Genomic DNA, 56,343 nt, shown 5'->3' with positions numbered 1-56,343 from the left:
GACTGCAAGAACAAGGGCTCGCATCGCGCGCCCAAGGGACGCGAGAACGCGCGCGAGTACTGGCACTTCTGTCTCGATCACGTGCGCGAGTACAACCAGTCCTATAATTTCTTCTCGGGGATGAACGCCGAGGCGGTCGCGCGCTATCAGAAGGATGCGCTGACCGGACACCGCCCGACCTGGAAGATGGGTGCCAACACGTCGGCCAAGCGCGGCACCGGCAGCGCCGAGGGCGATCTCGGCGATGCCGCCGATCCGTTCAGCGTATTCGCCGAGATCAACGGCCGCGGCAGCTGGCGTCCGGATCCCCGGTCGGCCCCCAAGGCCGAGACGCGCAAGGTGTTCAACGCCGAGCGCAAGGCGCTGCAGGTCATGGGCCTCGGTCCCGACGCGACGCTGGAAGACGTCAAGGTCAAGTACAAGGCGCTGGTGAAGCAGCACCATCCCGATGCCAATGGCGGCGACCGCTCCACCGAGGATCGCCTGATCGAGATCATCAAGGCCTACAACTACCTGAAGACGGTGGTGAAGGGCTGACGCGCGGCAGCGCGTGAGGCTGCCGCGCGTTGCGTCGAAGGTCTCAGGGCTTCGGCCCGATATAGGCCGAGCTCGGCCGGATCAACCGCCCCGTCCGCTGCTGCTCCCGCGCATGGGCGGTCCAGCCGGCGGCCCGCGCCACCGCGAAGATCGGCGTGAACGCCTGGCGCGGAATCTTCAGCGCATCGAGCAGGATGGCGGTGAAGAACTCGACATTGGTGTCGAGCGCCCGCTCCGGATTCTTCCGCCGCAGCGCCTGGCGGATGTAAGCCTCCACCTCGCTCGCAAACGGCAGGTCGGCGCCGCTGCCCGCCAGCCGCTCGATCGCGGCCTTGAGCACGTCGGCCCGCGGATCGCGCACGCGATAGATCCGATGTCCGAACCCCATCAGTCGCTCGCCGCGGCCGAGCGCCGCGTCGACCCACGGCTTGATGTTCTCGCGCGTGCCGATCGCGTTGAGCATCTCCAGCACCGGCTCCGGCGCCCCGCCATGCAGCGGGCCGGTGAGCGCGCAATAGCCGGCGGTCACCGATGCGAACAGGTCGGCCTGGGTCGAGGCGACGACGCGCGCGGCGAAGGTCGAGGCGTTCATGCCGTGATCGCTGACGGTGACGAGATACGTGTCCAGCGTCGCCACCTCGCCAGCCGCAGGCGTATCGCCGCGGACCATGCGCAGGGTGTCTGCGGCGTGGCCGGCGTCAGGATCGGGCGCAATCGGCTGTGCTCCCTGTGCGCGCTGGACCAGGGCGCCGGCGATCACCGGGCAGGCGCCGACGATCGTGGCTTCGTCGTCGAGCCCGGGCTCGGACCGCAGCGCCGCGATGGCGGCGCGGAAGCCGTCGATGATCGACAGGCCGGAGGTCGCGGCGAGCAGCTCGGGCAGCCGCGTAAAGGCGCGCGCGCGGGCCTGGCCGAGGCTGGCACGGACATCCGCCTCGCCGACGCTGCGCTTCGTCGCCGCGCTCCATAGTCGGGCAGTCACGCCCTCGAAGCCGCTGGCGGCGGCGAGGTCAGCCACACGCGCTCCGGCGATGATGAGCTCCCCCTGCTGGCCGTCGACGTGGCTGAGCACGGTCTCGGCGGCGGCGATTCCGTCGAGGCCGATGGGGGTCTTGCCGAGCTGGATGGTCATGGCGGGTCTCCTTCGAGAAATGGTCACGCTGCCAAGATCCGCCCAGTCGACAACTTGATCAATCTTGATTAAGCTGATCAATATGAAAAAAGACAGCGGTCTTTACCTATCTGCGCGCGAAGCTTCGGCTGAACTGGCGATCTCGCCGGCCACCCTCTACGCCTATGTCAGCCGCGGACTGGTCCGCTCCGAGCCGTCGCCGAATTCGCGCAGCAACCGCTATCGCGCCGAGGACATCCGGGCCCTGAAGGAGCGGCGCGCACCGGCCCCCGAGCCGCGCGCCTTCCGCAGCTTCGATGCGGACCTCCCCGTGTTCGATTCCGCCGTGTCGACAATCACCGAAGCCGGTCCGATCTATCGAGGCGTCAATTGCGTCGACCTAGCCGTGCGCGGCACGCTGGAACATGCTGCGACCCTGCTGTGGGACGTGACCGCGCTCGATCCGTTTGCGCCGGGCAACCTTCCGGCCGTGTCGGAGGAGATGGGTTTCATCGCCGATGCCGCGCGGCGCGCGGCGCCGATCGACCGGGCCATCGCGGTGCTGGCGCTGGCGACACATGCCGATCCCGCGGCGTTCAACCGCGCTCCCGATGGTCGGGCGCTGGTCGGCGCGCGCATCGTCCGGCTGGTGGTCGCAACCATGTTGAACCAGCCCGCCTCAGCCGATCCGCTGCATGTTCAGGTCGCGCGGAGCTGGGCGCCCGGACATGAACATGCGCCGGACCTGATCCGCCGCACCCTGGTGCTGCTGGCCGATCATGAGCTGAACGCGTCGACCTTCACCGTCCGCTGTGCGGCGTCGACGGGCCTCAGTCTCTACGATGCCGTCATCGCGGGTCTTGCGGCGCTCAAAGGACCGCAGCACGGCGGCGCCGGCGTCCTGGCGTCGCAACTGGTGAAGACCCTCGTTGATCGCGATGCCGCGCCGCTGATCCGCGAGCGGGTGGCGCTCGGCGAGCGCTTCGCCGGCTTCGGCCACGGCGTCTACAAGCACGGCGACCCCCGCGCCATCTCGCTGCTGGAGGCGCTGACGCGCGCCGGCGCGCCGCGCAAATTCACCCGCGAGGTGCCGGAGCGGATCGCCGAGGCGACCGGCGAGTTCGTCAATATCGACTATGCGCTGGCGGTGCTGGTGCATAGCCTGCGGCTGCCTGCCGGCAGCGAGCTGGCGCTGTTCGCGATGGCACGCTGCGTCGGCTGGCTCGCCCATGCCTGCGAGCAGCTGCAGCACGGCCGCCTGATCCGCCCACGTGCTCGCTATATCGGACCCGCACCCGGCCGCGGAGCCATGTTGGATGCGCTGTAGCGTTCTAATCCGTGACGCCAGCGGCGAGCTCAGACTCGCGCCGCTTCCGCACCAATCTGAGGACCAGCCAGACCACGATCGTGCCCGCGACAGCCGCGATGATCCAGGTGGACTTGGCGATATGGCTATGATGCGGAATCCCGCCATAACGGTGCAACAGCTGCACCGCGAAGACGCCGGGCAGGACGTGGGCGCAGGCCCACAGCGCGATGGCTGGGATGTTCACGGCGTAGAAGCGCAGCGGAGGGATGTCGAGCGCGCCGGCCGTGATCGGCACGACGGCTCGGATCGGCGCGACAAAGCGGGCGAAGAAGATCGCCAGGGTGCCGAACCGGTGGAAGAAGGCCTCGCTCTGCGCTACCAGGCGCGGATAGTTCGAGAATGGCCAGTTCGCCAGGATCTCGCGCTGCCGGCGATGGCCGACCCAGAACGCCCCGCCGTCCCCGAGCACCGCGCCCAGGACGGCCGCCGCCAGCACCCATTGCAGGGTCAGCTCGCCGCCCGGAATCAGCGCGCTCAGCGCCAGGATGATGGTCGTGCCCGGAATCACCGAGCCCACGATCGGGATCGCCTCCAGCAAGGCGGCCAGAAACAGGGTGAGATAGGCCAGTCCCGCATGCGCTGAGACAAAGGCAATGAGTGGGTCGAGCAGATGGGCCACGCGGTTCCTGTTGGTGGAGAGGGTGGGGCGGGGACTTCTCGATAAGTAGGAACCCCGGCCCCGGGTGCCACGTCGAGATTCCTGGGAAGAGCCGGTGGGCGAAAAGGTGGCACGATTCGCAGGGCAGCCTTCCGAAAACGGCCACCCATGCCTATCTCGATGATATAACGACGGAACTTTGATCAAGGCTTAGGCTTCTGCCCGCGCGTGCTCTCTGCTAGGCTGGCGTCGAAGCCCTTCAACCGCAGCCAAACATGAAATCTGGTTTCGGGAATGCCCGGGACCTCGGAGGATGAATGACGACCGCCGCTACGACCAATGCGCAGGAGATGACCGGTGTGCCCGACATGAAGGTGTCGGTGCGGCAGGTGTTCGGGATCGACAGCGACCTTGAGGTGCCGGCTTTTTCAGCGACCGACCCGCACGTTCCCGAGGTCGATGCCGATTACCGCTTCGACCGCGCCACCACGCTGGCGATCCTGGCCGGCTTCGCCAAGAACCGCCGCGTGATGGTGACCGGCTACCATGGAACGGGCAAGTCGACCCATATCGAGCAGGTCGCGGCGCGGCTCAACTGGCCGTGCGTGCGGGTCAATCTCGACAGCCACATCAGCCGTATCGACCTCGTCGGCAAGGACGCGATCGTGGTCAAGGACGGCAAGCAGGTGACCGAGTTCCGTGACGGCATCCTGCCCTGGGCACTGCAGCACAACGTCGCGCTGGTGTTCGACGAATACGACGCCGGCCGTCCGGACGTGATGTTCGTGATCCAGCGCGTGTTGGAGGTGTCGGGCCGCCTGACGCTGCTCGACCAGAACAAGGTGATCAAGCCGCACCCGGCATTCCGCCTGTTCGCGACCGCCAATACGATCGGCCTTGGCGATACCTCGGGCCTCTATCACGGCACCCAGCAGATCAACCAGGGCCAGATGGACCGCTGGTCGATCGTCACCACGCTCAACTACCTCGCCCATGACGAGGAGGTCGAGATCGTGCTGGCCAAGGCCAAGCACTATCAGAACGCGCAGGGACGCGACATCGTGAACAAGATGGTGCGGCTCGCCGACCTCACGCGCAACGCCTTCGCCAATGGCGATCTGTCGACGGTGATGAGCCCGCGCACGGTGATCACCTGGGCCGAGAACGCCGAGATCTTCGGTGACATCGGCTTCGCCTTCCGTGTGACGTTCCTCAACAAGTGCGACGAGCTCGAGCGTCCGCTGGTCGCCGAATTCTATCAGCGCTGCTTCAATGCGGAGCTGCCGGAATCCTCCATCAACGTGGCGCTGAGCTGACACAACGGCGTGGTCCCGGCCTCGGGCCGGGACCCATACGCCGCGGCCTCTCTCGTGGGGTGATGCGGGAGAGCGAGTGCGAACAAACGAACGCCGGTGGTTATCGGGCCTGGCGTTCGCCGGGACGATAGCCGCAGGAACCAGATGACCACACCGAGCAACAAGCCCCGTCCTGGCGTCAAGGAAGCACCAACCGAACCTTTCAAGAGGTCGGTCACGGGGTGCCTGCGCGCGATCGCCAGGGCGCCTGAGCTCGAAGTCTCCTTCGCGGCCGAGCGTCCCGGCCTTGCGCCGGGCAAGGCCCGGCTGCCGGAGCCGGCGCGCAAGATGACCAAGCGCGACGCCGCCGTCGTGCGCGGCCATGCCGACTCGATCGCGCTGAAGCTCGCCTGCCACGATCCGAAAATCCATCGCAAGCTGATCCCGGGCAATCCGCAGGCGCGTGGCGTGTTCGAGGCGGTCGAGCAGGCGCGTGTCGAGGCGATCGGTGCAAAACGCATGGCCGGCGTCGCCAAGAATCTCACGGCGATGCTCGATGATCACTTCCATCGCGGCAAATATGACGAGATCACCGACCGTGCCGACGCACCGCTGTCGGATGCGTTGGCCATGATGGTGCGTGAGCGCCTCACTGGCATGGCGCCGCCGAACGCGGCGCGCAAGGTGGTCGATCTCTGGCGTCCGTTCCTGGAGGACAGGATCGGCCAGCGTCTCGATGAGCTCGGCCGCTTCACCGAGGATCAGGCGAAGTTCGGCGACCTCGTGCACGATCTCTTGTCGGCGCTGGATCTCGGCGACGAGCGCAACGCCGATTCCGAAGAGGACGAGGACAACGACGACAGCCGCGACGGCGACAACGACCAGTCCGGCGCCGAGGGCTCGCCCGAATCCGACGCCGCGCAGGAGATGAGCGCAGACCAGGCGCAGACGACGTCGGACGAGATGTCGGAGAGCGCGATGGAGGCCGCCCAGGCTTCGGCGTCCGACACGCTCGACGACGGCGAGCTCGGCGACGACGAGACGCCGGGCGAGGCGACGCGTCCGAACCGCGGCGGCGCCAACGAGCCGCGCGGGCCGGAATATCACGCCTTCGCGCCGAAGTTCGACGAGGTCATTGCCGCGGAAGACCTGTGCGACCATGACGAGCTGGAGCGGCTGCGCTCCTATCTCGACAAGCAGCTCGCACATCTGCAGGGCATCGTGGCGCGGCTCGCCAACCGGCTGCAGCGCCGGCTGATGGCGCAGCAGAACCGCGCCTGGGAGTTCGATCTTGAGGAAGGCATCCTCGATCCGGCGCGGCTGTCGCGTGTGGTCATCGACCCCTATCAACCGCTGTCGTTCATGCGTGAGAAGGAAGCGACCTTCCGTGACACCGTGGTGACCCTGCTGCTCGACAATTCCGGCTCGATGCGTGGCCGACCGATCACGGTGGCCGCGACTTGCGCCGACATCCTCGCCCGCACGCTGGAGCGCTGCGGCGTCAAGGTCGAGATCCTCGGCTTCACGACGCGGGCCTGGAAGGGCGGGCAGTCGCGCGAGGCGTGGCTTGCCGCCGGCAAGCCGGCCAATCCCGGCCGCCTCAACGATCTCCGCCATATCATCTACAAGTCGGCCGATGCGCCGTGGCGGCGGGCGCGCAAGAATCTCGGCCTGATGATGCGCGAGGGGCTGTTGAAAGAGAACATCGACGGCGAGGCGCTCGACTGGGCGCACAAGCGCCTGCTCGGGCGTGCCGAGCAGCGCAAGATCCTGATGATGATCTCGGACGGCGCGCCGGTCGATGACTCCACGCTGTCGGTCAATCCCGGCAACTATCTCGAGCGGCATCTGCGCCACATCATCGAGGAGATCGAGACCCGCTCGCCGGTCGAGCTGATCGCGATCGGCATCGGCCACGACGTCACCCGCTACTACCGTCGCGCGGTGACCATCGTCGATGCCGAGGAGCTCGGTGGCGCCATCACCGAGAAGCTCGCCGAATTGTTCACGGAGACCCACGCGGCACCGCAGCCTGCGCCGGGACCAAAGCGCAGGCTGCATTCGTAAGCGGCCGTCGGCCGGCTGCGTCTCCTCCGTCTTGGAGGAGGTGGGGGAGGGGGCTCCGCTGACGATGTCGCTGCAGGCGATTGCCGACCGCAGGCGCTTTCTCGCGCTGACCATCGGCGGAGTGTCGGCATTCGCATGGTCCAGGACGGCTCGCGCGCAGCTTGCGCCGGCGCCGGTCCGCGGACGCGTCACCATCGACGAGCACTCCGTCACATCGGCGGTCAAGATCGAGGTCAACGCGCGACCGCTGCCCTCGTTCGACCTCCGTGATCGGACGCATCTGCGCTTCGGGATGCTGCAATATCGCAGCGGCGTGGCGCTGACCTCGTCTTTTCCCGGCTTCGGTGGCCTGTCCGGCATCCGGCTCGATGCCAAGGGTGAACGCTTCCTCGCGGTCAGCGACAAGGGCGGCTGGTTCACCGGCCGCATTGCCTATTCCGGTCGCGAGATCGCGGGGCTCGCCGACGTCGAAGCGGCGCCGCTGCTTGGTCCGGACGGACGGCCCATCACCGATCGCGGTTGGTATGATTCCGAGTCGCTCGCGCGCGATGGAGACATCGTCTATGTCGGCCTCGAACGCGTCAACCAGCTCCTGCGCTACGACTTCGCCAAGGGTGGAACCGGCGCGCGCGGCGAGATCGTGCCGCTGCCGCCGGCCGCCAGACGGCTGCCCCACAACAAGGGACTGGAGGCGTTGGTGGTCGTGCCGAAGGGCCTGCCGCTCGCCGGCACCCTGATCGCGCTGTCCGAGCGCGGTCTGGACGCGAACGGCAATCTGCTGGCCTTCCTGATCGGCGGACCGGCCGCGGGACAGTTCAGCATCGTCCGTAGCAACGAGTTCGACGTCAGTGATGCCGTGCTGCTGCCGTCCGGTGATCTTCTGGTGCTCGAACGCAAGTTCTCGCTGTTCAACGGGGTCGGCATTCGAATCCGCCGGCTGACGCTAGCGCAGATCGCGCCGGGCGCGCTGGTCGATGGTCCGGCGATCTTCTCCGCCGATCTCGGCCAGGAGATCGACAATCTCGAGGGCATCGATGCGCATGTCACGCCGGACGGCGAGACCGTGCTGACGCTGGTGTCCGACGACAACTTCTCGATGATCCAGCGCACGCTGCTGCTGCAGTTCACGCTGATGGAGTGAGCAGCGATACCGCTGCGGCGGCTCGCGTTGACCGCGGCTCGTCCATGATCGACACTCGCGGCCATCGGATCATCGCGTCAACCGTCACAACCTGGAACTCAGCATGAGCGCCCTGTTCACTCCGATCAAGCTGCGCAGTCTCGAACTCGCCAACCGCATCATGGTGTCGCCGATGTGCCAGTACTCGGCCGAGAATGGCGCGGCCAATGACTGGCACTTCACCCACATCAACACGCTGGCGCTGTCGGGCGCGGCGATGTTCTGTATCGAGGCGACGCATGTCGAGCCGATCGGGCGCATCACGCCCGGCTGTCTCGGGCTGTGGGACGATGTGACGGAAGCTGCGTTGAAGCCGATCCTGGCCTCGGTTCGCAAACATTCGAAGACCGCGGTTGCGATGCAACTCGCCCATGCCGGCCGCAAGGGCTCCAGCCACAAGCCGTGGGATGGCGGACAGCAGATTCCGCTGGCGGACGGCGGATGGCGGACGGTCGCGCCGTCGGCCTTGCCGCACAAGGAGGGCGAGTTCGCGCCGGAGGCGCTCGATCTCGCGGGCCTGGCCCGCATTCGCGATGCGTTCGTTTCTGCAGCGCAACGGGCGTCGCGCCTCGGCATCGACGCGATCGAGCTCCACGGCGCGCATGGCTATCTGTTGCATCAGTTTCTGTCGCCGATCGCCAACCAGCGCACCGACAGCTATGGTGGGTCTCTGGAAAACCGCATGCGCTTTCCGCTCGAAGTTTACGATGCGGTGCGCGCCGTCTTGCCTGCGGACAAGCCGGTCAGCATGCGTGTCTCGGCCACCGACTGGGTCGACGGCGGCTGGGATCTCGAGCAGACCATCATATTTGCGCAAGAGCTGAAGCGCCGCGGCGCCGACTGGATCGACGTCTCCTCGGGCGGCGTGTCGCCGTTGCAGAAGATCGCCCTCGGACCCGGCTACCAGGTGCCGTTCGCCGCGGCCGTGAAACAGGCGACGGGGCTTCCGACCATGGCGGTCGGTCTCATCACGCAGGCGCAGCAGGCCGAGGAGATCGTTGCCTCGGGCAAGGCCGACATGGTCGCGCTGGCCCGCGGCATGCTCTACGACCCGCGCTGGGGCTGGCACGCGGCAGCGGAGCTCGGCGGACAGGTCGCCGCACCTCCGCAATATTGGCGCTCGCAGCCGTCGACGCAGAAGGAGCTGTTCGGCAAGACGACGTTCGGCGCACGCTGACGTGCAATTGATGACCGCAATGTTGCGCACCAGCGTTGCAAAATTCTGCGGTCATCATTCCGCCCGCGACACGGCTGACGATTGTCGCTGTCGGACGAAGTGCTAGACTTCGCAGACCACGTGCGGCGATGCCGACTCGTCTGGTCGTGTTTCGTCTCGCGTGACGATGAGCGCATCACAAAGATGCGCCGCAATACAAACGCGAGAGGAAAGCGCCATGGAAATCGGATACTTCACGATGCCCTCGCATCCGCCGGAGTGCGGATTGAAGGAGGGGCAGGAATGGGACCTGCAGGTCCTGCGGTGGCTCGACGAACTCGGCTATCAGGAAGCCTGGATCGGCGAGCATCACACCGCGCCCTGGGAGCCGCACCCGGCACCCGATCTCATTCTGGCGCAGGCCTTCCGTGAAACGAAGAACATCCGGCTTGGGCCGGGCGGCTTCCTTCTGCCCTATCATCACCCGGCCGAGCTCGCCAACCGCGTTGCGATGCTGGATCATCTGTCCGACGGCCGGCTCAATTTCGGCATTGCCGCATCCGGTCTGCCGAGCGACTGGGCGATGTTCAACGTCGACGGCATGAGCGGCCAGAACCGCGAGATGACGCGCGAGGCGCTGGAGATCATCCTGCGTCTGTGGACCGAGCCGGCACCGTTCACGCACAAGGGCAAATACTGGACGGTGACCAAGCCCGACGTGATGTTCGACTTCCTCAAGCCGCACATCAAGCCGGTGCAGGCGCCGCATCCGCCGATCGGCGTCGCCGGCCTGTCGAAGAACTCCGACACGCTCAAGCTCGCCGGCGAGCGCGGCTTCATCCCGATGAGCCTCAACCTCAACCCGGCCTATGTGTCGTCGCACTGGGACTCGGTCGAGGCCGGCGCGGCCAAGTCCGGGCGAAAGCCCAGCCGCAATGACTGGCGGCTGGTGCGCGAGGTGTTCGTCGCCGAGACCGACGAGGAAGCCTGGCGCTTGTCCTCCGGCGACATGATGGGGCGGATGATGGGCGAATATTTCCTGCCACTGCTCGGCCATTTCGGCTTCAAGGACTATCTGAAGCACTCACCCGAGGTGCCGGATTCCGACGTGACGGTGGACTATTGCGCCAAGCGCAACTGGATCGTCGGCTCGCCGGCCACGGTGACCGAGAAGATCGAGAAGATCTGGCACGAGGTCGGCGGCTTCGGGACGCTGTGCGTGTTCGGCTTCGACTACAAGCACAAGCCGGAAGCCTGGCACAACTCGCTGCGCCTGTTGAAGCAGGAGGTGATGCCGAGATTGAGCCACCTCAATGCCGGCCTGACCAAGGCCGCCTAGTAACGTCCTAGTATCTTGGCGCCAGCATTCCCCCTCCCTTTCGGGCAATGCTGGCGTCAAAAGAAATGTAGCTAAAATTTTCGCGCGAGTGCAGCTTCAGATTTGACGTTTGGGTGACGGTCTTGCCGTTAGGACGGATCCAGGCGTCGAATCCGCTGCATGCGCGTGGCGGGTCTGACATCTGGGGGCAGGTCATGCGGTTTCGCGTCAGGAAGTTTGCCCATATCCTCGAACGCTCGGGTCTGGCTCTGGCAGGCGCCGCCTGCGGCGTCTTCGTCGGGGCCCATGTCGGCTCCAGCGTTCCGTTGCTGACCACGCAGGGCTTCCTGATCGTGATGATGCTGTCTGGGGCGCTGGGCTTCTATCTCGGCATCGACACGCCGCAACTGCCTTTTCATCCTCATGACGAGAACTCGCCGACGGAGACGAAGATCGACACGGCCGAATTTCTGAGCGCCGTCGGGACCTTCCTCGCAACCCTCACGGCGTTCTTCGCCGTTGCCATCATCATCCTGCGCGAAGATCCGCACATCGTCTGGACGTCGCTGATCATGGTCGGCTGGATCATCGGCGTGATCATGCAGATCGTTGCCGGCGCGATCGCGCGTCTGCGGCGCTGATTTTCCCTGTTCAATTTTTGGGCTGACGCTGTCGCGAGTTTCATCTTGCGGCGAACAGGTGGCGCATAGGCTCCTCGTTGAGTTCTGCTCTGCGGAACTAGCTGATACTGAGCAGCGACGGCACCGTCGGCGAGCCAACTTGCCGGCCGGTGATCCGGCAAATGATCAGGCTGCATTTCGGCGCGGGGTCGCGACAAAGCCGGCGTCCATGCGCCCAGAGCAAGCGCAGCATCAAAACGCCGCATGGCGATTCCGCGCGCGTTGGCGCGCTTGATGCATTGCAGGCGGCAAGGACATTTGGGAAGTTCATCATGTTGAAACGGGTGCTGCTGGGTGTGGTCATTGGCTGCGGACTGTCCGCGGCGCAAGCGGAGGAGCCGAAGGTCGGCGGCGTGGTCAATGCCGTCATTCAGCCCGAGCCGCCGGGCCTGATGCTGGCGATGGTCCAGAACGGCCCGACGCAGATGGTCGCCGGCAACATCTTTGAGGGCCTGCTGCGCTACAGCCCCAAGCTCGAGCCGCTGCCCGGCCTCGCCGAAAGTTGGACGATCAGCCCGGATGCCAAGGTCTACACCTTCAAGCTCAAGCCTGGCGTGACCTGGCACGACGGCAAGCCGTTCACGTCGGCCGACGTGCTGTTCTCGATCGAGATGCTGAAGCAGACGCATGCGCGCGCCCGCAACAACCTCGCAATCGTCGAGAAGGTCGAGGCGCCGGACGATCTCACGGTGGTGTTCACGCTGAAGGAGCCGTTCGGTCCCTTCATCGGTATTTTCGAGGTCGGCTCGATGCCGATGGTGCCGAAGCACCTGTATGAAGGCACCGACTACAAGACCAATCCGAACAACAACGCGCCGATCGGCACCGGTCCCTTCATGTTCAAGGAATGGCAGAAGGGCTCCTTCATCCGGATGGTGAAAAATCCCAACTACCACGAGAAGGGCAAGCCCTATCTCGACGAGGTCTACTGGCAGATCATTCCCGACGCGGCGGCGCGCGCGGTGGCCTTCGAGACCGGCAAGGTCGATGTGCTGCCGGGCGGCTCGATCGAGAATTTCGACGTGCCGCGCGTCTCCAAGCTGCCGGGCGCCTGCGTCACCGGTGCCGGCTGGGAGTTCTTCTCGCCGCTGGCCTGGATGTGGCTCAACAACCGGCATCCGATCCTGGCCAACAAGAAGGTGCGGCAGGCGATCATGTATGCCATCGACCGCGACTTCGCCAAGGACGTGATCTGGAACGGCCTCGGCAAGGTGGCGACCGGTCCGTCGGCCTCGACCATCAAGTTCTATTCCGATGACGTGCCGAAATATCCGTACGATCCGGCCAAGGCCAAGGCGCTCTTGAAGGAAGCCGGCTACAAGGGCGAGAAGATCCGCATGCTGCCGCTCGCCTATGGCGAGACCTGGCAGCGCTGGGGCGAGGCGGTGAAGCAGAACCTGCAGGATGTCGGCATGAACATCGAGACGATCGCGACCGACGTGCCCGGCGGCAACCAGAAGATCATGGAGTGGGACTACGACATCGCCTTCACCTTTCTCTATCAGTACGGCGATCCCGCGCTCGGCGTGTCCCGCAACTACATCACCTCGGCGATCGCCAAGGGCCAGTTGTTCAACAATGTCGAAGGCTATTCCAATCCGGAAGTGGACAAGCTGTTCGCCGAGGGCGCGACGGCGCCGACCGACGCCAAGCGCAAGGAAGCCTATGACAAGGTGCAGAAGATCTTGGCTGAGGACGTGCCCGTGGCCTGGCTGCTTGAGCTCCAGTTCCCGACCATCACCAAGTGCAAGGTGAAGAACCTGATCACCACCGGCATCGGCGTCAACGACGGCTTCCGCGACGCTTGGCTCGACAAATAGCGGTGCACTCCGGGGCGCGGCCATGATCCCCGCGCTCCGGTGCTTCGCTGTCCTCCCGAGCTGACCTTCACGGACCTTTCATGCTCTCCTTCATCGCTCAGCGCGTCGTGAAAGGCATCATCGTCCTTCTCGCCATCATCGTGCTGAATTTCTTCCTGATCCGGCTGGCGCCGGGCGATCCGGCCGTGGTCATGGCCGGCGAGGCCGGCGCCTCCGACCAGATCTTCGTGGCGCAGTTGCGCGAGAAGTTCGGCCTCGACCGTCCGCTGCCGGAGCAGCTGCTGATCTACGTCAAGGGCATCGCCAGCCTCGATCTCGGCTTCTCGTTCCGCCAGCAGGCGCCGGTCGCCAGGCTGATCGCCGAGCGGCTGCCGGCGACGCTGCTGCTGACGCTGACGGCGTTCGCGATCTCGCTCGGTCTCGGCATCCTGTTCGGTGTGCTCGCCGCGCGCTTCGCCGGCACCATCCTCGACACCGCGATCACGGTGCTCGCGCTGATCTTCTACGCAACGCCGCTGTTCTGGATCGCGCTGATCGCGATCCTGTTGTTCTCGGTCTGGGTCGATTGGCTGCCGAGCTTCGGCTATGAGACGATCGGTGCCGGCTATACGGGAGTCCGCCACGCGCTCGACGTCGCCGCGCATCTCGCCATGCCGGCTGCGACGCTCGGGCTGTTCTTCATGGCGACCTACACCCGCATGACCCGCGCTTCCATGCTCGAGGTCAAGCGGCTCGATTTCGTCAAGACCGCGCGCGCCAAGGGGCTGCGCGACGGCGTCATCCTGCGCCGCCACGTGCTGCGCAACGCGCTGCTGCCGGTGGTGACCCTGGCTGGCGTTCATGCCGGCACGCTGGTCGGCGGCGCGGTCTTGACGGAGACGGTGTTCGCATGGCCGGGCATCGGCCGGCTGATGTACGACGCGCTGATCCAGCGCGACTACAATCTCCTGCTCGGCGTGTTCGTGGTGTCCTCGGCCATGGTGCTGATCTTCAACCTCGTCACCGACCTCGTCTACCGTCTGGTCGATCCGCGCATCGAGTACGCCTCATGAGGCAGTTCTGGCGCACCATGCTGCGCAGCCCGAGCGGCGTCATCGGGCTGATCATTCTCGTGCTCGCGATCGTGATCGCGGTCGCCGGACCGCTCTACTTCCCGAACTCGCCGTGGCGCATGGTACAGCGGCCGTTCGTTCCGCCGTTCACGCTGTCCAAGGTCCCGCTCGGTACCGACGCGCTCGGGCGCGACGTGCTGGCCGGCCTGATCTTCGGGGCTCGCGTCTCGCTGCTGGTCGGGCTGGTCTCGACGCTGGTGGCGCTGATCGTCGGCGTGCCGCTCGGCGCCATCGCCGGCTATTTCGGCGGCCGTGTCGACGACGCGCTGATGCGCTTCACCGAGTTCTTCCAGACCATCCCGAGCTTCGCGCTCGCGATCGTGCTGGTGGCGATCCTGCAGCCCTCGATCTATTCGATCGTCGCCGCGATCGGCCTCGTCAGCTGGCCACCGGTGGCGCGTCTCGTCCGCGGCGAGGTGCTGAGCCTGCGCACCCGCGAATATGTCCAGGCTGCGGTCGTCACCGGCCAGAGCAATGCCTGGATCATCTGGCGCGAGATCCTGCCCAACGCGCTGTCGCCTGTCATCGTGCTGGCCTCGCTGATGGTCGCGACCGCGATCCTGCTGGAATCCTCGCTGTCGTTCCTCGGGCTCGGCGATCCCAACCTGATCTCCTGGGGCTACATGGTCGGCGCCGGCCGCACCGTCATTCGCCAGGCGTGGTGGATCACGGTGTTTCCCGGCGTCGCGATCCTGCTGTCGGTGCTCGGCCTCAATTTGATCGGCGAGGGCCTGAACGATGCCCTCAACCCGCGCCTGTCGCGCGAGGGCAGGTGAGGCCATGATCGACCATGAGTCCGCAGGGTGGGCAAAGGCGCACCGCGCCGTGCCCACCGATTTTTCGACCTCATCTGCCGATGGTGGGCACGCTTCGCTTTGCCCACCCTACGACGCTGTGGCGGTGAGCCATGGCTGACTCTGTCGTTGCCATCAGGAACCTGCGCATCGCCTTGCCCAAAGGCGCCGAGCGCACCCACGCGGTCGACGGCGTCTCGTTCGATCTCACCGCCGGCAGGATCGTCTGCGTGGTCGGCGAATCCGGCTCGGGCAAGTCGATGTGCGCGCACGCGCTGCTCGGGCTGCTGCCCGATACGGTGAACGTCGAGAGCGGCGAGATCCGCTTCGAAGGGCACGACCTGCTTGCCGTCGATGAGGACGGCTGGCGGGATCTGCGCGGTCGCCGCATCGCCATGGTGTTCCAGGAGCCGATGACCGCGCTCAATCCCTTGATGCGCATCGGTGACCAACTGATGGAGGTGTTCGAGGCGCATGATCTGCTGAGCCCCCGCGAGCGCCGCGCCAAGGCGCTGGCGCTGGTGCGCGAGGTCGGGCTGCCCGATCCCGAGCGGATCATCCGCGCCTATCCGCATCAGCTCTCCGGCGGCCAACGCCAGCGCGCGATGATCGCAATGGCGCTGGCGCTCGAGCCGGCGGTGCTGGTCGCTGACGAGCCGACCACCGCGCTCGACGTGACGACCCAGGCGCAGATCCTCAAGCTGATCCGTAGCCTCCAGGCCAGCCACAACATGGCGGTGATGTTCATCACCCATGATTTCGGCGTCGTCGCCGACATCGCCGACCAGGTGGTCGTGTTGCGCCATGGCAAGGTGGTGGAGGAAGGCGCGGCCGAGTCCGTGCTGGGCAATCCGCAGCACGACTACACCAAGGCGCTGCTCGCCGCGGTGCCCTCTTTCGATCCGCCGCCGCGGCAATCCCGCGAGGACGTTCCGAAGGCGATCGACGTGATCGGCCTCGACAAGACCTATGTGACGCCGACCGGCTGGTTCCGCCCGAAGCGCGAGACGCGCGCTGCGCATGCGGTCAATTTCGCGATCCATCAGGGCGAGACGCTCGGCCTCGTCGGCGAGTCCGGCTCGGGAAAGTCGTCCGTCGCGCGTCTCGTGATGCGGCTGATCGAGGCCGATCGCGGCACGGTGCGGATCGGCGACGTCGATCTCACGGCGCTGGAGGGCGGTGCCTTGCGTGCGCAGCGTCATCGCATCCAAATGATCTTCCAGGATCCGTTCGCCTCGCTCAACCCGCGCCGCAAGGTCGGCCGCATCATCGCCGACGGCATGGTCGCGCGCGGCACGCCGCTCGATGCCGCGCTGAAGCGCGCTCAGGAGCTGCTCGGCATGGTCGGGCTCGACGCGGGCGCGATCGGCCGCTATCCGCACGAATTCTCCGGCGGCCAGCGTCAGCGCATCGGCATCGCGCGCGCGCTCGCGCTCGATCCGGAGATCATCGTCGCGGACGAAGCGGTGTCGGCGCTCGACGTGTCCGTCCAGGCGCAGATGCTGCGGCTGCTGGAAGATTTGAAGGCGCGCCTTGGTCTGTCGATGCTGTTCATCACGCATGACCTGCGGGTGGCCGCGCAGATCTGCGATCGGATCGCCGTCATGCAGAAGGGCGAGATCGTCGAGCTGAAGCCGACCGCCGCGCTGTTCGCCAATCCCGAACACGCCTATACTCGCGAGCTGCTCGCTGCCGTTCCCGGCCGCAAGCACGGAATGGCGTGATTGTGCGTAAACCGACCGCCGGTCGGAACCATGGCGCATCGTGCCGGGCCGGGTTCAATTACTTGCAACATCTTCGGCGTATTTGGATTATAATAGCATTGGACCCCGATGAGGCCGCAGGGTGGTCGCCCTAGCTGGTCCGCGCCAAGACAGCGGGCTCGTGCTCCCTCTACCCGAGGCTGTCATTGAACCGTGCCCATGAAGCGTCAGTCTCGACAGGATGTCGCAGCGGCGTTCACCATCCCAACGAGGACTCTCATCATGTCGGAGCGCAAGCCAACGGCCGCCGTGCGCGAGGCTCAAAAAGCCTTCAAGCCGGCCGAGCCGACGAGAAGCGATTATGAAAAGGCACAGGCCGCGTTCGATCAGAACCGCGAGCGGCTGAAGGCCGAGCGCTTGGCGCGTGAAGCGGCTGACAGCGCCGGCAAGCAGCCGAAGAAGCTGGCGTGAACCGCCAGCCTCGTCCCGTCGATTTCGGCGGGCATGCCGTCGCTCGCTCAGCTGCGCGGAGGCGTAGCGGTGAGCTGGCCCTGCGGCCGTTCACGATCGGTGCGCGTCGAGGTCGTTGAGGGGAGCGCGCCCGGCCGCGCCGCAGGCACCTTCTTGACCGGCGCCGGCAGCAAGCCTTCGCGGATGGCCTGCTTGCGCGCGACTTTGCGTTGGCGCCTGATCGCATCGGATTTCTCGCGCGTCTTGCGCTCCGATGGCTTCTCGTAGGATCTGCGGCGCTTCATCTCGCGGAATACGCCTTCGCGCTGCATCTTCCGCTTCAGGATGCGCAACGCCTTCTCGACGTCGTTGTCACGAACAAGAACCTGCAAAAGTATCCTCCTTGTCTTCATCTCTATCGATGAAATTCGGTTGGCGAAGCCGATCGGCGCTGCGGCGGAGAGAGCGGCGCGCTCAGCTGAGTGGCGCCAATGAAACGTGTTGCTCACAATGAAACGTGTTGCTCACAATGTGATGAGACACGCGTGCGAGACACGGTGATCCCCTTCGTCGGAACGCGGGAGCACGAGTGTCTCTCAGCCATCGATGGCCAAGCCGTGACCGATGGTGCCATGAAGATAAGCGCAATCTGCCGATATTGCCAGCGCGAGCCGACTCAACGGTTCCGGCCCTCGGCAAACTATATTCGCCGCGCGGCCTTGTAATCCCCCAGAAAATCTCTACCTTGAGGTAGTTCGATTAGCCGCTGTGCCTTTCTGAATGTGCCTGTGGGCTATTTCCAAAAGTCATCGCTCAGTTGAATGAGATCGCGTGATGGTCGCGCGATGAATGATTTGGAGATAGACATGCAGGGTACCGTCAAGTGGTTCAATGGCCAGAAGGGCTTTGGTTTCATTCAGCCGCAGGATGGCGGGAACGACGTGTTCGTTCACATCAGCGCGGTTGAACGCGCTGGTCTCGCCGGTCTGGCTGAGGGCCAGAAAGTCAGTTTTGAGGTCAAGACGGACAAGATGCGCGGTAAAACCAGCGCAGAAAATCTCGCGCTGGTCTGACCGTACTGATCAGACGTCTCTGACGTCTTAGGCCATTTCACGGATGTACTGAAATGGCTGGTTTGCCCGCTCGATCCTGTATTGAGCGGGCTTTCTGCGTCTCGACGGTAACCCGCATCTCCGGAAGGATCAGTCGATGGCTACCAAGAAGATGTCAGAGCGCTCCCCCGAAAGCATCGCGCGGTCGGAGCGCCAGCGCGTCGCCGCCGAGGACGGGGCGAAGGCGCGCGCCGAATGGGATCAGCGCGCGATGGCGGTCCGCAAGAACATGGAGCGGCTGCGCGTGTTGCGGCTCGCCAAGGAAGCGGAAGCTGCGCAAGCGGGGTCTGATGCGGCGCCTGCGCCGAAGCGGCGCAAGAAGGTCGTTCGCTAGGGCTGCTTCATCTCGCCTTCCGGCGTCGGGTGCCCGGTGGAATTATCGGAACTTCGTTGCCGGTGCTCGAACAGACGGGCGATCCATGCCTGATTACTACGCCCCAACCGTGTCCCGCGTACAGACCCGACCTTCGTACCGAGGAGGCTGACGTGGCCAAGCCGACCGCTACAGACGTTCGCATTGCCAAGGATGAGACGCAGCGTGGAGCCCAGACGATCGCATTTGCGCTCGCAATCGGCGCCACACGGCAGGTCTGTCATCTCGAGACCTGCTTCTGCACGCGCAACCAGGCGTTCGCCTATCTGCAACGGAACCGCACGGCGTTCGAGCAGATGGCGCGCGAGCAGTTTGCCCGTGGCGAGGTGACCGACGGCGTCATCCATCTAAGCATGATCTGAGGCGATCCGCCACACGCGGGCCTCAGAAGGCCCTGCCCGACGCGCAACGCGCTGTTGCTGCTACTCCGCCTTCTGTTTGACCGGAAGCGGAATGCGCTCATAGGACGCGGGCAGGTTGACGGGGCGATAGTCCTTCGATTCCGCGATCCGCATCAGCACGCTCTCATGAACGAAGGCGCCGTCGGGGATGAAGCGCGGTTCGCCATTCGGAATGTAGAAGCCGAAATGCGCCTTGCGTTCCGGCCATTCCTTGTACGTCGCGCTCTTCGGCAGCCATTCGAGCACCCGCCAGGCCGCTGTCATCGAATCGTGCAGCGGTCCCTGGACGCTCGGCGCCACATAGGAGAACGGACTGTTCTTGCGCTGCACGCCCCAGGCGAGCTGATTCACCGTGCGCGGATTGACCGTCAGCCCGGCCTCGACCGCCTCGTCGATCATCCACAGCAGCGGATATTTCGAAGCCGCCGACCGGACCTCGGGATAGCCGCCGCCGACGTCGGAATGCACGCCGGCGAACCACACCTGTTTGGCGTCCTGCGGTCGCGCCTGCGCCTTGTTGAAGCGGTTCGGCGTGAAGGTCTGCGGCATGCCCCACGGCTTCAGCCGGAACATGCAGCGGCGCTCGTCGATCGCCGCAGCCTGGCGGAAGATCTTCACGCTCGGGTTCTCGATCGTGAAGGCGAGCTCCTCGAGGCTCGGCAGCGCGAACAGCCGGTCGGTGCGCGGCACGATCACGCTCGCCACCGTGTCCCACACGCCGACGAAATGGATTGTCGGCCAGCGCGCCGAGGTGATCCGCGCGAACTGCGCGGCGTGGTCGTCGCGGCTCTCCGGGATCGGCCCGTCCTCCTCGGTGCTCTCGAGCTCCTTGGTGATGCCGCGCCCGGCCTTCGGATTGTCCGAGGAGTACTTCTTGTAGGCGATCACGCCCGGGCCGACGAGATTGATCTGACCCGGCGAGATCAGCCCGATCTTGTGGATCAGCCCGGCCAGCACGCGCACGGTGTAGGCGCCCCGCGAGAAGCCGAACAGAAAGATGCGGTCGCCGTCCTCGTAATGCGTGGCCAGGAAGGAGTAGGCGTTGATGACGTTGTCGTCGAGGCCGTAGCCGGTCGCGAGCCCCAGCACCATGTTGAAATTGGCCTTGAAGCGGTGCCAGGTGTCGGGCTGGGTCAGCGTGCCGACGCCGGGATCGTAGAATACGGCCTGATGCGGTGTCGTCTTGTCGGTCTTGCGCAGGCAGCGATAGAGCTTGAGTACGTTCGAGATGTTCTCACTGATCTCGTTGCCGGTGCCGTCGCAGCAGATGACAATATTCTTCATGGCAAAGGAATGTCCGCAATAATGCTACCGCAACGAGTGTAGAGCATCCGGCTGGTGTTGGGGAGGTCGGTTCCCTATGGCACTTCGTCTGGGTCGCTGTTGCGCGCGGCGCGGCCGACATGGCGGAGTGACTGCTGGGCGCCGTTGTACGAACGGATGGTCACCCGACCTGTCCTGCCGCCCCGCGCCGGCTGCCTTGTCCAGAGTTGTCAGTTGATCACGGCATCCGCAAGCAAAACGGCCGGATCTCTCGACCCGGCCGTTTCGACATCTCGTTCAGCTCGAAGCCCCGCTCGTGACGCGTCCGGCTTCTGCATCAATCTTGAATTTCGGTTGGCTCTCTCAGCTCGCCTTCGCGACCGGGGCAGCGTCCGCCGCCTTCTTCTCGATGGCGCGCTTCAGCTCCAGCGCGCGCGGCGACAGGGTCGCGGCGTTGGCCTTGAGCAGATAGGCGTCGAGGCCGCCATTGTGGTCGACGCTCTTGAGCGCGTTGGTCGAAACGCGCAGGCGCACGTTGCGGCCGAGTGCATCCGAGATGAAGGTCACGTTGCACAGGTTCGGCAGGAAGCGCCGCTTGGTCTTGATGTTGGAGTGGCTGACCTTGTGGCCAACCTGGGGACCCTTGGCCGTCAGTTCACAGCGCCGCGACATGGCAATAAATCCTCTCTCATCCCCGCACCCTTCGTCCGCCTATGTCGGCGGGCCGCGGGGGTCCAAAACTCGTCCAGCTCGTCTCTGGGAGATGCGGTCCTATAGGGGGGATGCGGCTTTTCGTCAAGGTTTTGAAGGCTGCAGCAAATACCGAGAGCCGGGCCGGCGAACCCGGAGGACGCGACCCATGCCTCCTCCTGGTCGGGCCGAAATCGCCGACCAGCAGAAAAGCAGGCGTGTAATCAATAGTATAGCCGGCAGTTTAGACCATATAAAGGGCGCATTCGGACGTGATGGATGGATATCCCGCGAACGGTCCGGAATGGCGGCATGCTGGCGCGGTCGGAGGTTCGCGGCTCGGTTCCGGCAGCGCTGCGGACGACGGTTCTGAGTGCTGTTCAGGCGCAAAGCGCTGGACAAACCGCCATTGTCGGACGGTTCGCGTTGTTTGAAGGCGTTTTTGGCTTAAGTAGCAAGGACGGCGCGTCGGATCGGTCCGGCGCTCAGGCAGGCGGATCGGCAGGATCATTCGTCACGTGACCATCATCTCGGTTCCCTCATTTCTCTCGGGCCGCCTGGCCGCGGCCGGGGCAGCGCTCTGCCTGTTGTTGCTGGCGCAAGGCGTCCAGGCGCAGGCTCGGTTGGACGCTCAATACGAGGCTTCCCTGGCCGGCATCCCCGTCGGCAAGGGCACCTGGGCGGTCGAGATCGGGGATGATCAGTATGGTGCTGCGGCTCAGGGCGGCACCGCCGGCCTGCTCAAGAGCTTCTCGCAAGGATCAGGCACGGGCTCGGTGCAGGGACGCGTCGTCAACGGCGCCCTGGTCGGCCAGAGCTACCAGGCCTCGACCTCCACGGGAAAGAAATCGGAGCAGATCCGCATCAATCTGCAGAACGGCACCGTGAAGGACTTCGCCATCGAGCCGGCGCCTCCAGTCGATCCCGACCGCATTCCGGTGACGGATGCCCACAAGCGCGGCGTGCTCGATCCGATGACGGCCTCTCTGGTGCGGGTGCCGGGCAATGGCGAACTGCTGTCGCCGGACTCCTGCCGCGGCGTTGCGCCCGTGTTCGACGGCCGCATGCGCTACGAGCTCAAGCTCGACTACAAGCGCATGGAGAACGTCAAGGCTGACAAGGGCTATCGCGGTCCGGCGCTGGTCTGCGCGATCTACTTCACGCCGGTCGCGGGCTACATCCCGGACCGGCCGGTCATCAAATATCTGGCTCAGGCCCGCAACATGGAGATCTTCTTCGTGCCGATCGCCGGCACCCGCGTGCTGGTGCCGTTCAAGATGGTGATCCCGACCCCGCTGGGGACCGCGATGCTGGAGGCGACGTCGTTCATCACCCAGGCGGCGCCGCACGTCGCCAAGACCCAGTAGCGCCTCGTATCGCTGCTCCTCCACATCCGAATCTCGTCGCTGTGGCACGGCCCCGTCAGCGGCTGAGCCGCAACAGCGGCCGTGGCGTGAAGGTCTGGCGGCATGCCGTCCGCTCTCGCTTGAATGCGATGGAGATTCCGCGTTGACCTCCGATTTGCCGGTCCCCGTATGGATGCTGTCTGCTGCGCGTGAATCCGTTTGACTCTTCCCTGATTCTGATTCGACTCGGGACGCCCTGAAATGCGCGCCAGTTCCATCGGGAAAGCGTTGCTTGTGGAGCCCGCGAAAACTTGATCTAGTGCTGGCTTGATCGCAGAGCGCGAGATGTTGCGGTGAACGAAGCCTGAAAGCCGACAGAGTCAGCGATTCCTTCGCGATTCGTTCTCAAGGCGTTCCGAAGCTTAAGCTGCGGCACTATATGCGTCACAATGTGAGACAGGGGTCAGCATCTCAGCCTCTCCAGACACACGACAATTCCGCATCCGTCGCGCGTGAACGACGCGCTTCCAACGCCGGCTTCGAGACCCACATTTAACGAATGGCTTTTTCGTCCTCTTCGGCTGCCTCGCCTTTCGAGCGCACGTCCGACCGTGCTCCCGGAAGCGGCGTCACCGCCGTGCTCGGCCCCACCAACACCGGCAAGACGCATCTGGCGATCGAGCGCATGCTCGCGCATTCCTCCGGCATCATCGGACTGCCGCTGCGGCTGCTCGCGCGCGAGGTCTACAACAAGATCGCCGATCGCGTCGGCAGCGAGGCCGTCGCGCTGATCACCGGCGAGGAGAAGATCAAGCCGAAGAACCCGCGCTATTGGGTGTCGACGGTCGAGGCGATGCCCAGGGATCTCGACGTGTCGTTCCTGGCCGTCGACGAGATCCAGATCGCGTCCGATCTCGAGCGCGGCCATGTCTTCACCGACCGCATCCTCAATCGCCGCGGGCGCGACGAGACGCTGCTGCTCGGGGCTGCGACGATGCGCCCCATCATCGAGCGGCTGTTGCCCGGTGCGTCGATGGTGACACGGCCACGATTGTCGCAGCTCGAATTCGCCGGCGACCGGAAGATCACGCGGCAGCCGCGCCGGACCGCCATCGTGGCGTTCTCGGCTGACGAGGTGTACGCCATCGCCGAGCTGATCCGCCGCCAGCATGGCGGCGCCGCCGTGGTGCTGGGATCGCTGTCGCCGCGCACGCGCAACGCGCAGGTGGCGATGTTCCAGAACGGCGACGTCGACTATCTCGTCGCCACCGATGCGATCGGCATGGGGCTCAATCTCGACGTCGATCACGTCGCCTTCGCATCCGACCGCAAATATGACGGCTATCAGTTCCGCCGGCTCACGCCGTCGGAGTTTGCCCAGATCGCCGGCCGTGCCGGACGCGCGACGCGTAACGGCACGTTCGGCACCACCGGACGTTGTGCGCCGTTCGAGCCCGAGCTGGTCAATGCGCTCCAGAACCACACCTTCGATACCGTGAAGGTGCTGCAATGGCGCAACTCCAGGCTTGATTTCGCGTCCTTGAGCGCGCTCCAGGTCTCCCTGGCGATTACGCCGGGGCATGACGCGCTGACGCGCGCGCCGACCGCGGAGGATCTGCGCGTGCTCGATCATGCCGCGCGCGATGCCGAGGCGCGCGACATGGCGCATGGCGCTGAAGCGGTCGAGCGTCTCTGGGAAACCTGCCAGATTCCCGACTATCGCAGGCTGTCGCCGGCTGCCCATGCGGAGCTGGTGACCACCGTGTTCGGCTTCCTGATGCAGAAGGGGCGTATTCCGGACGCCTGGTACGCGGCCCAGGTCGATCAGGCCGACCGCGTCGATGGCGACATCGATACGCTGTCGGGGCGGATTGCACAGATTCGCACCTGGACCTTCGTGGCCAACCGGCCCGACTGGCTGCGCGACCCTGATTATTGGCAGGGGATTACCCGCGAACTCGAAAATAAATTGTCAGACGCCCTTCATGAACGGCTCACGGAGCGTTTCGTTGATCGTCGTACCAGTGTATTGATGCGGCGCCTGCGGGAGAACAGTGTTTTGAATACGGAAATCGGCAAGACCGGCGAAGTGATCGTTGAAGGGCACGCGATCGGCCGCCTGGATGGATTCACCTTCGCGCCCGACGCCGCCGAAGCCGGCTCGGAGGCCAAGGCCTTGCAGGCTGCTGCCCAGAAGGCGCTGGCCGGCGAGATCGAGGCGCGCGCCGAGAAGCTGTCCGGCGCGCCCGACGAGCACATCGTGCTCACCGCCGACGGCACGATGCGCTGGACCGGCGACGCGGTCGCCAAGCTGGTCGCGGCCGACGACGCGCTGCATCCGCGCCTGCGCATCATCGCCGACGAGCGGCTGACGGGTGCTGCGCGCGACAAAGTCCAGGCGCGGCTCGATCTGTGGCTGAAGACGCATATCGAGAAGCTGCTCGGCCCGCTGTTCGAGCTGTCCAAGGCCGAGGACATCACCGGCATCGGCCGCGGCATCGCGTTCCAGCTCGTGGAGGCGCTCGGCGTCATCGAGCGCGCCAAGATCGCCGCCGAGATGAAGGATCTCGACCAGCCGTCGCGCGCCACCTTGCGCAAATATGGCGTGCGCTTCGGGGCCTATCACATCTACGTCCCGGCACTGCTCAAGCCGGCGGCGCGCGCGCTCGCCGCGCTGCTGTGGGCCGAGAAGCAGGGCAATGTCGACATGTCCGCGCTGACCGGCGCCCAGCATCTGGCGAGCTCGGGCCGTACCTCGTTCCCGGTCGACAAGGCGCTGCCGCGCGATGCCTATCGCGTGCTCGGCTATAAGCAGGCCGGCGAGCGCGCCGTGCGCGTCGACATCCTGGAGCGGCTGGCGGACCTGATTCGTCCCGCCCTGGCCTGGCGCGACAATGCGCCGGGCGAGAAGCCGGCCGGCGCCTTCGACGGCCGCGGCTTCGTGGTGACGCAGGCGATGACCTCGCTCACCGGCTCGGCCGGCGAGGACTTCGCCTCCATCCTGCGCGCGCTCGGCTATCGCATGGAGAAGCGTCCGCCGCTGCCGCCCAAGCCGATTGAGAAGCCCGTCGAGGCTGCTGCCATCGCGGAAGCTGCTGCTGCCGAAGCCGCTCCGGCAGATGCGCAGGCTGTGCCGGGCGAGGACCTCGCAGTTGTCGCCGGCGAGCCGGCCGACGAGCAGGTTCCCACCGTCGCGGAGGCCGCCGTCGCTCCGGTGACCGAGCAGGCCGTCGCCGTGCCCGCGATGGTCGGTGAGGAGCAGCCGGAAACCACGTCGGGATCGGCCCTGGCATCGCTGCCGACCGTCGATTTCGTCACGCCGGATGTGGCGGACGCCGCTTCCATGGCCGAGACGGCCGCCGAAAGCGTCGTCGCCGAGGCGGAAACCGCCGTCGCTGCGGATGCGCCGCAGCCAGAAGCCGCGGAGGCCGTTGCGAACGAGGCAACAAGCATCGGCGACGCTTCGGCTGAAGCTGCCGCGGCGGAAACTGCTGCTGGATCGACCGCCACCGAGGCTTCTCCCGCCGAGGCCTCGCCTGCTGCCGAGCCCGTCCTGGTCGAGGTCTGGCGGCCGGGCGGGCGGTCGGAGGAGCGCAGGCCGCGCCACGACCATCATCATCGCGGCCGGCCCAACCGTCCGCAGCATGAGCGCGGGCAGGGGGGCGGCGGCGGTCAGGCATCGGCCGGGACCGCTCCGGCCGAGGGCGGCGAGGCGCGCGAGCGCCATCACCGCGGCCATGGTCGGCGCGACCGGATGAAGGAGTTCGGCAAGGACTTCCGCAAGGGCCCGCCGGAGGCGGGTGCGGCGCCAGCCGAGGGCGCGTCGGCGCCGGCGCGCGAGGATCGCGGGCCGCGCCGCGATCATGATGCCAAGGGGCGCGACCAGAACCGGGACCGCAACAAGGGCGGCAAGTTCGGGGGCGACCGCGAGGGGCGCGGTGGCCGCGACTTCGGCAAGGGCGGCCGCGACAAGCGCGACAGCGGCCCGGCGCTGCGGCCCTACGCATCGAGCAGCGGCGGCGGCCGGGATCGCGACCGTCCGGTCGATCCCAATTCGCCGTTTGCCAAGCTTGCTGCGCTCAAGGAGCAGCTCGCGGGGAACAACCGCAAGGACTGAGCGGCAAGATCGGTTGGCAAGATTGGTTGGAAGGACAACGCCGACGTCCGACACCCCGTCAGAGCGCCAGCGCATCGACAAATGGCTGTGGCATGCGCGGCTGGTGAAGGCGCGCACCAGCGCCGCGGCGCTGGTGTCGTCGGGGCATGTCCGGGTCAATGGTGTGCGCGAGACCTCGCCGGGCCATGGGGTGAAGACCGGTGATGTGCTGACCATCGCGCTCGATCGCAGCGTGCGCGTGCTCAAGGTGACCGGCTTTGCCGCGCGTCGCGGCGACGCCGCGTCCGTGCGCGGGCTCTACGACGACCTCGAAGGTCGCGGCCGAAGTTGATTGGTTGCGCCGGCGCAATTCCAATTCAGTTCTTCGCCCCGCTTCACTTGCGGCACACCACGTCCTGCGCTAGTCCAAGCCAGCCGATTTGTCGATCCGTTCCGGAGCCCTGGATGACTTACGTCGTCACCGAAAACTGTATCAAATGCAAATACACCGATTGCGTTGAGGTCTGCCCGGTAGACTGCTTCTACGAGGGCGACAACATGCTGGTGATCCATCCGGACGAATGCATCGATTGCGGCGTGTGCGAGCCGGAATGCCCGGCCGACGCGATCAAGCCGGATACCGAGCCGGGGCTGGAGAAATGGCTGGGCGTGAACGCCGAATATGCCAAGTCCTGGCCCAATATCACGCAGAAGAAGGACCCGCCGGCGGATGCCAAGGAGCACGACGGCGAGGACGGAAAATTCGAGAAATATTTTTCATCGAAGCCGGGCGCCGGAGACTGACGGGTCACCTCTGCGCTGGCGCGAGAGCGGCGCCGGCAATTCTGCCGCTGGCCGTGGCTGATTGGAATCGCCACGCGGAAACAATGGCCTAGAACGAGATTGCGGCGAGCGGGAACCGCCGCATGAGTTGTTCTATTCCGGCACGCTTCACTTAACCCTAACTTCGTGGACCCGTCACAATACCGCCCCTGCGGCCTCTAAATCATTGATTTTTGCGGTAAATGTGCTATATATAGCACATTCTCAGAGCCGAACCCGGCCATGCGTACCTTTTTTTGGCCGCCCTTTTAGGTTCCCGCAACATCAAACAGGGGCGTGGCAGTTCCGCGCGCAGGCTGTGTCACAGAAAACGCGTAAAAAGAGTGCTTCCAAGAGTACAAAAAAAGCCGCCGCGGCCAGCCGCAGCGTTTCCAAGGGCCGTGCCCGGGCTCCTGTAAAGGAGATTCGGGCTGCCGCGAAGGCCTCGGCTGCCAAGTCCACCAAGAACAAAAGAAGCGCAATGCCTGAAAAGACTGCCAAGACTGCCGCGAAAGCATCCGCCGCGAAGACCACTCTTGCAAAGGACTCTGTTGCCAAGGCTGCGCCCGCCAAGGCCGCCGCTGCGCCCAAGGCTGCCACCAAGACCGCCATTCCTGCGGCTGCTGCCCCTGTTGCCAAGCCCGCCGTCGCCGCCAAGCCGGCTGCTCCCGTCGCGGCCGCGCCGCGCGTCGAGGAGAAGAAGCTGCCGACCCAGCGCCAGGGCTTCAAGACCAACGAATTCGTCGTCTATCCGGCTCACGGCGTCGGCCAGATCCTGGCCATCGAGGAGCAGGAGATCGCGGGTGCGAAGCTCGAGCTGTTCGTCATCAACTTCATCAAGGACAAGATGACGCTGCGCGTGCCGACCGCCAAGGTCGCCAATGTCGGCATGCGCAAGCTGTCTGACCCGGCGCTGGTCAAGAAGGCGCTGGAGACCCTGAAGGGCCGCGCCCGCGTCAAGCGCACGATGTGGTCGCGCCGCGCCCAGGAGTACGAAGCGAAGATCAATTCGGGCGACATCGTCGCCATCGCCGAGGTCGTGCGCGATCTGTATCGCTCGGAGTCGCAGCCGGAGCAGTCCTACAGCGAACGCCAGCTCTATGAAGCGGCGCTCGACCGGCTGTCGCGCGAGATCGCGGTCGTGCAGCACTCGACCGAGACCGAGGCCGTCAAGGAGATCGAGACGCAGCTCGCCAAGAGCCCGCGCCGCGGCGCCAAGACCGAAGCCGATGCGGTCGCCGAGGGCGATGCGGAAGGCGAGGGTGATGACATCGACGGCGACGATACCGCCGTGGCCGACGAGGCCGCCTGATCGACCGTTCAAGCGTTTTCGAATTAGTTGCTTACGAAAGCCCGGCCGCAAGGTCGGGCTTTTTGTTTGCCTAGCTCAAAGGGGACGCTGTCGAGACCGGCAAGTCCCCGGCACGGCACCCGCACGCAGCTCACGCAACAGCTTCGACTTTGGCCTGTGCCGCCTTGATGTCTTGCACCGGTGGACGGCCGAACAGGCGACGATATTCGCGCGTGAACTGCGGCACGCTTTCGTAACCCACGGCGAACGCCGCACTGCTCGCGCTGATGCCTTCGGCCAACATCAGCCGGCGCGCCTCGATCAGCCGAAGCTGCTTGTGGAATTGCAGTGGCGACAGGGAGGTGTGTCTGCGGAAGTGCTGGTGGAAGGAGGACAGGCTCATACCCGCGACAGCCGCGAGCCGCTCGACCGGCAGGGCCTGGGTGAACTCGGCGCGCAACAGGGCTACCGCACGGGCGATGCGCTGGGCGTGGCTGTCGGGGCCACCGAGCCGGCGGATCGCCGCGCCGTGCCGGCCGGCGAGCAGCCAATAATGCATCTCGCGCAAGAGTTGAGCCTGCAGCACCTGCAATCCGGCAGGACGATCGAGCAAGCGCATCAGGCGTAGCGCCGCGTCCGTCACTTCCGCCTCGGTCGGCTCGACCCGGACGGCAAAACCGTCCGTCGCCGTCGTGCCGTCCATCTGCAGGATCAGCTCCGCGATCAGCGCCGAATCGAGCTCCAGTACCAGCGACAGATAGGGCGCCGCGCGGGTCGCGCGCGTGATCTGGCTGACGGTCGGCACGTCGGCGGTGATGATCAGCGAATCGCCTGCGGAAAACGTCAGTCCCTGCAGCCCCATCGTGACCTGCTTGCTGCCCTGCACAACTAGACACACCAGCGGCCGCGAGATGGCGTAGACGAGCTCGCTCGGTGCGGTCGCGCGCACCGTCGTGAGTCCGGGGATCGGGGTCCTGGCAATCCCGGCTGTATCGGCGCGGACAGCGGCATAGCGGCTGACGGCATTGAGCAGGCTGGTCATGTCCGTAACTTAGCCCGCTCTCGCTCTCCACACACCCCGATTTGGAGGATCAGGCAAGGAACGGCGCGGTTCCGGCAACTCCGCCGGTGGTCGGTGTCCAATATCCGACCAGTCAAACCCGACCGGAGAAAAATCATGACCAGGATCGCACTCGTGACCGGCGCCAGCCGCGGGCTCGGCCGTAGCGCGGCACGTCATATTGCCCAACGCGGCAGTGACCTCATCCTCACCTATCAGAACCGGGCCGAGGACGCGGCGGCCGTCGTCGAAGAGATCGAGGCGATGGGCCGCAAGGCGCTGGCCTTCCAGCTCGACACCGGTGATGTCGCCGCCTTTGCGCCGTTTGCGGAGACGCTGCGCGGAGCGCTGCGCCGGACTTGGCAGCGCGACACGTTCGACCACCTCGTTAACAACGCCGGCCATGGTGACCATGCGCTGATCGCCGACACAACGGAGGCGCAGTTCGACCGACTGGTCGATGTTCACTTCAAGGGCGTCTATTTCCTGACCCAGGCGCTGCTGCCGCTACTCGCCGATGGCGGCCGCATCGTCAATCTGTCGTCCGGCCTGACGCGGGTCTCGTTTCCAGGTTATGCGGCCTATGCGGCCGCGAAAGGTGCAGTGGAGGTTCTCTCCCTCTATCTGGCGAAGGAGCTGGGCAGCCGCGGCATCGCGGTGAACACCGTGGCGCCAGGGGCGATCGAAACCGACTTCGGCGGCGGTGCGGTGCGCGACAATCCCGAGATCAACAGGGTGTTCGCCAGCATGACTGCGCTCAGCCGCGTCGGCGTGCCCGACGATATCGGCCCGATGATCGCGAGCCTGCTGTCAGAGGACAACCGCTGGATCAATGCGCAGCGAATCGAAGTCTCCGGCGGCCAGGCGATCTGATCGAGCCCGCAAGCAGGAAATTGCCGTGAGCGCCATGACTGGACAGTTGGGAACGATTGATCGTCTGTACGTGCTCGATGCCGGCAAGGCGATCGCGCCGGATCGGTCCGTCTACACGCCGGGCAAATGGCAGGGCGAGCCGGCGACGCTGAGCTGCCATGTCTATCTGCTGCAGCGACGGGGCGAATGGATCCTGTGGGACACTGGGATCGACGAGAGGCTGGCCGATGCGCCGGAAGGCCCGATCATCGCCCACGGCATCAGAGGCCTGGTCACTAAGCCTCTCACTGCTCAGCTAGCCGAAATCGGCCTCGCGCCGGCCGATGTCGCGATGGTGCTGCTGTCCCATGCCCATTTCGATCACATCGGCAATGCCAGGCTGTTCCGCGATGCGCGCTGGTACATCCAGCGGCGGGAGCACGCGGCGATGTTCGGCAAGGACTTCAGCACCTTCGGCTACGCGCCATTGCTCTACGATTGCCTCCGGCAAGCCCGCCTCGAATTGATGGACGGGGATGTCGATCTGTTCGGTGACGGTTCGGTGCGCGTCATCTCAACGCCTGGCCATACGCCGGGCCACTGCTCGCTGCTGGTGCGGCTCGCCGGCTCCGGGGCGGTCCTGCTATCGGGCGACGCCGCGCATGACCGCTACAACATGGCGCATCGCTGCGTGCCGACGATGAATGCAAGCGCCGAGGCGACCCTGACATCAATGGAGCGGATCGCCGCCATCGTCGATGCAGAGCGCGCGCAGCTGTGGCTCAACCATGATACGGCGCAGTCGGCGGGGCTTGCGCACGCGCCGGCGTATTTCGACTAGGGGGCGTTCACTCGTCCGTCCGCCCCTCGACCGATCAGCCGAGCTGCTCGAGCGAGCGGCAGCCCTGAGGGTTTGCTCAGGGGGAAATCGCGCTCACTCCACCACGATCTTGACGCGGTCGCGGACCTTGACCTGGGCGCGGGCGTCGAGGCCGTTCAGCACGCGGAAGCGCTCGACCGGGCGGTCGACGCCGGTCATGCGGTGCGCCAGCGATTCGACCGTGTCGCCGGGCTGCACGGTGATCACCTTGATGCGCAGCGGCCGCGCCGACTGGATCTCCTCCAGGCTGAGCCGGCGGAACGAGTTCACCGTCTCCCGCGCATTGCGCTCGCTCTCGGTGGTCTTCTGCCGCGAGGCGAAGATGAAGCGGTAGACGTCGCTGCCGACGCGCAGCGCATAGACCTTGAACTGCCAGGGATCGCCGCTCGCCGTCGTGGAGGCCGCCGGGAAGCCGTTGATCGTCAGCTCCTCGGTCGCCGACTTGTCGACGTTCTCCATCCAGCCGGAGTTCAGATAGTCGCCGAGCGTCTGCTGCGCCGGCACGCGCACGACGTCGAAGCGCATCGCCTGGGCGCCGCCCTCGCGTACGCCGATCACCGCCTGCGCGGTGTTGTCGAGCGTGAAGTTCTCCGGCGCCTGGAAGGTGAAGCCGAGCTTCGGATGCAGGAAGCGCCGTCCGCGCACGAAGCCCTCGCTCGGGTCCTCGCCGTAGACGATGTTGTCGACTGCAGCCAAGTAGGTCTCGCGGTCATGCTCCCTGGCCTCGGGGGAGACGTATTGCTTGGCGATGGCGGCGGCGTTCTGCACCCGCTCCGGCGTCGCCGGATGCGACGACAGGAAGTCCTGCGCGCGCGGGTCGATCGCGACTTTGCCGGCCTTCAACTCGGCGTTGCGCTCCATCGAGGTCAGGAAGCGCGCCGCGCCGTAGGGATCGAACTTCGCCTTGGCGGAGATGCCGACGCCGATGCCGTCGGCCTCGAACTCCTGGGTGCGCGAGAAGCTCGCCATCGTCAGCTTGGTCTTGGCGAGCGCCAGCGCCGTCAGGTCCGGATCGTTGCCCATGTCGGAGACGACGCGGGTCACCACCGCGGCCTGCCGCGCCTGGTCCTCGCGGATCGCAGCATGGCGCGCCAGCACATGCGCCATCTCGTGGCTGAGCACCGAGGACAATTCGGAGGTGTCGTTGGCGAGCGCAATCAGCCCGCGCGTCACGTAGAGCTGGCCGGTCGGCAGCGCGAAAGCGTTGACCGCACCGGAGTTCAGGATCGTGACCTTGTAGCCCTGGTCGGGGCGATCGGACACAGCCACCAGCCGGTCGACGATCTTGGAGATCAGGCCCTCGAGCTGAGGATCCTCATAGGCGCCGCCATAGGTTGCAAGAATGCGCTCGTGCTCGCGATCGCTTGCCGGCGTCGTCTGCACCATCGCCGGCTTCGGCCGCGGCGTCGGCAACGGCGCCGTCGCCTGCTGCAACTTGCCCATGTCGCTGCAACCGGCCAGCGCCAGCCCCAGGCACAGCAGCGCCGGTGCGATCCGCGAACCGCAGTTCATCACCGTCATGCGCTTTCGAACAGACAGGTTCACGTCGCTACTCATGTACCTCAGCGGTCAATTCCCGCTTAAAATCTCGATCTGGGCGGTCTGCGTCAGTTCCAGTCTCGGACCCGCATGCGCTTCAATCCAACCGCGCACGCGAACCTGCCGATTCGCAAGTGATTTGACGTCGATGCCGGCACCTTCCAATACCGCCATCATACGCTTTGGAATAGTCACCGCGAAGCCCCGTGTCCAGTTACGAGCGAAGTTCAGATAAGTTGTTGTCCCCGTCTGTCGTACGGACAACACCTTCCCTTCGACAACCGTAAATAGCCCTACGCGAGACAAAATATCGTCTGGACTTTCCGTGTTTTTTATGACGGTCGCAATCTTCCAGAGACCACGCCCGGCGTTGCGGGCCTCGGCTTCCGCCGCGCCCAGGCTGAGGGCGCAATCCCGGTCGGGCAGGTCAATGCCGCGCAGCACGGCGCCCTGCCGCAGCAGCTCGCTTTGCACCGGCTGGTCCGCGCCGGCCACGAAGACGAAGGCGCGCTGCCGGCCGTAGCGGTCGGGGGTGTCGTCCTCACCGCGGAGCACGACGTCGCGGTCGCGCAGCAGCGCGCCCAGCGCATCCACCGACGTCGCGCGCTGCTCCTCCGGCGGCACCTCGATGCCGGCGAGCCTGACCTCGCGACCGTCATCGAGACGGAAGCCGCGTGCATCGATGATCTCGCTGACGTGGCCTTCGCCGAGCTCCGCGAGCATGCACGGTGTGGCGTGACTCGCCGACGTCATTGCGATGACCGCCACGCTCGCACCGAGCGCAACCAGCCTTCGTCCGCTCTGCATTCCGCGCACTCTCGCCATGCTGCATCATCGCACGAAATTTCCATTCCACTGAGCGGAAAGCGGCGACCGGCGACGCCTTTGCTGAGCGTGCTGAGCGCTTGCCGCATGCGCATGCGTGCGCCATGATGAGAACTATCAAAGAGGCCGTCGCCATGTAGCGACGTGCCCGGCAGGGAGGATATCAATGAGCAGAACCATCCGCGGCGCGGCGGCGTCGTTGTTCATGCTGGCGTCGGCGCTGACGTTGTCCGCAGGCGTGGCGCATGCGCAGAGCAAGCCGCCGCTGAAGATCGGCGGCATTCTCGACATGTCGAGCCTCTACGCCGACATCACCGGTCCGGGCAGCGAGACCGCGGCGAAGATGGCGGTGGAGGATTTCGGCGGCGAGGTACTGGGCCGCAAGATCGACGTGATCGCCGCCGATCATCTCAACAAGGCCGATCTCGCCGCCAACATCGCCCGCGACATGCTCGACAACCAGGGCGTCGAGATGATCTGGGATGTCGCCGCCTCCGCGACCGCGCTGGCCGCCGGCGAGATCGCCAAGGCGCGCAACAAGATCATCATCTTCAACGGTCCCGGCTCTGTCAGGCTCTCCAACGAGGCCTGCGGCCCCTACACCGTGCACTACGTGTTCGACACCTTCGCGCAGGCCAACGTCACCGGCCTGGCGGCGGTGAAGTCCGGCCTCGACAGCTGGTTCTTCCTGACCGCCGACTACGCGTTCGGCCAGGATCTGGAAAAGGACACCACCGCCGTGGTGGTGAAGTCGGGCGGCAAGGTGCTCGGCAGCGTGCGTCATCCGCTCAACACCTCGGACTTCTCCTCCTTCCTGCTGCAGGCGCAGGCCTCCAAGGCCAAGGTGATCGGGCTTGCCAATGCCGGCGGCGACACCATCAACGCGATCAAGCAGGCGGCCGAATTCGGCCTCACCAAGGGCGGACAGAAGCTGTCGCCGCTGCTCGCCTTCGTCTCCGACATCGACAGCGTCGGGCTGGAGACGGCGCAGGGGCTGCTGGTCGCGGAAGCGTTCTACTGGGATCTCAACGACGACACCCGCGCCTTCACCAAGCGCTTCATGGAGCGTACCAAGCGCGTGCCGACCTCGGCCCAGGCCGGCGTCTACTCCTCGGTGACGCACTATCTGAAGGCGGTGAAGGCTGCGGGTACGACCGACGCGGACGCCGTGATGAAGCTGATGAAGGCGACGCCGATCAACGACATGTTCGCCAAGGGCGGCCGCATCCGCGAGGACGGCCGCATGGTGCATGACATGTACCTGTTCGAGGTCAAGAAGCCGTCGGAGTCGAAGGCCAAGTCCGACGACTACAAGCTGCTCGCGACCGTGTCGGGCAACGAGGCATTCCAGCCGCTCGAGGCGTCGCGCTGCCCGCTGGTGAAGAAGTAGCTGCCGTCATTGCGAGGAGCGAAGCGACGAAGCAATCCAGGACTGCGCGCGCGACTCTGGATTGCTTCACTTTGTTCGCAATGACGGCCAAAACCGGAGAACGTCCGCCATGACCACCAACACCACCGTCCTGCAGCATCTCGAGTCCGGCCTGCTCACGATCACGATGAACCGGCCGGAGCGGCGCAACGCGCTCAACAGCGACCTGACCAAGGGGCTGGTCGAGGCGGCGCATCGCGCGGCCAATGATCCGGAGGTGCGCGCGGTGCTGCTCAAGGGCGCCGGCGGCACGTTCTGCGTCGGCGGCGACGTCAAGGCGATGGCCGAAGCCAAGACCGCGCCCTCGTTCGAGACCAAGGTGACGACCTTGCGCGAGCGCATGGAGGTGTCGCGGCTGCTGCACCAGATGCAGAAGCCGGTGGTGGCGCAGATCGACGGCGCGGCCGCCGGCGCCGGCCTGTCGATCGCCCTGGCCTGCGATCTGCGGGTGGCCGGCGAGTCGGCCAAGATCACGACAGCCTTCGCCAAGGTCGGGCTGTCGGGCGATTTCGGTGGCACCTATTTCCTCACCCAACTGCTCGGCAGCGCCAAGGCGCGGGAGCTGTATCTGACCTCGCCGGTCCTGACGGCGCAGGAGGCGCTCGCCTTGGGCATGGTGACAAAGGTCGTGCCCGACGCCGAGGTCGAGGCGGCCACGCGCGCGCTGGCGATGTCGCTGGCGCAGGGGCCGAGCGTGACGCTCGGCTACATCAAGCGCAACATCAACAACGCCGAGACGCTGACCTTGGAGGCCTGCTTCGACGCCGAGGCGATGCATCACTCGCGCTGCAGCGACACCGAGGACCACAGGGAGGCGGCGAAAGCCTTCGTCGAGAAGCGCGCGCCGCTGTTTCAGGGACGGTAGCGTCGCTCGCAATGACGCTGCTGAGGCCGCTGGCCTGCGTGAACAGGTAACGTCTCGAGGAGGACTGCATGCCTTACCTCCACCTGCGCCAGATCTGTCTCGTCGCCCGCAGCCTCGAGCCCGTCGTCTCGGACATCGCCGCGATCATGGGCCTGGAGATCTGCTATCGCGACCCGCATGTCGGCAAATACGGGCTGGAGAATGCGCTGCTGCCGGTCGGGCCGATCCTGCTCGAGGTGATCGCGCCGACCCGCGAGGACACCGCGGCCGGACGCTTCCTCGACAAGACCGGCGGTCGCGGCGGCTACATGGCGATCTTCGCCTGCGATGATCCCGATGGCCGCGCGTCCCGAGCCAATGCGATGGGCGTGCGTACGGCCAATGTCATCGATCATCCGCCCTATCACGGCGTGCAACTGCATCCCCGCGACTGCCGCGCGGTCTTCATCGAGCTCAATCACACCGAGGGCAGCGACGATGTGCTCGGCGCCTATCCGCCCGCCGGGCCGGATTGGACGCGCGCGATCCGCAGCGACGTGACGAAGGCGATGACCGAAGTGGTGCTGCAGAGCCCCGAGCCGGCCGCGCTTGCCGCGCATTGGGGGCGCATTCTCGATGTGGTGCCGTCTGCCAGCGATGGTGTTCAGCAGTTGAAATTGCCGAACGCCGGCATCCGCATCGAACCCGGCGAGCGCGAGCTCATGAGCGGGCTGACGTTCCGCGTCGCCGATGCTGCACGTGTGGCCGACGCTGCGCGCGCTCGTGGCTATGCGGTTTCAGGCGGCTGTTTCACAATTGGCGGCGTTGCCTTCGCGTTGCAGGGGGCGGTCGCCAACTAGTCGATCGGCATGGCCGGGACGAGCCCGGCCATGCCGACGTTCGAAGCTCGCGGTTCGTCACCGCCCCTTGAAGTTCGCGAAGCGCCGCTCCTCGGTGGCCTTGACGCCTTCCTTGAAATCCTCGGTCGCGCGCAGCCGGGTCTGTTCGGCGAGCTCGTGCTCGGTTGCCGCCATCACACGGTCGGCGAGATTGGCGCGCATCGTCGCGCGGGTCGACAGCAGGCCGAGCGGCGAGCATTCGGCGATCTCGGCGGCGAGCTTCATCGCGGCCGTCCGCACCTCGTCCTGCGGCACGCATTCATTGGCGAGGCCGATTCTGAGCGCTTCCTCGCCGGTGACACGGCGGCTGGTGTAGAACATCAGCTCGGCGTTGTTCTTGCCGACCAGCTCCGGCAGCGTCACCGTCAGCCCGAAGCCGGGATGGAAGCCGAGCTTGGTGAAATTGGCCGAGAACCGCGCCTCCGGACAGGTGACGCGGAAGTCGGCCGAGACGGCGAGGCCGAGCCCGCCGCCGATGGCGGCTCCGTGCACCGCGGCGACCACCGGCTTCTTGCAGCGGAAGATCCGCACCGCCTGCATGTAGAGATGGTTGATCGCCCCGAGGCTGTCGGCCGGATCGCCTTTGGCGCCGGCCGCTTCCTGCGCCTGGCGCGCCGGATCGGTGAAGTTGGCGCCGGCGCAGAACGCCTTGCCTTGCGCCGCCAGCACCGAGGCGCGGATCTCGATGTCGCGGTCGAAGCCCTCCAGCGCATCGGCGATCTGGTTGATCAGTGAAATGTCGAAGAAGTTGAGCGGCGGCCGGCGAATCTCGATCAGGCCGACATGGCCGTGGATCTCGACGCCGATGTCAGGGAAGTGGGTCATGGTGGGGTCTCCTGATTAGTTACCTAATGCAGCGGTACGGCCGGTGCACCCTCTCCCCTTGTGCGAGAGGGTGGATCGCCGACGCGAAAGCGACGGCGAGCCGGGTGAGGGGTTCTCTCGGCAGTTGGCCGTGCGGATGGAGACCCCTCACCCGCCTCCGATGCTTCGCATCTCCGGCACCCTCTCCCACAAGGGGAGAGGGTGCACCGAGCAAGCCGAATTGGCTCCTACAATCACCTCAACCCCAGCCCGCGCGCGATGATGCCGCGTAGCACCTCGGTGGTGCCGCCCTGGATGGTCAGCTTCGGCGCGGTCTGCATCGCGAAGGTCAGCTGGCTCTCCAAGGTCTCGCGATTTCCTGCGTTGTCCTCGACGAACGCGGCGAGGTCGCGGACGCGATGCGGCAGCTGCTGCTCCCAGACCGTGCCGACGTCCTTGACGATCGAGGCCTCGACCACCGGCTCCTTGCCGGCCTGCAGCATGCCGGCGACCGACACCGACATCCGCCGCATCGTGTGCAGCTGCGCCACCAGGCGACCGATGCCCTCCGCGCTGCGCGTGTCGGGGTTGGGACCGACCGCGCGCACCAGCTCGGTCAGCACATAGTAGGTTTCGAGGAAACGCTCGGGCCCCGAGCGCTCATAGGCGAGCTCGGAGGTGGCCTGCTTCCAGGCGCCGTCGATCTCGCCGAGCTGATGATCGTCCGGCACGAAGGCGTCGGTGAAGACGACCTCGTTGAACTCCTTCTGCCCGGTGATCTGCCCAATCGGGTTCACCTTGATTCCCGGTGATTTCATGTTCACCAGGAACTGCGTCAGGCCATGACGACGGTTCTCCTTGGTGGCCGGCGACGTGCGGAAGATCGCGATCATGTAGTCGGCCATGTGCGCCGACGTGGTCCAGATCTTCGAGCCGTTGATCAGCCAGCCGCCGTCCGTCCTGGTCGCGCGCGTCTTGGCGGCGAACAGGTCGGAGCCCGAGTTCGGCTCGCTCATGCCGATCGCGAAGCACAGCTCGCCGCGGCAGATGCGCGGCAGGATGTCCATCTTGATATGCTCGGGCGCGTAGCGCAGCAGGATCGGCCCGCTCTGCCGGTCGGCGACGAAGAAGCGCCTGACAGGCGCATTGGCGACCCGCATCTCCTCGGTCACGACGTAGCGTTCCAGGAACGAGCGCTCGTGGCCGCCATATTGCTTCGGCCAGGTCATGCCGATCCAGCCGCGCGCGCCGACGCGGGCCGCAAACTCGCGCGCGTCGGCATCCTCGCGCTTGGGCTGGTACGGGTTGAAGGTGCCGGCCGCGATCTCATCAGCGAGGAAGGCGCGCACCTCCTTGCGCAGCTCCTCGCATTCTCTCGGCAGGCGGATCGGATCGAAACGAAGTGCGGTCATGCGGCAATCCTCTTCGTCGTCAGCGCGAGGCGACCAGCGGCCACAGCTCATCGGCGCCGTGTGCGGCGACGCGCCTGCCGAGCTCGACGGCCCAATGGCTCTCGGAGCCGAAATCGTCGCGCCAGGCCAGCGCGCGCAGGGAGAAGCGATGCAGGATGTGCTCGGTGGTGAAGCCGATGGCGCCATGTACCTGATGGGCGATCGCCGCGCCCTTCTCGGCGGCCTCGGCGCAGCGGATCTTGGCCGCCACGGCTTCGAGAAACACCGCGTCGTCGAATGCGCTGGCCCGTGCGATCGCATCCGCGGCCGATGTCGCCGCCGCGCTCGCGGCGGCGCTCTCGCCGGCCAGCCGTGCCAGATTGTGCTGCACCGCCTGGAATTTGCCGATCGGCTTCTCGAAGGCGACGCGCTCACCCGCATAGTTGACGCTGATCGCGAGCAGCCGATCCAGCGCGCCGGCGATCTGCAGTCCGCGGGCAACGCCGCCCATCAGCATCAATGTCGTGGCGTCGAAGCCGGCCGGCGCCGGCCGGCATGCCACCGGCGTGATCTTGTCGAACGTTAGCGTGTCGCTGGGATCGTTGGCGAGGTTGAGGCCCGCGTCGATGCGCAGCCGCGCGGTCTCGACCAGCGCGATCGACACGCCGTCGCCGCCTTGCGCGAGCACGGCAACATGCTGCGCGGCTCTGGCGAACGGCACGCCGCGGGCATGGCCGGACAAGGTGCCGTCAGCGTCGAGCGTGATCCGGTCTCTCGGATGAGCCGGCGCGATCGTCATGGCGCCGTCGGGCGAGGCAATGCCGCCTTGTTGCAGCAGCCAGCCTGCGAGCAGCGTCTCGGCCAGCGGCACCGCAATCGCAAAACGGCCGGTGGCATTGATGATCTCGAAGCCGTCGGCGAGGTCAGTGCCGGCGCCGCCGAATTCCTCGCCCACCCAGGCGAGCGTCAGGCCGGCCTCGCTCAGCGCCTGCCACAGCGGCGCCGTCCAGCGGCCGTCCTTGTCGTGGTTGATCGTCTGCGGGTCGGCGAGATCGGCGAAGATCCTCTCCGCGGTCGCAACGACGATGTTCTCAGCTTCCGCCACAGCGCTCCTCGCCCTCGTTATCGTCGGTCTCGGCGCGCCATGTCCTGCGCGCGCCGGCGATGTCTTGCCGGCATGATGGGCGCAAGCGATGGCCCTGACAAGCGTAGCGCGCTGCAGGGCCCCGTCCGCTCGCCGCATGGAGGCGAGCGATTTCCGCGCTGCGGAGATTTTGCCGATTTTGCAGATGCAGCGATGTTGGCTAAGAAGAAGCAAGGTAACAGGCAAAGGCAAACAGGGAGGTGCGGAATGGCTGAAGGTCTGTGCGCGGTCGTGACGGGGTCGGCGTCCGGCCTCGGAGCCGCGACCGCGTTGCTGCTGGCGAAGGCCGGCATGCGCATCGTCGTGAACTATTCGAACAGCAAGAGTGAAGCCGAGCAGACCGCTGATCTCTGCCGCAAGGAAGGAGTCGAGGTCGTCGTCATTCAAGGCGACGTGTCGCGCGACGAGGATTGCCGCAAGATCGTCGCCGCCGCCGCGGCCTGGGGCCGGCTGGATGCCCTCGTCAACAATGCCGGCACCACCAAGCACGTCCCGCACGATCAGCTCGACGGCCTTTCGGCGGAGGATTTCCAGCGCATCTTCGCGGTCAACACCATCGGCCCCTTCCAGATGGTGCGTGCCGCGCGGCCGCTGCTGGAAGCGGCGGCCAAGGCGACGGCGCGTGCGTCCGCGGTCGTCAACGTCTCGTCGGTGGCCGGCATCAGCGGCGTCGGCTCGTCGGTCGCCTACGCTGCCAGCAAGGGCGCGCTCAACACGATGACGCTGTCGCTGGCGCGCGCCCTGGCGCCGGCGATCCGCGTCAACACCGTCTGCCCCGGCTACATCGATACGCCGTGGTTCACCAAGGGCCGCGGCGAGGCCGGCGCCAAGCAGGTGCGCGATGCGGTGGTCGCGCGGGTGCCGCTGCGCGCGGCTTCGTCCGCCGAGGATATCGCGCAGCTCGTGTCGTTCCTGGCGAGCCCGGCGTCAGGCCACATGACCGGCGAGGTCGTGCGCATGGATGCGGGGATGCATCTGTTGGGGTGACGTCGTCATGGCGAGCAGCCAGTGGCGACGGCGCAATCGAGACCTTGTCGGTTCTGGATTGCGTCGCCCTGGCTTGGAGCGAAAACGCTTGGAGCTAAGACGCTTGGAGCGAGCGCGCTAGCGATTGAAATCGCGGATCGTGCCGCTGGCGACCAGCCTGTTCCAGATGAACAGCACCACCACGGCGCCGATCGTCGCGGTGATGAAGCCGGCGCCCTGGTTCGGACCATAGTGCCCGATCGCCTGTCCCACCGCGGTGGCGAGGAATGCGCCGACGATGCCGAGCACGGCGGTCAGGATGAAGCCGGAGGGGTTGTTCGGTCCCGGCGACAGAAGCCGGGCGAGGAAGCCGGCGACCAGCCCGACGATCAAAATATAGAGCATGACATGATCCTTGCCTGAAAGTCGCGCTCAGATCCGGCTCGCCAACTCGTGCTCGGTCGGCAGCCGCCCGTCCGGCGTGAGCTGATCGACCACCTTCGGCAGGTACTGGCTCAGCCCGTTCAACAGCTCGTCGCGCGACAGCCCGCTCTGCGCGGTGAGCTGATCGATCTGGTCGGCGCCGAGCGCATTGGCGAGGTCGCCGGGCGAGATCGGCTTGTTCTCGCCGGGGGAGACCCAGGAGTTCGCGGTGTCGCCATGGCCCTTGTCCTGCAACTGGCGCAGCAGATCGCCGAGCCCGCCGGACAAGACGCTGCCGGCGGCGCCGCCGGCGAGCAGGCCGCCGAGTCCGCCAGCGATGATGTTGCCGAGGCCGCCGCTCAATCCGCCACCAAGCGCACCGCCGAGCGGTCCGCCTTGATTCCCGGTCGGCTGAGACGGCGGGACCGGCGCGGGCGCCGCATTCGGCTGCTGCCCATTCTGCGAGAAATGCTTCACCGCTTTCCACGCCAGCAAAGCGAGGATCGCCATCGTCATTGGCGACATGCCGCCGCTCTTCTGCGTGGCCGGATGACTTGGCCCATTCGGGCCGTTCTGCATGCCGTTGAGGATATCGAGTAGACCCATGACCTGCCTCCTGCGCCCCACGCCGACAAAGCTATTGGCTTGCACGGAGCGTTACAAGCCGCGGTCAGAAGGGTCGCACAGGGGAACGTGTCGCGCGCGGCTCAGTTCCGGGCTTCGGCCCGTTTCGGCGCCTTGGCTCCCGGCGGTGCGGCAGCAGTCTGGCTCGGGCCGGTGAACATCCGCTTCAGCTCGTCGAGCTTCTCCGACAGGACCGGAAAGTTGCACGAGAACGAATCGCGCCGCCAGCCATCCTTGGCGCATTGCGCTGCCTTGATGCGGGCGCGTGCCTCCACGTTCGACGCCGGCGGTGGCAAGCCGCCCTGCGCGGTCGCGGCCGGCGGCTTGCTCGGCCGTTGCGGCGGCGGCGCCGGCATGGCCGGCTTCGGCGGCTCGATCGCGGCCCGCGCCGTCATGTCCCGGAGCGAGGGCTGGAGGTCCTGCGTCTGCGGCCGCGACATCATTGCCGAGCTCATGTTGGCGTGGCGCTGGCGCTCGAGGTATTGCGTATACTGCTGGTCGATGAACTTCTGCTCTTCGGCCGTGGGATTGGGCCCGGCGATGTCGAAGCTGCGGTCCTGCATGAAGTCGTAGTAGACATAGCCGCCGCCCGGCTTCCGTCTCCCGGCAAATTTGGCGTTGCATTGCGCCAGCGCCGCGGTCTTCTCCTCCTTGGAGGCGGACTTCTCGGCGGCGTCGGCGCACTCCTCGAAATCCGTCGGGGAGCGGCTCCACCATTCCGCATGCGCGCGTTGAGGTTGCACCGCAGGCAGGCAGGTGATCGCTGCAAAGACCAGAATTGGCAAGTGGGGTCGGTACACGAACGGCAATCCTCAGCGGCTCCCCGCCTCAGATGACGGGAGATTGTCGCCAATTTGCGGCGATGTGTGACTCCAATGCTGCGTAATTTGCGACTTTCTTCTTTATCTGCCGTGGTTCCGTGATCTCGTTGCCACAGTCGGGTCGGCAATGACGGCGGCGCCGTTCGTGAATCGCACCTTGCTGTGGCGCCGGAACGATACGCAGCTTTTTTCCACCATTTTCATCCCGCCGTAGTTGACGAAACTAATCTTGACGATGGAAAGATTGGTGTTGACGGGACCGCACAAGCGCTCCTATGAATATCTTGACACTGGAAAGATGGATTGCGCCGCCCGGCGCGGAGGAGGCTGCGATGAAGGTGTTCCTCACGGTCAAGCTGGCGCTGCTGCCGTTCGTCGTGTTCTGGACCCTGCTGGCCTGGCATCAGCCGGCATGGGCGGTGTGGTCCGCGCTGGCCCTGGCGCTGGCCGCCAATGTCTGGCGCGCCTCCCGTAGCGAGCTCGCGCTGCTGGAACTCGGAAGCCTCGCCCTTTTCGTCGTGCTGGCGATCGCCAACGACGTCGCGCCGAATTGGACGGCCGGCAATGCCCTGTGGCTGTCCTTCGCTGGGCTCGGCCTCATCAGCTTCGCTTCGCTCGCCGTCGTCCGTCCCTGGACCGCGGATTATTCCCGGTCGGCCTATGCCGACAGCGCCTCGACGCCCCAGTTCCACCTGATCAACATGCTGATGACCGGGCTCTGGGGCGTCCTGTTCCTGGTGCTCGGCCTGTGCCGCTGGGCCGGCGTCGCCTCCTGGATCACGACGGCGATCGTCGTCGGCGGCGCGCTGATCTCGATCTTCGGCCCCCGCTTCGCAATTCGCCAGGCCTTGCTGCGCATGCGGGCCGCGCGCGAGGAGTGCCATTGGCCGGCGCCGGGCTTCGCCTCCGCGGTCGAGACCGATTGCGATGTCGCGGTGATCGGCGCTGGAATCGGCGGGCTGACGGCCGCGGCCCTGCTCGCGGAGTCCGGGCTGAAGGTGAAGGTGTTCGACCACCACGTCGTGCCCGGCGGCTTCTGCCACACTTATCTTCGCAAGGCGCACCACGACAACAAGCCGGTGCTGTATCGCTTCGATGCCGGACCGCACGATTTCTCCGGCGTCTGGCCCGGCGGGCCGGTCGACGGCGTGCTGCGCCGGCTCGGCGTCGCTGACCGTATCCAATGGCGGCGGGTCACCCACTCCTACCGTCTCGCCGGCCGGCGCATCGAGGTGCCAGAGGACTGGCGCGCCTATGTCCGACTGCTTTGCGAGATGTTTCCAGCCAGCGCGGACGGGCTGACCCGGCTGTTCGACACCATCCATGCCATCTTCGAGAGCATGTATGCGACGGGGCAGGGTCGCAGCGGCGTTCCCGGCATGCCCGCCACATTGGAGGAGATGCTGGCCTTCCCGCGCAAGCATCCGCAGGCGTACCGCTGGATGAACCGCCCGTTCGACGAACTCGTCGCCGCCCACGTCTCCGATCCCGAGCTGATCGCCACTCTCAATGCGCTGTCGGGCTATCTCGGCGACGGCAGCGAGACGCTGAGCTGCGCGCAGATGGTCCCGATCTTCGGCTACTATTTCAAGGGCGGCTTCTATCCGGTCGACGGCTCCGGCCACCTCGCGGACGTGCTCGCAGAGGCGGTCACCGCCCGGGGAGGCGAGGTGCATCTGAAATCCAGGGTCACCCGCATCCTGGTCGAGCAGGGCCGCGCCGCCGGCGTCGTGCTCGGCAATGGCCGCACGGTCCGCGCGCAGGCGGTGGTCTCGAATGCCGATCTCGGCCGCACCTTCACCGAGCTTCTGAAGGCCGACGATCTGCCGGCCGGCTTTCGCGAGCGCGCCCGTGTCCTCGTACCGGCGACGTCGTGCTTCTCGGTGCATCTCGGCCTCGACATGGTGCCGGACGTCGCGCCCGCCGCGCATCTCGACTCCCCGATGGGGATCGGGCTCGCGGTAATGTCCAAGCTCGATCCGTCGGCGGCGCCGGAAGGCCATGCGACGATGACGATCATCACCCTCGTTCCTCACGAACAGGCCAAGAGCTGGTTTCCCGACGAGGGCGGCGACGACTGGAAGGCGTGGCGGCGCTCGCCGGACTACGAGGCGCGCAAGCAGCAGCTCGGCGATGCCATGGTCGCCGCCGCCGAGACCATCATTCCCGGCCTGTCGCAGCATATCGTCTACCGCACCGACGCCAGCCCCGTGACCTATGCGCGCTACGACCTCGCCAGTGCCGGCGCGATCTATGGCGTGGCCCGGTCGGGACGGCTGAAGGGCGCCAAGGCGCCGGTGCGCAATCTCGTCATCGCCGGCGGCGGCAATGCCGGAGCCGGCGTCGAGGCCGTGGTGATCTCGGGCGCGGAGGCGGCCGAGGCGCTCGTGCCCGGCCTGCTGGCGCGCGTATCAGATGTCGCATCGGACGCAATGACAGCGCCGCCGAAGGCGGCATGAGCGCGGCGATCAGGGCGTGTAGAGGTAGCGCAGCAGGGTGCGGCCGACGGTCTCCAGGCTCTGCGCCGAGCACTGCTCGATCGTATCCTGCGTGGTGTTGAAATAGGGCTCGTAGTCGAAGTCGATGACCAGGAAGCTCGGAATTCCGGCCTGCTGCAGCGCCGTGTGGTCGTCGCTGATCGGGTACGTCGTGGGCTCCGGCGAGAACGCCTGCGGCGCGATCCGGCTGCCGATGCTCCAGAACTTCTTGACCTCCGGCAGCGCCGAGGCCAGCGACGACGGCTCCGGCTGCAGCTTGAGATCCTTGTCGCAGACCATGTCGAAATCGACCGCCTTCTCCGGCTTGTGCGTCGGATAATAGGTCTTCAGGTTGGCCGCGAAATGCGGCGAGCCGAGGGGACGCCAGGTCGGATCGCCGGCGCCGAGCGATTTCGGCCCTTCCTCGCCGTCGAAGAAGATCAGGTCGATGCCGACGTCGGGCCGCGGCGACAGCGACAGCACGCGTGCGGTCTCCAGCAGCAGCGCCACCGCCGAGGCGGAGTTGTTGGCGCCCGGCATCGGCGCATCCGGCGACTTCGGATCGCGATAGGCCTTGATGATGCTGTCGTAATGGGTCGCGACGATAACGCGCCGCGGGTTCTGCACCTGGAAGCGGGCGATGATGTTGGTGAGCGGGATCGCCTTGCCGTCGTCACCCTTGGCGGAGAAGCTCTGCGTGAGCACCGCATCCGCCGCGCTCTTGGCCATCGCGTCCTTGATGTAGTCGATCGTTTTCTGATGCCCCGGCTCACCCATCGAGCGCGGCGTGAAGCGCAAGAGATCGGCGATGACGGACATCGCGCGCTGGCCGTCCCACAATTCGATCTTTGCGTCCGCGGCGTGGGCGGCCGGCGACGTCAGCAGCAACGCGGCCGTTGTCGCGGTGGCGGCGAGGCGGGGCCAGAACTCGGTCATCCGAAAAGCTCTTCAACGATGTCAGGACGGCTTCTTGCCGAAGGGAATGAACAGGATGCCGGCGCAGCCAGCCAGCACCACGGCGAAATAATAGGTGATGGCGCGCGAGCCGATGGTCGGAATCAGCGCGAACGTCGTGACCAGCGTGCCGACGACGTTGCCGATGGTCGAGACGCCGTAGACCAGGCCGGCGACACGGCCGGCCTCGCCGGCCGAGCGCGTCAGCAGGCTGACGGCGATCGGCGAGAAGGTGCCGAGCAGGGTCAGCGGCACCAGCAGCAGCGCGGTCGAGGCCATCAGCGTCGCCATCGGCCCGTCGCCGATGCTGTCGAGGATGTCGGCCATCACGGTATCGGCGGTCGCCGGCACCAGCGCCATGTAGGCGGCGGCGATCAGGATCATGGTGCCGATGGTGCGCGTCGTGGGCTGCCGGTCGACGATGGCGCTGCCGGCGAAATAGCCGATCGCGAGCGCGCACAGCACGGTCGAGATCAGGCTCGCCCAGGCGCCGATGCCGCTGCCGAAATACGGGTTGAGGTAGCGGCTGCCGAGCATCTCGAAGCCCATCAGCACGCAGCCGACCAGGAACGAGCAGAGATAGATCGCCAGCATGCCGGCGCGGGACACGTGCTCGCTCATGGCAGCTTCTTGTTGTGGCGCTCGATGCTCTTCAGCGCCTCCACCGGCGCGAAGTCGTCGGTCAGCACCTTGGCCTTGGCGTCGATCACCTGGCCGTTGTCGATGTCGATGCGCTTGCGCTGCGCCAGCATGTCGGCGAGCTTGTAGCGGAAGCCGAATTCCTTGTCGCGCTCCTGCGCGATGCCGGCGAGATCTTCCGCCTTCCGCTCGTCGCCGGGATAGGCGACCATGACGATGTTGCCGCCGGCCTCGTAGAAGTCGACCTGCGGGAACACGCTGTGAATGGTCTTCACCGCGGCGTCGAACAGCATCGTCGACGGCTCGACGTTCTGCGCCACCACGCCGCCCTCGGCGAGATGGTCCTTGACGAGCTGGTAGAATTCCTTGGTCAGGAGATGAAACGGCACGAACGGCCCGCGATAGGCGTCGATCAGGATGATGTCGTAGCGGTCCTTGGATTCCTGCACGAACAGCCGGCCGTCGCGGTTGGCGACGTGGAAGTTCGGCTCCTCCTTGATGCCGAAATATTTCTTGGCGAGCTCCAGCACCGTCGGATCGAGCTCGACCGACGTCACCTGCACCTTGGGCAGGAAGCGGTGCAGGTACCACGCGGTGCGGCCGCCGCCGAAGCCGATCTCGAGAATGGAGCTGACATTCTTGGCGTACATCACGCTCGCGGTCATGAAGCGGGTATAGTCGACCGGCAGGTCGAGCTCGTCGCGGGTGTTGTAGACGCTCTCGGTATAGATACGGCGGTTGTGACCGAACGTCATGCTGCGGTAGGGCGCCTGCTCATAGACATAGATGTTGTTGTAGAGCGACTCCTTGGACTCCAGCAGATTGCGGGTGTCCTGCGCGCTTGCGGCGGCGATGGAGAGGAAGCTTGCGAGCGCGCCTGAAATGACCGACCGGATGAGCATCGACTTAATCGTTTCCCTCGGCTGAAAAATGATGGGCAAGGTCTATGTGACCTGGCGGCTCCGGCTTCGCAGGACGGCTATCCTCCGGTCCGAGATGCGCTCAGGCACGACCAATACGGCGATCCCGAGGCCGGTTCCGCATCGGCGCCGTTCTCTTAGACCATTGGCTGCCTCCCGGATAGTCAAACCGGCCCCGGCCAACGGGGGTGTGATCGCGGCAGCCCCTTCGAGCGGTCCGGCGCGGCGACGTTCCCCCGCGCTGAACCGGACCCGCGAACCTGCCGCGCGGCGCTGTGCCACGGTGAGCCACGCCGTGCTGGCGGTCACCGGAGAGGCTTCCGGTCGGTGGCCGGGTCTGCTATGGAGACCAGCGAAGCAGGTGCACTTCGGTGCAGGCTCCGGTCCCGTAGCTCAGCTGGATAGAGCGGCGGTTTCCTAAACCGTAGGTCGCATGTTCGAGTCATGCCGGGATCGCCATCTGCCGCAGCCTTGCGCGCGCAGACTTCTCCAGATCAAACCCATTGCGTGCTTGATCAGGCCCGACCGGGAATCGGGTGGAGCGCGTCGCTGCCATCGAGGACCTTCTCCGGGTGAGACGGCGGCCTGAGCCCCGTCCACGCGGCGCGCAGTCGCCGCCGAGACGCATCACCCTGGAGAGTTTTCCATGCATACGACCATCGAGCCGGGCATTCTTTATTTCGGGACGCCGGTCGTCCTCATCAGCACGGTCAACGAGGACGGCGGCTTCAATCTCGCGCCGATGTCGTCGGCATTCTGGCTCGGCTGGCGCTGCATGCTGGGCCTCGCGGCGGGATCGAAGACGCCGCAGAACATGCGCCGCACCGGCGAGTGCGTGCTGAACCTGGCGTCGGTCGATCTCGCCGCCGCGGTCGATCGCCTGGCGCTGACCACGGGATCGGACCCGGTGCCGGCGATGAAGCAGCGCAAGGGCTACCGCCATGAGCCGGACAAGTTCGCCGCGGCCGGCCTCACTGCGGTCAGGTCCGAAACGGTCGCCGCGCCGCGCGTCGCCGAATGTCCGGTGCAACTCGAAGCGCGGGTCGAAGCGGTGCATGGCGTCGCCGATGACGACGCGCTGCTGAAGGGGCACATCCAGTGCTTCGAGGTCCGCGTCCAGCGCGTTCATGTCGACGGGGCCCTCCTGATGGACGGCGTCCGCGACCGCATCGATCCCGACAAATGGCGGCCGCTGATCATGAGCTTCCAGCAGTTCTACGGCCTCGGCCCGCGCCTTCACGATTCGCGGCTCGGGACCATTCCGGAGGCGGCCTATCGCACGCCCGATGTCGAGCGCGCGCGCAACGTGCCGACGCGGATGGAGACCGCGGCAGGCTGAGCCGGCTCGGCCTCTAGTCTCGCCTGGAATCGCCCGGCCGCCCGTTCAAGCTTGCATCCGGGTGCAAGAGGTCAAGGACATCATGGGGGCTGTGGCTGTCGACCGGCTGCTGATCGAGGCGGCCGATCACTACAATGCGGGGCGCGCCGGAATGGCCAAGGTCCTGTGCAGCGACATCCTCCAGGCGGTGCCGGATCATCTGCCGACGCTGCATCTGTCCGCGATCCTCGCCTTCGCCAACGGCCGCATGGCCGAGGGCGCGGAGCTGCTCGGGCGCGTCTTCGCCCGCGATCCCCAGCATGCGGCGGCCTATGTCACGCTCGGCGATGCGCTCGCGGTGAAAGGCGAGCGCAACGGCGCCGCCGATGCGTTCGCGCGCGCAGCGGCGTTGCGGCCGCTCGATGCGGCGATTCACAGCAGGCTCGGCAGCGCGCTGCTGGAGCTGTCGCGCTTCGCTGAGGCCGAAGCCGCCTATCGCCACGCGCTGACGCTCGACCCTGCGCTCGCGCATGCGCGCTGGAATCTCGCGCTGGCCCTGACGCGCCAGGGCCGCCTCGTGGAGGCCGAAGCCGTCTACCGTGCGCTGCTCGAACGCGACCCGGCCCACCCCGAGGCGTGGCGGGCGCTGGCGCATGTGCTCGCCGACCAGGCAGACTATGCAGCGGCGGTGCCGGCCTATCAGCATGCGCTCGCCGTCCATCCGGCCGATGCCGGCCTGCATCTCAGCCTTGGCGATGTGCTCTACAAGCAGCGCGCCTTTGCCGAGGCCGCGGTTCACTATCGTCTGGCCTGCGATCTCGCGCCCGGTGATGCCAACGCTGCACGGCTGCTCGGGCATGCGCTGCACGAGGCCGACCGCCCGGCCGAGGCCGTCGAGGCCTATCGGCGCGCCGCGGTGCTCGATCCCACCGATGTGGTCGTGCTCAGCAATCTCGCCGCCTGCCTGTGCGGGACCGGCCAGATCGAAGCGGCGATGGCCGCCTGCGAGCACGCGCTGGCCTTGCTGCCCGATCACGCCCCGGCGCATACCAATCTGGGCATCATCCATGAGATGCGCGGCGAGACCATCGAGGCCGTCGCGGCGCATCGCCGCGCCGTGGCCTCCGATCCCGGTTACGCCAAGGGCCACGCCAACCTCGCGGTGGCGCTGCGCAACGCCGGCGACATCGACGCGGCGCTGGCCGCCTCGCATCGTGCGATCGCGCTGGCGCCCGACAATGCGCTCGCCCGCTACAATCACGCGCATTTCCTGCTGATGTGCGGCGACCTCGTGAACGGTTTTGCCGAGCATCGCTGGGGCCGCGACTGTCCGGACCTCTCCGCGGGCATGCCGCGCTTCGACGCGCCGGAATGGCAGGGCGCGCCGCTCGACGGACGCACCCTGCTGCTGTTCGCCGAATATGGCATCGGCGATGCGCTGCAGTTCGTGCGCTATGTCGATCGCGCCAAGGCGATGGGCGGCAACATCGTGCTGCAGGTGCAGCCGGCGATCGCGCCGTTGCTGCGCAGCCTCGACGGCGTCACGGTGGTCGGGCGCGGCGAGAAGCTGCCGCCGTTCGACCTGCAACTGCCGCTGATGGATCTGCCGCGGATCTTCGGCACGACCTTGGAGACGATCCCGGCCGAGGTGCCGTACCTCGCGGCCGATCCGATCAAGATGGCCGCGTGGCGCAACGTGCTCGGGCGCGCGCCGTCGTTGAAAGTCGGCGTCGTCTGGGCCGGCAATCCCAGGCACAAGGGCGACCGCCAGCGCTCGCTCACCGCGCAGGCGGTGCTGCCGCGGCTGGTGATGCCGGGCGTGCAGCTCTATTCCTTGCAGAAGGAGCCGCGGCCGGGCGATGCGCTAGGGCTCGCCGAGCTTGGCACCGACGTCATCGATCTCGGGCCGCTGCTCAGCGACTTCGCCGAGACCGCAGCTGCCGTCGCCGCGCTCGATCTCGTCATCTCCGTCGACACGTCGGTGGCGCATCTCGCCGGCGCGCTCGGCCGCCCGGTCTGGGTGCTGTTGCCTTACGCGCTCGACTGGCGCTGGCTGCGCGACCGCGCCGACAGCCCGTGGTATCCGACCATGCGGCTGTTCCGCCAGGACAAGCCGATGGCCTGGGATGGTGTGCTGGCGCGGACGGCCGGGGAGCTTGCGCGGCTGGTAGCAGGTGAGCGCGGGCTGCTGTCGCCCGGGCCGGGTATGAGGCCGAGAGCGGACGTCGAAGGCTTATGAGGCCCGACGCCTATCGCGTGGCCATGCGTGCGAGACCGGTCTGATCCGAGCGCGTGGACGGAAACGACAATCGCCACAAGCTGAACAGCATCGGGAGTTGGAAAACGAAGCTGATCGCCGCAGCGCCTGCCAGCACCTCGAAACGTTGCGCCTCGATCAGAGCCTTGGCGCTCGGTACCACGTGGACCAGGCCGTCGGCGACGTAGACAAGCGCAACCACCCGCCAGATGTTGGCGGAGAGCAAGCCCATCCTGAAGGCACGATCGAACAGCGCGAGCAACCCGCCGAGCGCGAGCGTCGAGCTCACCATGTGAGCCGGCGTATCGTAGAAGCCGGAGTCCAGGGCGGCCTGGACGAACCAGAGTCCGTAAACCACCGCGATGATCTTCAGCAACATCAGTTCGTTCCCAGGGAACCGCGAGATCGTCGTCTGCCTCCGGGCAGCCGATCGGATTGCGCCCCCTTGATCGGAGCAGGCGTGCGCGACGTCGAGCTTATGCTGCGTGTCACGAAGGCTCTCTTAATCGGCTCGCTTGGATTGTCCTGAACGAGCCGTTTTGCGCCCGCCTGTGATCCAGGTGCCGTGATGCAGGAGCCAGGCGCGGTTGCGGACATGGTCAAGAACCGCGGAGGCGGCCTACTGCTCCGCCAGCAACTCCCGCACCCGCGGCACCACCACCCGGCCATACAGCTCGATGCTGCGCATCAGCTTCGCATGCGGCAGCGGGCCGGCCGAATACTTCAGTTGAAAGCGCGACAGGCCGAGGGCCTTGATCGTCGCGGCGATCTTCCGCGCCACGGTCTCCGGCGAGCCGACATAGAGCGAGCCGTGGTCGGCCTCCTGCACGAATTCGTCGCGGCCCATCGGCGGCCAGCCGCGCTCGCGGCCGATGCGGTCGCGCATGGTCTTGTAGTCCGGCCACAGCTCCTCGCGTGCCTGGTCGTCGGTGTCGGCAACATAGCCGGGCGAATGCACGCCGATCGGCTTCGTCTCGCGGCCGAACTGTTTGATCGCGCGATGGTACAGCTCGACATAGGCAGCGAAGCGTTTCGGATCGCCGCCGATGATCGCGAGCATTAGCGGCAGCTCGTAATGCGCCGCGCGCACCACGGACTCCGGGCTGCCGCCGACGCCGATCCAGGCCTTCAGCCGGCCGTGCTCGACCGGCGGGTAGACCAGCTGCTCGCGCAGCGGCGGGCGCAGATTGCCCTGCCAGGTCAGCGGCTGCTGCGGCAGCAGGCTGACGAACAGATCGAGCTTCTCCTCGAACAGCGCCTCGTAGTCCTTGAGATCGAAGCCGAACAGCGGGAAGGACTCGGTGAAGGAGCCGCGGCCGAGGATCACCTCGGCGCGGCCGTTCGAGACGGCGTCCAGCGTCGAAAATCGCTGGAACACGCGGATCGGATCGTCCGAGCTCAGCACCGTCACCGCCGAGCCGAGCTTGATGCGCGAGGTCCGCGCCGCGATCGCGGCCAGCGCCACTTCGGGCGCCGAGATCGCGAAATCGCCGCGATGGTGCTCGCCGAGCCCGATGAAATCGAGCCCGAGCTGGTCGGCCAGCACCGCTTCCTCGACCACGTCGCGGATCACCTGGGCATGCGAGGCCATGTCGCCATCAGCGCCGCGGGTGACGTCGCCGAACGTGTCCAGGCCGAATTCGATTGGTGTGATCATGTCTCATTCCATTGCGTCGGGCCGTCATACGGCGTCCAGGCGTCAGCTGGAAGCGGGGGAACCGGATTGCAAGCGGCTGGAGCGAAACACAGGGTTTCGATGGTGCGGCAACGACAGAATCCCGCGTGAAGAGCTCGTCTGTTGGCTTCAGGCACGTCATGCCCGGCCATGACGGTGGAGAGAGGGGGGAGAAGGCGGCTCCGGCCGCCGTGCGCGTGAAGGTCAAGGCGGCAAAAATAATTCTTTCGTTTTTCCAGAAAGTGTGCTCTATTGTATCCATCCTGCCTCATCGATGAGGGGCGTACGCGCGGTCGTCACGAGACGCGAGGCGGGGATGCGGTGGCCGTAGCGGGTCGCAGCGTGACTTTGTCGCGCCGACGAACGATCCGTTGCGGACAGTCAAGTCGCGTGGTCCTGGCCTCCCGATGCTGAGGTCAAGCCGGACGGCGGTGCGGAAGCGCAGCGCGCCGACGATGGGGGCAAGACAGCCGGTCCCCAGGGAGATCGCGAAGCAGCTGTAAGACCATCGCGCAGGGAAGGCCGGGATGTTCCAGCCGAACCTGTGGTTCCTGCCGCCTGCATTTTTTTCGCAGGCGGGCCATGGGGGCGGCGAGCTCCCGGTCTTCCCTGCGCCCTCACGTTTCCGAGGGCGAACGATCCGGACAAGGCTCGGGCTAGCGCGGCCGCGAGAGCGCGACCGCATGACCTCGGCCGATGCGATGGCCGGTCGCGCCTGTTGTGCGGTCATGCCATGCCAAAAAATGGGCGTGTGGCGCGGCCGCGCATCACCTAGGCTCCGATCATCGATCAAAACGGGATGACGCGCATGGCGACAGGCGGCGACTATCAGATCTTCGAGGCAGGCGACGTCGTGCTGCAGTCCGGCGTGACGTTCCCGTCGCTGCGGCTCGCCTACAAGACCTACGGCACGCTGAACGCGGCCAAGGACAACGTCATCCTCTATCCGACCTCGTTCGGCGCCCAGCATGTCGACACCGAGTGGCTGGTCGCGCCCGGCGGCGCGCTCGATCCGAGCAGCTACTTCATCATCATTCCCAACCTGTTCGGCAATGGGCTGTCGTCGTCGCCCTCGAACACGCGCGAGCTGTTCGGCGACGCGCCGTTCCCGGCCATCAGCTATCACGATGCGGTCGCGGTGCAGCGCCGGCTCGTGGAAGAACAGTTCGGGATCAGCCGGATCGCGCTGGTCTATGGCTGGTCGATGGGCGGCATGCAGGCCTATCACTGGGCCGCCTGCCATCCGGACATGGTGGAGCGCGCGGCCGTGGTGTGCGGCAGCGCGCGCTGCTCGCCCTACAATCATCTGTTCCTCGACGCGGTGAAGGCAGCGCTGATGGCCGATCCTGCGTTCCAGAATGGCCGATTCGTGGAGAAGCCGGTGGCCGGCCTGCGCGCGATGGGGCGGATCTACGCGGGCTGGGCGATGTCCTATGAGTTCTACCGCGACGAGGTCTGGCGCGAGCAGGGTTTTGCCTCGCAGGAGGACTATCTCGCCGCGACCTGGGACACCGCGTTCGCGCATCGCGATGCCGACAATCTGCTGGCGCAGATCGCGATCTGGCAGGGCGGCGATATCAGCCAGTGCGCCGCGTTCGGCGGCGATCTCGATCGCGCACTCGGCGCGATCACCGCGCGGATGCTGCTGATGCCGGGCCGGACCGACCGCTATTTCGATTGGCGCGACAACGAGCGCGAGCTGCCCAAGCTGGTCGGTGCCCGCTCGGCGGAGCTGCGGCCGATCCCATCGATCCATGGCCATCGTGCCGGCAACCCGATCCGCATTCCCGCGGATCGCGACTTCATCAACGCCCACGTCTCGACCCTTCTCCAGAGCTGATGGCTGAGTTCGACATGACCGATGTGCCCGCCGACGAATTCGCGCCCCGCCCGAAGCTGCTGACACCGCAGGTGTTGCAGCAGCTCTGCACGCGCTCCAACGCGCAAGGCGCGCTGCGCACGCTCAGCCATTACGGCGCGATCATCGGAGTGGGTGCGCTGATCGGAGTGATCGCATCAACGCATGGTGTGCTCTGGGCGCTGCCCTTGCTGCCGGTGCAGGGCGTGCTGATCGCCTTCCTGTTCATGGCGGTGCACGAGACCGCGCACAAGACCGCGTTCGACAGCCGCAGGCTCAACCTCGCGATCGGCAATCTCTCCGGTTTCCTGATCGGACTGCCCTATGACTATTACTGCCTGTTCCACTGGGAGCATCACCGCCACACCCAGGATCCCCTCCGCGATCCGGAGCTGATCGTCGGCCCCAAGCCGCGCTCGGAGACCCAGCTTGCGATCGCCTATTCCGGCCTGGTCCAGGTGGCCGGCCGTCTCAGGCTGCTGCTGAAGCATGCGGTGACCGGTGAGGTGACGGTGCCCTGGGTCCCCGCCGGCCGCCGCGCCACCATCGTGCGCGAGGCGCGCGCCTATGCCACTGGCTACGCGCTGCTCCTGCTCGGCTCGGTCGCGCTGCACAGCGCGCTGCTGCTGTGGATCTGGGTGCTGCCGCTGCTGCTGGGCCAACTGATCCTCCGGCCCTATCTCTACGCCGAGCACACCGGCTGTGATCACACCAGGAGCGCCTTCCACAACACCCGCACCACCTTCACCACGCGGGTCGTGCATTGGCTCGCCTGGAACATGCCCTATCACGTCGAGCACCACGCCTATCCGGCGGTGCCGTTCCACGCGCTGCCGAAGCTGCATGCGATCGTCGACGGCGAGATCAAGTACCGCGGGCAGGGCTACATCGAAGTGACGCGGCAGACCTGGGCCTGGTTTCGCGCGCAGTGGGAGGAAACGAAGTCTCATCCATCATGAGTTTGGATTCGAGTTGTCGCCGCTCGGCCGGTGCGCTCCCTCTCCCGCTTGCGGGCAGGGCTATCGCATATGGCGATCGATGTTTTGCGTCCATCTCCCTCCGCGTCGTCATGGCCGGGCTTGTCCCACGGCTGTCCGGTTCAGCTTCCGCATATTGCGAGGCTCAACTGTTGTGGGTTTTTGGCAAGTTGGGGTGGCCCC

Annotated in this window: 51 protein-coding genes and 1 tRNA gene (1 of these 52 only partly in view); 33 read left to right on the top strand and 19 right to left on the bottom strand. The window is 66.2% G+C overall.

Annotated features, from left to right (window positions below; all coding sequences use genetic code 11):
- Positions 1–537, top strand: the 3' portion of a protein-coding gene (locus tag ACQR1D_RS29095) for a J domain-containing protein (protein WP_315800591.1). The gene continues 108 nt to the left of window position 1, outside the view; the window shows 537 of its 645 coding nt (coding positions 109–645); the start codon falls outside the window, past its left edge; it ends in the stop codon at positions 535–537.
- 43 nt (positions 538–580) lie between these two features.
- Here ACQR1D_RS29095 and ACQR1D_RS29090 read toward each other — a convergent pair whose 3' ends face one another.
- The gene (locus ACQR1D_RS29090; protein ID WP_316239182.1) at positions 581–1,669 is read right to left on the bottom strand and encodes a citrate synthase/methylcitrate synthase; all 1,089 of its coding nucleotides are present in this window, start codon (positions 1,667–1,669) and stop codon (positions 581–583) included.
- Positions 1,670–1,751: 82 nt separating this feature from the next.
- Here ACQR1D_RS29090 and ACQR1D_RS29085 point away from each other — a divergent pair, with 82 nt between their 5' ends.
- Positions 1,752–2,975, top strand: a complete 1,224-nt coding sequence (locus ACQR1D_RS29085; RefSeq protein ID WP_434840289.1) for a citrate/2-methylcitrate synthase — start codon at positions 1,752–1,754, stop codon at positions 2,973–2,975.
- 4 nt (positions 2,976–2,979) lie between these two features.
- On the opposite strand, the gene ACQR1D_RS29080 is transcribed toward ACQR1D_RS29085, so the two are convergent.
- Positions 2,980–3,636 carry a DedA family protein gene (locus ACQR1D_RS29080; RefSeq protein ID WP_315800588.1) on the bottom strand — a complete coding sequence of 219 codons (657 nt, stop codon included), beginning with the start codon at positions 3,634–3,636 and terminating at the stop codon, positions 2,980–2,982.
- A gap of 296 nt (positions 3,637–3,932) precedes the next feature.
- On the opposite strand from ACQR1D_RS29080, the gene cobS reads away from it, so the two are divergent.
- From cobS to ACQR1D_RS29025, 11 genes are all read left to right on the top strand, one after another.
- Positions 3,933–4,931: a cobaltochelatase subunit CobS gene (cobS, locus tag ACQR1D_RS29075; RefSeq protein ID WP_315800587.1), complete on the top strand. Its 999-nt coding sequence runs from the start codon at positions 3,933–3,935 to the stop codon at positions 4,929–4,931.
- A gap of 144 nt (positions 4,932–5,075) precedes the next feature.
- The gene (gene cobT, locus ACQR1D_RS29070) at positions 5,076–6,977 is read left to right on the top strand and encodes a cobaltochelatase subunit CobT (protein WP_315800586.1); all 1,902 of its coding nucleotides are present in this window, start codon (positions 5,076–5,078) and stop codon (positions 6,975–6,977) included.
- Between the two features lie 64 nt (positions 6,978–7,041).
- Complete coding sequence (locus tag ACQR1D_RS29065; RefSeq protein WP_316182911.1) at positions 7,042–8,118, top strand: esterase-like activity of phytase family protein; 1,077 nt, start codon at positions 7,042–7,044, stop codon at positions 8,116–8,118.
- 103 nt (positions 8,119–8,221) lie between these two features.
- Positions 8,222–9,334 carry an NADH:flavin oxidoreductase/NADH oxidase gene (locus ACQR1D_RS29060; protein ID WP_434894228.1) on the top strand — a complete coding sequence of 371 codons (1,113 nt, stop codon included), beginning with the start codon at positions 8,222–8,224 and terminating at the stop codon, positions 9,332–9,334.
- A 217-nt stretch (positions 9,335–9,551) separates the two neighbouring features.
- Positions 9,552–10,652 carry an LLM class flavin-dependent oxidoreductase gene (locus ACQR1D_RS29055; RefSeq protein ID WP_316182913.1) on the top strand — a complete coding sequence of 367 codons (1,101 nt, stop codon included), beginning with the start codon at positions 9,552–9,554 and terminating at the stop codon, positions 10,650–10,652.
- A 194-nt stretch (positions 10,653–10,846) separates the two neighbouring features.
- The gene (locus tag ACQR1D_RS29050) at positions 10,847–11,272 is read left to right on the top strand and encodes a hypothetical protein (protein ID WP_315800582.1); all 426 of its coding nucleotides are present in this window, start codon (positions 10,847–10,849) and stop codon (positions 11,270–11,272) included.
- 311 nt (positions 11,273–11,583) lie between these two features.
- Positions 11,584–13,131 carry an ABC transporter substrate-binding protein gene (locus tag ACQR1D_RS29045; RefSeq protein WP_434890422.1) on the top strand — a complete coding sequence of 516 codons (1,548 nt, stop codon included), beginning with the start codon at positions 11,584–11,586 and terminating at the stop codon, positions 13,129–13,131.
- 80 nt (positions 13,132–13,211) lie between these two features.
- The gene (locus ACQR1D_RS29040; protein WP_315800580.1) at positions 13,212–14,183 is read left to right on the top strand and encodes an ABC transporter permease; all 972 of its coding nucleotides are present in this window, start codon (positions 13,212–13,214) and stop codon (positions 14,181–14,183) included.
- Positions 14,180–15,019, top strand: coding sequence for an ABC transporter permease (locus tag ACQR1D_RS29035; protein ID WP_316182914.1), 840 nt, complete (start codon positions 14,180–14,182; stop codon positions 15,017–15,019). Before ACQR1D_RS29040 ends, ACQR1D_RS29035 begins: the two co-directional genes overlap by 4 nt.
- Before the next feature lie 131 nt (positions 15,020–15,150).
- The gene (locus tag ACQR1D_RS29030) at positions 15,151–16,761 is read left to right on the top strand and encodes an ABC transporter ATP-binding protein (RefSeq protein ID WP_434890423.1); all 1,611 of its coding nucleotides are present in this window, start codon (positions 15,151–15,153) and stop codon (positions 16,759–16,761) included.
- Positions 16,762–17,022: 261 nt separating this feature from the next.
- Positions 17,023–17,211 (top strand): hypothetical protein, encoded by a 189-nt coding sequence (locus tag ACQR1D_RS29025; RefSeq protein WP_315800577.1) that lies wholly within the window; start codon positions 17,023–17,025, stop codon positions 17,209–17,211.
- 47 nt (positions 17,212–17,258) lie between these two features.
- On the opposite strand, the gene rpsU is transcribed toward ACQR1D_RS29025, so the two are convergent.
- Positions 17,259–17,582, bottom strand: coding sequence for a 30S ribosomal protein S21 (gene rpsU / locus ACQR1D_RS29020; RefSeq protein ID WP_315800918.1), 324 nt, complete (start codon positions 17,580–17,582; stop codon positions 17,259–17,261).
- 474 nt (positions 17,583–18,056) lie between these two features.
- Here rpsU and ACQR1D_RS29015 point away from each other — a divergent pair, with 474 nt between their 5' ends.
- From ACQR1D_RS29015 to ACQR1D_RS29005, 3 genes are all read left to right on the top strand, one after another.
- Positions 18,057–18,263 (top strand): cold-shock protein, encoded by a 207-nt coding sequence (locus ACQR1D_RS29015; protein WP_315715242.1) that lies wholly within the window; start codon positions 18,057–18,059, stop codon positions 18,261–18,263.
- A 136-nt stretch (positions 18,264–18,399) separates the two neighbouring features.
- Positions 18,400–18,636, top strand: coding sequence for a transcriptional regulator (locus tag ACQR1D_RS29010; protein WP_315800576.1), 237 nt, complete (start codon positions 18,400–18,402; stop codon positions 18,634–18,636).
- 152 nt (positions 18,637–18,788) lie between these two features.
- Positions 18,789–19,037, top strand: a complete 249-nt coding sequence (locus tag ACQR1D_RS29005; RefSeq protein WP_434890424.1) for a hypothetical protein — start codon at positions 18,789–18,791, stop codon at positions 19,035–19,037.
- Positions 19,038–19,097: 60 nt separating this feature from the next.
- Here the strand turns inward: ACQR1D_RS29005 and ACQR1D_RS29000 are convergent, their stop codons facing one another.
- Positions 19,098–20,360: a T6SS phospholipase effector Tle1-like catalytic domain-containing protein gene (locus ACQR1D_RS29000; protein ID WP_315800574.1), complete on the bottom strand. Its 1,263-nt coding sequence runs from the start codon at positions 20,358–20,360 to the stop codon at positions 19,098–19,100.
- 342 nt (positions 20,361–20,702) lie between these two features.
- Positions 20,703–21,011: a 50S ribosomal protein L28 gene (gene rpmB, locus ACQR1D_RS28995; protein WP_172114511.1), complete on the bottom strand. Its 309-nt coding sequence runs from the start codon at positions 21,009–21,011 to the stop codon at positions 20,703–20,705.
- A gap of 608 nt (positions 21,012–21,619) precedes the next feature.
- On the opposite strand from rpmB, the gene ACQR1D_RS28990 reads away from it, so the two are divergent.
- From ACQR1D_RS28990 to ACQR1D_RS28970, 5 genes are all read left to right on the top strand, one after another.
- The gene (locus ACQR1D_RS28990) at positions 21,620–22,396 is read left to right on the top strand and encodes a DUF3108 domain-containing protein (RefSeq protein ID WP_434894231.1); all 777 of its coding nucleotides are present in this window, start codon (positions 21,620–21,622) and stop codon (positions 22,394–22,396) included.
- A gap of 538 nt (positions 22,397–22,934) precedes the next feature.
- Positions 22,935–26,492: a helicase-related protein gene (locus ACQR1D_RS28985; protein ID WP_434894229.1), complete on the top strand. Its 3,558-nt coding sequence runs from the start codon at positions 22,935–22,937 to the stop codon at positions 26,490–26,492.
- 73 nt (positions 26,493–26,565) lie between these two features.
- Positions 26,566–26,823: an RNA-binding S4 domain-containing protein gene (locus tag ACQR1D_RS28980; RefSeq protein WP_315800916.1), complete on the top strand. Its 258-nt coding sequence runs from the start codon at positions 26,566–26,568 to the stop codon at positions 26,821–26,823.
- 113 nt (positions 26,824–26,936) lie between these two features.
- A complete protein-coding gene (fdxA, locus tag ACQR1D_RS28975; RefSeq protein ID WP_035660174.1) occupies positions 26,937–27,275 on the top strand; it encodes a ferredoxin FdxA in 339 nt (112 codons plus the stop codon).
- Between the two features lie 499 nt (positions 27,276–27,774).
- Positions 27,775–28,605, top strand: coding sequence for a CarD family transcriptional regulator (locus ACQR1D_RS28970; RefSeq protein ID WP_315800572.1), 831 nt, complete (start codon positions 27,775–27,777; stop codon positions 28,603–28,605).
- Between the two features lie 130 nt (positions 28,606–28,735).
- On the opposite strand, the gene ACQR1D_RS28965 is transcribed toward ACQR1D_RS28970, so the two are convergent.
- The gene (locus tag ACQR1D_RS28965) at positions 28,736–29,626 is read right to left on the bottom strand and encodes an AraC family transcriptional regulator N-terminal domain-containing protein (protein WP_434894230.1); all 891 of its coding nucleotides are present in this window, start codon (positions 29,624–29,626) and stop codon (positions 28,736–28,738) included.
- A 135-nt stretch (positions 29,627–29,761) separates the two neighbouring features.
- Here ACQR1D_RS28965 and ACQR1D_RS28960 point away from each other — a divergent pair, with 135 nt between their 5' ends.
- Positions 29,762–30,517, top strand: a complete 756-nt coding sequence (locus ACQR1D_RS28960) for an SDR family NAD(P)-dependent oxidoreductase (protein WP_434840304.1) — start codon at positions 29,762–29,764, stop codon at positions 30,515–30,517.
- The gene (locus ACQR1D_RS28955) at positions 30,477–31,337 is read left to right on the top strand and encodes an N-acyl homoserine lactonase family protein (RefSeq protein ID WP_434840305.1); all 861 of its coding nucleotides are present in this window, start codon (positions 30,477–30,479) and stop codon (positions 31,335–31,337) included. Before ACQR1D_RS28960 ends, ACQR1D_RS28955 begins: the two co-directional genes overlap by 41 nt.
- A 93-nt stretch (positions 31,338–31,430) precedes the next feature.
- On the opposite strand, the gene ACQR1D_RS28950 is transcribed toward ACQR1D_RS28955, so the two are convergent.
- On the bottom strand, positions 31,431–32,897 hold the full coding sequence (locus ACQR1D_RS28950) for a M48 family metalloprotease (protein ID WP_315800914.1): 1,467 nt from the start codon (positions 32,895–32,897) through the stop codon (positions 31,431–31,433).
- A 48-nt stretch (positions 32,898–32,945) separates the two neighbouring features.
- A complete protein-coding gene (locus ACQR1D_RS28945; RefSeq protein WP_434840306.1) occupies positions 32,946–33,722 on the bottom strand; it encodes a thermonuclease family protein in 777 nt (258 codons plus the stop codon).
- Between the two features lie 223 nt (positions 33,723–33,945).
- Between ACQR1D_RS28945 and ACQR1D_RS28940 the strand changes: the two genes are divergently transcribed.
- The 3 genes from ACQR1D_RS28940 (at position 33,946) to ACQR1D_RS28930 (ending at position 36,873) form a co-directional block, all read left to right on the top strand.
- Positions 33,946–35,130, top strand: coding sequence for an ABC transporter substrate-binding protein (locus ACQR1D_RS28940; RefSeq protein ID WP_434840318.1), 1,185 nt, complete (start codon positions 33,946–33,948; stop codon positions 35,128–35,130).
- A 109-nt stretch (positions 35,131–35,239) separates the two neighbouring features.
- A complete protein-coding gene (locus tag ACQR1D_RS28935; protein WP_434840307.1) occupies positions 35,240–36,034 on the top strand; it encodes an enoyl-CoA hydratase in 795 nt (264 codons plus the stop codon).
- Between the two features lie 68 nt (positions 36,035–36,102).
- Positions 36,103–36,873 (top strand): hypothetical protein, encoded by a 771-nt coding sequence (locus ACQR1D_RS28930; protein ID WP_434840308.1) that lies wholly within the window; start codon positions 36,103–36,105, stop codon positions 36,871–36,873.
- Positions 36,874–36,930: 57 nt separating this feature from the next.
- On the opposite strand, the gene ACQR1D_RS28925 is transcribed toward ACQR1D_RS28930, so the two are convergent.
- From ACQR1D_RS28925 to ACQR1D_RS28915, 3 genes are all read right to left on the bottom strand, one after another.
- Positions 36,931–37,737, bottom strand: coding sequence for an enoyl-CoA hydratase/isomerase family protein (locus ACQR1D_RS28925; RefSeq protein WP_316182928.1), 807 nt, complete (start codon positions 37,735–37,737; stop codon positions 36,931–36,933).
- Between the two features lie 233 nt (positions 37,738–37,970).
- The gene (locus ACQR1D_RS28920) at positions 37,971–39,128 is read right to left on the bottom strand and encodes an acyl-CoA dehydrogenase family protein (RefSeq protein ID WP_316216819.1); all 1,158 of its coding nucleotides are present in this window, start codon (positions 39,126–39,128) and stop codon (positions 37,971–37,973) included.
- A 19-nt stretch (positions 39,129–39,147) separates the two neighbouring features.
- Positions 39,148–40,212 (bottom strand): acyl-CoA dehydrogenase family protein, encoded by a 1,065-nt coding sequence (locus ACQR1D_RS28915; protein WP_434840309.1) that lies wholly within the window; start codon positions 40,210–40,212, stop codon positions 39,148–39,150.
- 246 nt (positions 40,213–40,458) lie between these two features.
- Here ACQR1D_RS28915 and ACQR1D_RS28910 point away from each other — a divergent pair, with 246 nt between their 5' ends.
- Positions 40,459–41,238, top strand: a complete 780-nt coding sequence (locus ACQR1D_RS28910; RefSeq protein WP_434840310.1) for an SDR family NAD(P)-dependent oxidoreductase — start codon at positions 40,459–40,461, stop codon at positions 41,236–41,238.
- 117 nt (positions 41,239–41,355) lie between these two features.
- Here the strand turns inward: ACQR1D_RS28910 and ACQR1D_RS28905 are convergent, their stop codons facing one another.
- From ACQR1D_RS28905 to ACQR1D_RS28895, 3 genes are all read right to left on the bottom strand, one after another.
- The gene (locus ACQR1D_RS28905; RefSeq protein ID WP_315800564.1) at positions 41,356–41,622 is read right to left on the bottom strand and encodes a GlsB/YeaQ/YmgE family stress response membrane protein; all 267 of its coding nucleotides are present in this window, start codon (positions 41,620–41,622) and stop codon (positions 41,356–41,358) included.
- A gap of 27 nt (positions 41,623–41,649) precedes the next feature.
- Positions 41,650–42,246 carry a YidB family protein gene (locus ACQR1D_RS28900; RefSeq protein ID WP_315800563.1) on the bottom strand — a complete coding sequence of 199 codons (597 nt, stop codon included), beginning with the start codon at positions 42,244–42,246 and terminating at the stop codon, positions 41,650–41,652.
- Positions 42,247–42,347: 101 nt separating this feature from the next.
- A complete protein-coding gene (locus ACQR1D_RS28895; RefSeq protein ID WP_316216817.1) occupies positions 42,348–43,064 on the bottom strand; it encodes a hypothetical protein in 717 nt (238 codons plus the stop codon).
- A 353-nt stretch (positions 43,065–43,417) separates the two neighbouring features.
- On the opposite strand from ACQR1D_RS28895, the gene ACQR1D_RS28890 reads away from it, so the two are divergent.
- Positions 43,418–45,544, top strand: a complete 2,127-nt coding sequence (locus ACQR1D_RS28890; RefSeq protein WP_434840311.1) for an FAD-dependent oxidoreductase — start codon at positions 43,418–43,420, stop codon at positions 45,542–45,544.
- Positions 45,545–45,553: 9 nt separating this feature from the next.
- Here the strand turns inward: ACQR1D_RS28890 and ACQR1D_RS28885 are convergent, their stop codons facing one another.
- From ACQR1D_RS28885 to ACQR1D_RS28875, 3 genes are read right to left on the bottom strand one after another with little or no spacing between them, the layout of a single operon-like run.
- On the bottom strand, positions 45,554–46,498 hold the full coding sequence (locus tag ACQR1D_RS28885; RefSeq protein WP_315800560.1) for a M28 family peptidase: 945 nt from the start codon (positions 46,496–46,498) through the stop codon (positions 45,554–45,556).
- 21 nt (positions 46,499–46,519) lie between these two features.
- Positions 46,520–47,137 carry a fused MFS/spermidine synthase gene (locus ACQR1D_RS28880; RefSeq protein ID WP_434840312.1) on the bottom strand — a complete coding sequence of 206 codons (618 nt, stop codon included), beginning with the start codon at positions 47,135–47,137 and terminating at the stop codon, positions 46,520–46,522.
- The gene (locus tag ACQR1D_RS28875; protein ID WP_316216814.1) at positions 47,134–48,057 is read right to left on the bottom strand and encodes a spermidine synthase; all 924 of its coding nucleotides are present in this window, start codon (positions 48,055–48,057) and stop codon (positions 47,134–47,136) included. Before ACQR1D_RS28875 ends, ACQR1D_RS28880 begins: the two co-directional genes overlap by 4 nt.
- Before the next feature lie 400 nt (positions 48,058–48,457).
- Between ACQR1D_RS28875 and ACQR1D_RS28870 the strand changes: the two genes are divergently transcribed.
- The 3 genes from ACQR1D_RS28870 to ACQR1D_RS28860 all read left to right on the top strand — a co-directional run bounded on the left by ACQR1D_RS28870 (position 48,458) and on the right by ACQR1D_RS28860 (position 51,632).
- A tRNA-Arg gene (locus tag ACQR1D_RS28870) sits at positions 48,458–48,534 on the top strand.
- Positions 48,535–48,721: 187 nt separating this feature from the next.
- The gene (locus tag ACQR1D_RS28865) at positions 48,722–49,414 is read left to right on the top strand and encodes a flavin reductase family protein (protein WP_316216813.1); all 693 of its coding nucleotides are present in this window, start codon (positions 48,722–48,724) and stop codon (positions 49,412–49,414) included.
- An 82-nt stretch (positions 49,415–49,496) separates the two neighbouring features.
- On the top strand, positions 49,497–51,632 hold the full coding sequence (locus ACQR1D_RS28860; protein WP_434840313.1) for a tetratricopeptide repeat protein: 2,136 nt from the start codon (positions 49,497–49,499) through the stop codon (positions 51,630–51,632).
- Positions 51,633–51,642: 10 nt separating this feature from the next.
- Here ACQR1D_RS28860 and ACQR1D_RS28855 read toward each other — a convergent pair whose 3' ends face one another.
- Positions 51,643–52,026 (bottom strand): hypothetical protein, encoded by a 384-nt coding sequence (locus tag ACQR1D_RS28855; protein WP_434840314.1) that lies wholly within the window; start codon positions 52,024–52,026, stop codon positions 51,643–51,645.
- A 243-nt stretch (positions 52,027–52,269) separates the two neighbouring features.
- Positions 52,270–53,307 (bottom strand): LLM class flavin-dependent oxidoreductase, encoded by a 1,038-nt coding sequence (locus tag ACQR1D_RS28850; RefSeq protein WP_434840315.1) that lies wholly within the window; start codon positions 53,305–53,307, stop codon positions 52,270–52,272.
- An 826-nt stretch (positions 53,308–54,133) separates the two neighbouring features.
- Between ACQR1D_RS28850 and ACQR1D_RS28845 the strand changes: the two genes are divergently transcribed.
- Positions 54,134–55,165 carry an alpha/beta fold hydrolase gene (locus ACQR1D_RS28845; protein WP_434840316.1) on the top strand — a complete coding sequence of 344 codons (1,032 nt, stop codon included), beginning with the start codon at positions 54,134–54,136 and terminating at the stop codon, positions 55,163–55,165.
- Between the two features lie 14 nt (positions 55,166–55,179).
- Positions 55,180–56,142: a fatty acid desaturase gene (locus ACQR1D_RS28840; RefSeq protein ID WP_434840317.1), complete on the top strand. Its 963-nt coding sequence runs from the start codon at positions 55,180–55,182 to the stop codon at positions 56,140–56,142.
- Positions 56,143–56,343: the final 201 nt, after the last annotated feature.

This window comes from Bradyrhizobium sp. HKCCYLRH2047 (genome assembly GCF_051168175.1).
Taxonomy (GTDB): Bacteria; Pseudomonadota; Alphaproteobacteria; order Rhizobiales; family Xanthobacteraceae; genus Bradyrhizobium.
The sequence above is the reverse complement of the archived record's forward strand: the minus strand, read 5'-3'. Positions and strand labels throughout refer to the sequence as shown.

Bases quoted from the DNA above. Each gene is read 5' to 3' on its own strand.
- ACQR1D_RS28935 (WP_434840307.1), top strand. From the start codon at position 35,240: ATGACCACCAACACCACCGTCCTGCAGCATCTCGAGTCCGGCCTGCTC.
- ACQR1D_RS28985 (WP_434894229.1), top strand. From the start codon at position 22,935: ATGGCTTTTTCGTCCTCTTCGGCTGCCTCGCCTTTCGAGCGCACGTCC.
- ACQR1D_RS28965 (WP_434894230.1), bottom strand. From the start codon at position 29,626: ATGACCAGCCTGCTCAATGCCGTCAGCCGCTATGCCGCTGTCCGCGCC.
- ACQR1D_RS29010 (WP_315800576.1), top strand. From the start codon at position 18,400: ATGGCTACCAAGAAGATGTCAGAGCGCTCCCCCGAAAGCATCGCGCGG.
- ACQR1D_RS29040 (WP_315800580.1), top strand. From the start codon at position 13,212: ATGCTCTCCTTCATCGCTCAGCGCGTCGTGAAAGGCATCATCGTCCTT.
- ACQR1D_RS28840 (WP_434840317.1), top strand. From the start codon at position 55,180: ATGACCGATGTGCCCGCCGACGAATTCGCGCCCCGCCCGAAGCTGCTG.
- ACQR1D_RS28880 (WP_434840312.1), bottom strand. From the start codon at position 47,137: ATGAGCGAGCACGTGTCCCGCGCCGGCATGCTGGCGATCTATCTCTGC.
- ACQR1D_RS29000 (WP_315800574.1), bottom strand. From the start codon at position 20,360: ATGAAGAATATTGTCATCTGCTGCGACGGCACCGGCAACGAGATCAGT.
- ACQR1D_RS28950 (WP_315800914.1), bottom strand. From the start codon at position 32,897: ATGACGGTGATGAACTGCGGTTCGCGGATCGCACCGGCGCTGCTGTGC.
- ACQR1D_RS29045 (WP_434890422.1), top strand. From the start codon at position 11,584: ATGTTGAAACGGGTGCTGCTGGGTGTGGTCATTGGCTGCGGACTGTCC.
- ACQR1D_RS29055 (WP_316182913.1), top strand. From the start codon at position 9,552: ATGGAAATCGGATACTTCACGATGCCCTCGCATCCGCCGGAGTGCGGA.
- ACQR1D_RS28910 (WP_434840310.1), top strand. From the start codon at position 40,459: ATGGCTGAAGGTCTGTGCGCGGTCGTGACGGGGTCGGCGTCCGGCCTC.
- ACQR1D_RS28920 (WP_316216819.1), bottom strand. From the start codon at position 39,128: ATGACCGCACTTCGTTTCGATCCGATCCGCCTGCCGAGAGAATGCGAG.
- ACQR1D_RS28885 (WP_315800560.1), bottom strand. From the start codon at position 46,498: ATGACCGAGTTCTGGCCCCGCCTCGCCGCCACCGCGACAACGGCCGCG.
- ACQR1D_RS29015 (WP_315715242.1), top strand. From the start codon at position 18,057: ATGCAGGGTACCGTCAAGTGGTTCAATGGCCAGAAGGGCTTTGGTTTC.
- ACQR1D_RS28970 (WP_315800572.1), top strand. From the start codon at position 27,775: ATGCCTGAAAAGACTGCCAAGACTGCCGCGAAAGCATCCGCCGCGAAG.
- ACQR1D_RS29030 (WP_434890423.1), top strand. From the start codon at position 15,151: ATGGCTGACTCTGTCGTTGCCATCAGGAACCTGCGCATCGCCTTGCCC.
- ACQR1D_RS29065 (WP_316182911.1), top strand. From the start codon at position 7,042: ATGTCGCTGCAGGCGATTGCCGACCGCAGGCGCTTTCTCGCGCTGACC.
- ACQR1D_RS28875 (WP_316216814.1), bottom strand. From the start codon at position 48,057: ATGCTCATCCGGTCGGTCATTTCAGGCGCGCTCGCAAGCTTCCTCTCC.
- ACQR1D_RS28900 (WP_315800563.1), bottom strand. From the start codon at position 42,246: ATGGGTCTACTCGATATCCTCAACGGCATGCAGAACGGCCCGAATGGG.
- ACQR1D_RS29090 (WP_316239182.1), bottom strand. From the start codon at position 1,669: ATGACCATCCAGCTCGGCAAGACCCCCATCGGCCTCGACGGAATCGCC.
- ACQR1D_RS29060 (WP_434894228.1), top strand. From the start codon at position 8,222: ATGAGCGCCCTGTTCACTCCGATCAAGCTGCGCAGTCTCGAACTCGCC.
- ACQR1D_RS29050 (WP_315800582.1), top strand. From the start codon at position 10,847: ATGCGGTTTCGCGTCAGGAAGTTTGCCCATATCCTCGAACGCTCGGGT.
- ACQR1D_RS28945 (WP_434840306.1), bottom strand. From the start codon at position 33,722: ATGCAGAGCGGACGAAGGCTGGTTGCGCTCGGTGCGAGCGTGGCGGTC.
- rpmB (WP_172114511.1), bottom strand. From the start codon at position 21,011: ATGTCGCGGCGCTGTGAACTGACGGCCAAGGGTCCCCAGGTTGGCCAC.
- ACQR1D_RS29085 (WP_434840289.1), top strand. From the start codon at position 1,752: ATGAAAAAAGACAGCGGTCTTTACCTATCTGCGCGCGAAGCTTCGGCT.
- ACQR1D_RS29035 (WP_316182914.1), top strand. From the start codon at position 14,180: ATGAGGCAGTTCTGGCGCACCATGCTGCGCAGCCCGAGCGGCGTCATC.
- ACQR1D_RS28890 (WP_434840311.1), top strand. From the start codon at position 43,418: ATGAAGGTGTTCCTCACGGTCAAGCTGGCGCTGCTGCCGTTCGTCGTG.
- ACQR1D_RS28955 (WP_434840305.1), top strand. From the start codon at position 30,477: ATGCGCAGCGAATCGAAGTCTCCGGCGGCCAGGCGATCTGATCGAGCC.
- ACQR1D_RS28850 (WP_434840315.1), bottom strand. From the start codon at position 53,307: ATGATCACACCAATCGAATTCGGCCTGGACACGTTCGGCGACGTCACC.
- ACQR1D_RS28930 (WP_434840308.1), top strand. From the start codon at position 36,103: ATGCCTTACCTCCACCTGCGCCAGATCTGTCTCGTCGCCCGCAGCCTC.
- ACQR1D_RS28905 (WP_315800564.1), bottom strand. From the start codon at position 41,622: ATGCTCTATATTTTGATCGTCGGGCTGGTCGCCGGCTTCCTCGCCCGG.
- ACQR1D_RS29025 (WP_315800577.1), top strand. From the start codon at position 17,023: ATGTCGGAGCGCAAGCCAACGGCCGCCGTGCGCGAGGCTCAAAAAGCC.
- ACQR1D_RS28845 (WP_434840316.1), top strand. From the start codon at position 54,134: ATGGCGACAGGCGGCGACTATCAGATCTTCGAGGCAGGCGACGTCGTG.
- ACQR1D_RS28860 (WP_434840313.1), top strand. From the start codon at position 49,497: ATGGGGGCTGTGGCTGTCGACCGGCTGCTGATCGAGGCGGCCGATCAC.
- ACQR1D_RS28960 (WP_434840304.1), top strand. From the start codon at position 29,762: ATGACCAGGATCGCACTCGTGACCGGCGCCAGCCGCGGGCTCGGCCGT.
- ACQR1D_RS28925 (WP_316182928.1), bottom strand. From the start codon at position 37,737: ATGACCCACTTCCCTGACATCGGCGTCGAGATCCACGGCCATGTCGGC.
- cobT (WP_315800586.1), top strand. From the start codon at position 5,076: ATGACCACACCGAGCAACAAGCCCCGTCCTGGCGTCAAGGAAGCACCA.
- fdxA (WP_035660174.1), top strand. From the start codon at position 26,937: ATGACTTACGTCGTCACCGAAAACTGTATCAAATGCAAATACACCGAT.
- ACQR1D_RS28865 (WP_316216813.1), top strand. From the start codon at position 48,722: ATGCATACGACCATCGAGCCGGGCATTCTTTATTTCGGGACGCCGGTC.
- cobS (WP_315800587.1), top strand. From the start codon at position 3,933: ATGACGACCGCCGCTACGACCAATGCGCAGGAGATGACCGGTGTGCCC.
- ACQR1D_RS28940 (WP_434840318.1), top strand. From the start codon at position 33,946: ATGCTGGCGTCGGCGCTGACGTTGTCCGCAGGCGTGGCGCATGCGCAG.